The following is a 57671-nucleotide window of genomic DNA, read 5'->3' as shown; positions in this document are numbered from 1 at the left end:
AGATAAGCCCAGCTTAAGGTTCGGCCCGCCGATCCCTCCGGTCCGCCGCCCATGGCCGGCAGCCAGCCGAGCGTGACAGAGAAGGCGATGACCAGCACCATGCCGAGCCAATAGTGGGGCACGCTGACGCCGAGCATCGAAACCGCCGATGCGAGGCGATCCACCCAGCTTCCGCGGAAGACACCGGCAAGGAAACCCAGGGAAGAACCCGCCACGAAGCCGATGATGGCGGCAGCGAGCGCGAGGATGATCGAATTGACAGATGCATCCAGGATCTCGTTCAGCACCGGCCGGCCGCTGGCGATCGAGTTGCCGAGGTCGCCCTGCAGCGCATGCCATGCCCAAAGGGCATATTGGACGGGAAGCGGCCGGTCGAGGCCATAGAAGCTGCGCATCTGTGTCTGCAGGTCGGCGGAGGCATCCGAAGGCAGAATGGCGGCAAGCGGATCGCCCGGCGCGATATGGATCAGCATGAAGCATACGATGCTCACGCCGATCGCGACGGGAATGACGTGCAGAAGCCGTTTCAGGGCATAGAGCAGCATGGTGTCCTCACCGGAAGAGGTTGATCGGGCATCATGAAAGGTGGCGCGCCGATCGAACGGCGCGCCACTGGCTCGAGATCAGGGATCCAGCGTGATCGTCGAGAAGTCCTGGAACCAGTTCTGTGCCTGCACGAAGCCCTTGACCTTGGCGGTCATGGCGCGGGGGTTGACGTCATGCGTCACCATCAGGAACAGCGCATCGTTCACGTATTTCTCGTGCACCTGCTGCATGACCTTGTCCTGTTCGACGGGATCGAAGGTGTTGCGCACCTTGTCGAACAGCGCATCCATATCCTTGTCGCAATAATAACCCCAGTTGGTGCCGGTTGGCGGGGCGAGCTTGCACTGCGACTGACGGATCATGGCGGTGAAGGGATCCTGGATGAAGTAGCTGTAATTGATCGCGGTGGCGCCTTTGGCGCTCGGATCCTTGGCGCCGGCGCGCCAGACGTTGATGACCGTATTCCAGTCCATCACCTCGTATTCGATATTGATGCCGACTTCGGCGAGCGTCTGCTGGATGTATTCGTTCATCTGCAGGGGCAGCATCTGGCCGGACCCGGAGGAGGAGATGATGACCTTGGTCTTCAGCGGCTTGTCGGGACCGTAACCCGCTTCCTTCATCAGCTTCTTGGCTTCCTCGACATTGTATTCCACCTTGAAGGTCGGCTTGCCGAACCACTGGTGGCCAGGCGGCATGTAGCCTTGCGCGGGAACGGAAAGGCCGCCGAGAAGCTCGTTGAGGCCATCGCGGTCAACGGCAAGGTTTGCGGCCTTGCGGACGCGGATATCGTTCCACGGCGAGCCTTCGACACGCGACAGATGCCAGGTCCAGTTATGCGGATAGGAATTGGTGATGATCTTGAAGCCGGCCTCCTTCAGCGATTTCACCGAATCCGGAGCGGGCGCCTCGATCCAGTCGACCTGGCCGGAGCGAATTGCGGCTACGCGGGTGTTCGGCTCGGGTAGCGGGATCAGGACGAGCTTGTCGAGCTTGGGAACACGCGCCTTGTCCCAGTAATCCTTGTTGGGCGTTAGCTCGGCCCGTTCGCGCGGCGTAAAGCCGCTTTCCATCTTCCATGGGCCGGTGCCCGACGGCTTCTGGGCAACCGCATCCCAGCTCTTGCCCTGCTTTTCCCAATTCATCGGTGAAGAGATCAGAACCCAGCTGATCTGGTAGGGAAGTGTCGCGTCCGGCGTGTTGGTGACGATCTCGACGGTCTGCGGATCGATTGCCTTATAAGAGACAACCGCCGGAATACGCGACTTGCCCTGGGCCGCCTGGCGTTTGTCGAACTGCGGTGCGTCCGTCTTCAGAAGCTTGTCGAGGTTCCAGACGACGGCATCCGCATCGAAGGCGCTGCCATCATGGAATTTGACGCCGTCGCGCAGCTTGAAGACCCATTTGGTCTTGTCGGTCGGATCGACCTGCCAGGACGTTGCAAGGCTCGGAATGAGGGAGGATGGTTTGTCGGCCTTTGAAAGGTCCCACTCGATCAACGAATTGTAGACCGTATAACCCATGAAGCGCTGACCTTCACCGCCCTGGTCGGTCTGGCCGGTGGTGAGCGGGATGTCGGAAGCGGTCATGCCGATGCGCAGCGTTCCAGCCGCCAATGCGGGGGTCGCGGCGGCTGCAAGGAGTGCTGCCGCGGTCGCGCCGAATATCGTCGTCATCCGCAGGTTCTGGAAAATGCCGATGCCGTGCCGGCGAGTTGATGAAGTTCTGGTCATGCAGTTCCCTCTTTTTATTGAAGTCGCCGGATTTTCACCCAGTCGGCAAAGGAGAAGCAGATTTCATGCCAATTGCTGTGAAACTGAAATTTCATGCTTTGCGCCAAGTGAATAGCGCAAAACAGGCGAGATCAATTTCGGAATGCAGGCCGCTCGTGCCGAATTCTGTGGCGGGAATGCCGGGCGTCTGCCGAAAAATACCGCGGACTGGATAAAATCGACGTGCTCGGCCTCGGCGCATGGCGTGCGGGTCTTGGGCTCAACAGAGGCGATACTCAATTCGATGGAATTCTTGAAAAGGAAATCTATTGCGCGCCCGACACACAATCATGACGCTCTTGCAATCTTCCACGGTTGGAGTAATTTTTCAGAAAGCGCATCCTTAATGCGCTTCTATGTTCTTTTTGCATAATTGACTTGGGGCACGAGAATGCAGGATCGAAATCGACCCGCCGATCTTGAGGCGCTTGAAGCGCGTCTGGCCCTGGATCTGCTTTGGTTGAACCAGCCGCCGAAGGCCTGGGTGCCGCCCCGGGACGTCGAAGGCTCGCGGGTTCTCGATGTTGCGGTGGTCGGGGCGGGTCTGTGCGGATTGGTCACTCTGGCGGCACTGAAAAAGGTCGGGATATCGAATGCGCGGGCCTTTGACCGTAGTCCGCAAGGGTTCGAAGGGCCGTGGGTGACCTATGCGCGCATGGAAACCCTGCGGACGCGCAAGGATGCCGTCGGTCCGGCTCTTGGCATTCCGTCGCTGACGTTCCGGGCCTGGTTCGAGGCGCAATACGGCGCTCAGGCCTATCTCGACATGGGGCTTATCCCGCGTCCGATGTGGATGGAATACCTTGTTTGGTATCGCCGGGTGCTTGGTCTTGATGTGGCCAACGAGACGGCGTTTGCCGGTCTGGAATTTCGCGAGGACGGGCTCCTGGCACTGCAGCTGGAAACCGCTGGGCAGACGCAGAAGGTGCTCGCCCGCCGAGTCGTGCTGGCGACCGGTCTCGACGGCTTGGGCGCACCCGCCCAGCCGGAGGTCGCGGGCAGGGTTTCGCCGCGCTTCGTGAAGCACGGGGCCGACCTCATCGACATGACCGCGCTGAGGGGCAAGCGGGTTGCGATAGTCGGGGCCGGTGCCTCGGCCATGGACAATGCGGCCGCCGCTCTGGAGGCCGGTGCGGCGCGTGTCGATATCTTCGTTCGCCGTGCGGATATTCCTCGCATCGACAAGTTCACGGGTGTCGGCAGCCAGGGAATGACGCATGGTTATCTCGGCCTGCCCGATGCGGACAAATGGACCTATATGGTGGCTGGCGAGCGGGCGCAGATCCCGCCGCCCCGTCACAGCGTGCAACGTGTCTCGCGGCACCCGAACGCCTTTTTTCACATCGCAAGTCCAGTGGACGATCTCGTCGAGATGGGCGATGGCGTCGAGGTCGTGACACCGAAGGGCCGTTACGCCGCCGACCTGGTGATTTTCGCCACCGGCTTTTCGGTCGATTTCGGCAAGCGTCCGGAATTTGCGGCGCTACGGGATAGGATCCTGCTCTGGCAGGACGTCTACACCCCTCCTGCCGGCTGGGAACATGCCGGCATCGGCGCCACCCCCTATCTCGGCCCGGCTTTCGAGTTCCGGCCCAGACCCGATCTCGACACCGCGACAGCGGATGCGGTCTCCCGGATCTCCTGCTTCGCCTACCCCGCGGTCCCGTCACACGGCAAGATCACGAGCGGCATTCCTTCCATCAGCGAGGGGGCAACGCGACTTGCGACAGGACTTGCCCGCTCGTTGTTTGTCGAAGACCGGGCCTACCACCTCGATCGCTTTCTCGGGTTCGATACGCCGGAGCTTCTTGGCGACGAATGGACAGACGCAGACCTCGAAGAGGAAATGAACCGTGCCAATGGATGACCAAGTCCCGCAGTTGCAGATTTTCTACGGCATCTCGTCGCCCTGGGCATATTTCGGGGCACAGAAGGCGATTGCCGTCGCCGGCGACAACGGCGCTCACGTGCGTCTGCGCCCGATCCGCATCATCGAGGCCAATGGTGGCATACCGTTGCGCAGGCGGCCGGACGCGCGTCAGCTCTATCACGAGGTCGAATTGCGCCGCTGGCGGGAATATCTCGGCATTCCGCTCAACCTGAAACCGAAATTTTATCCCTGCCGCACGATCGAACCGGCTGCGCAAGCGGTGATCGCGCTCCAGAAAGCCGGCCTCGACGCCATCTCGTTTTCCTTCGCTGTCCAGCGGGCGCTGTGGGCCGAAGAGCGCGATATTGCCGATACCGACACACTGCGCACTATCGCTCGTGCGACGGCCGGCGAAGAAGCTTCCACATTGGTGGTTGATCCACAGCCGGAAACGATCGTCGATGAGTGGCAGGAAAACCTTGCCGAGGCCGAGCGGCTCGGCATTTTCGGAACGCCGACCTATGTCGTCGGCACCGAATTGTTCTGGGGCCAGGACCGCCTCGATTTCGTCGACCGGGCCCTGAAAGCCGGCCGAAAAACGACTGAAGCACTGAAGGAGCCTGCGTGATGCCCGACACCGAAAACCTGAGCGCGAAGAAGCTGCACGAAGATGCGATCATCGTCGATGGCCTGCAGACCTGCCAGTGGAGCCGGTCGATCTTCGAGGAAATGCGGGCAGGGGGCCTGACGGCCGTCAACGTCTCGTCGCTGCTCTGGGAGAATTTTCGCGAAGGCATCGCCTATGTTTCGGAATGGAAGCGCTTCCTGCGCGAGAACGACGACATTCTCCGTCCGGTTCGCAGCGTCGCCGATATCCATGCCGCCAAGGCGGAAAACAAGACCGGCATCATCATCGGCTGGCAGAACACGTCGCCGCTCGAAGACAAGCTCGACTACGTGGAAATCTTCAAAGATCTCGGGGTCGGGATCATGCAACTCACCTACAATACCCAGAACTATTCGGGTGCCGGTTACCTGGAGGAGGTCGACAGCGGCCTCACCGGTTTCGGCAAGGAAGTTCTGGCGGAGATGAACCGGGTCGGAGTCCTCTGCGACCTCAGCCACGTAGGCGACAAGACGACCGCGGACGTCATCGCGCAGTCGAAGAGCCCGGTCTGCATCTCCCACATCCTGCCGAGGGCGCTAAAGGACGTGAAGCGCAACAAGCCGGACGAACTCTTTATTGCCTGCGCGCAAAAGGGTGGCATTATCGGCGTCAGCCTTTTTGGGCCCGGCCTTGCTGCCGGCAATGATGCCACCGTCGAGGACTACCTCGATGCCATGGCCTATATCATCGACCTGGTCGGCGAAGACCATGTCGGCATCGGCACCGACTTTTCACTCGATCGCCCACGTCCCGGACCCTGGCTGCTCTGGGCCAACAAGGACAAGGGCACGGCCCGCACGCTCACCGAGTTCGGCTCGGTCAAGATTTCCAAACCGAAGGGGATCGAGCGGATGACCGAGTTGCCGAACCTGACCGCCCGCATGCTTGCCCGCGGCTGGAGCGAGGATCTGGTGCTGAAGCTGCTCGGAAAGAACTGGCTGCGTGTCCTCGGCAAGGCCTGGGCGCCAACCGCGTGACGAAGCCGGCGGAGGGACGAAAACTGCAGCGCACGGAGAGTGGTTCGCGTTTGCGCGCCCAATGAATTGCAAGTTGATAGATGGCAAGCCTTGGCTAAAACTGGAGAGACGGACATGACAACATGCATGGAGAATAGGATTTCAGGGAACGGGATTTCACGGATCTTGCTCCGCGCTGGCGCGGCTGTCGCCGGGATGCTGGCGCTTCTGGGCACGGCTCAGGCACAGGACGCCTCGACCAAAGGCACCGTCAACATCGTCGGCTTTTCCGGCGTGTTCGCGGACAACTACCAGAAGTTCATCATCGACCCCTTCAAGGCCAAATATCCCGGCATCGACGTCACCTATCAGCAGAGCAAGAACTCCGCGGAGACCCTGGCTCTGTTGACCCTGCAGCGCGCTGATCCGAAGATCGACATCGCGTTGATCGACGTTGCCGTCGCTATCAAGGCCAGCAAGGATGGCATTTTTGCCAAGCTCGACCCCGCCAAGGTCAAGGTGCTCGACGAGATGCCCGCCTGGGCTCGTCTCGACGGTGACAAGGCTGTCGCGTTTTCGCAGGACAACCTGGCGATCCTCTACAATACCGATACCGTCAAGCAGCCGCCGACCAGCTGGAACGACCTGACCGACCCCAAATACAAGGGCAAGATAGCCGCAAAGCTTGGCGATACGCGCGGTGTCATCCTGCTGCCGATTCTCGACAAGCTGGCAGGTGCCGACTACAAGCAGAGCATCGACCCGGCTCTCGCCCTTCTGAAGAAGATCGCGCCGAACGTCTCGACCTGGGAGCCGGCTCCGGACTGCTATGCGGTGATCCAGAGCGGCGAAGTTGATCTGTCGATCTGCTGGAACGGCCGTGCGCAGTACCTGCATGACACTCAGGGCGGCAAGATCGGCGTCGCAGCCCCGAAGGAAGGTTCGATCGGCCAGACCAACACGATTGGCCTTGTCGAAAATTCCAAGAACGCCGCGGCGGCCCAGCTCTTCATCAACTATGCGCTCGGCACCGAAGCGCAGGCGGCGTTCGCGGAGAAGAGCTTCTATGGTCCGGTCAATACCAAGGTGAACCTGGCGGATGCCGTGGCTGCCCGCATCTATGGCTCGAAGGAAGCGCAGGCTGCGCAGATGTCGCTCGACTGGAATTTCGTCGCCGAGAAATACTCGACCTGGATCCAACGCATCAACCGCGAAGTCATCGCGCTCAACTGATCCAACTTGGGAAATCTGGCCGTCATGGCTGATCATCACGTCGTCATCGACAATCTCGTGAAGACCTATCCAGGCGCCCAAAAGCCTTCCGTGGATCACGTCAGCTTCTCGCTGCCGCGCGGCGAGATGCTGGCCCTCTTGGGCCCGTCGGGCTGCGGCAAGACAACGATCCTGCGCATGATCGCAGGCCTGATCGCCCCGACTTCGGGGGCGATCAGGCTGGAGGGCAAGGACGTGTCGTCGATTGCCGTCTACAAGCGCAACATGGGCATGGTCTTTCAGGCCTATGCCCTGTTTCCCCATATGACGGTCGCCCAGAACATCTCGTTCGGCCTTGAAATGCGCAAGGTCGGCCGCGCCGAACGGGAGGAGCGTGTCCGCAAGGCGCTCGATCTCGTCAAGCTGACCGGGCTTGGCGACCGCAAGGTCAGCCAGCTATCCGGCGGTCAGCAGCAGCGCGCAGCGATCGCCCGCTCGCTGGTGATCGAGCCGGAACTTCTGCTTTTGGACGAACCGCTTTCCAATCTCGATGCCAAACTTCGCGACGAGATGCGCGATGAGATCCGCGATATCCAGGCGCGCACGGGCGTCACGGCGATCTTCGTCACCCATGATCAGGACGAGGCCCTGTCCATGGCAGACCGCCTGGCGGTCATGTCCGCCGGGCGCCTGGAACAGGTCGGTACGCCGCGCGAGATTTTCGACCGGCCTCAGACAGAGTTCGTCGCGTCCTTCATCGGAGCCGGGACCTTCTTCGAAGGCCAGGTGGCCGAACCCGGCCTTGCCGTGGTCGAAGGGCTGAAGTCGCTGCGTTTCGTCGGTGAAGCGCCGGTTGGATCAACGGTCAAGCTGATGATACGGCCGCACAGGCTGGTCCTTGCCGACAGTGCCGGCCAGCCGAACAGTTTTACCGGGACCGTGGAGCACATCGTCTATCGCGGCCAGATCCTGACGCTGAACATCCGCTGCGGGGGCAGACTGCTGCAGGCGGATCTTCCCACCCACGCCGGCGTATTGCCCGAGAAAGGCGACGAGGTGACGCTCGCCGTCGCCGCGCAAGACGTTACCCTGGTCGGGCAGGTGGCGCCATGAGCGCCGCCGCCCTTCCGGCCGCCGAGACATCACCGGCAAACGCGTCGCGCGGGATATTGCTGATGTTGCTATTGCCGGGGCTCATCGCTCTGGTGATCACCTTCCTGCTGCCGCTGATATGGCTTCTCCGCGCCTCCTTCGCGTCCTCGACGATGGGTGCGCTCAGTGGCGGAGACTGGACGGTACAATCCTATTCGACGGTGCTGTTCGACCCGTTCTACTGGCGGGTGGCCTGGAACACGCTGGTGCTCGGCTTCAACGTGGCGATTTTTGCGGTGATCCTGTCCTATCCGATCGCGCTGTTCCTGGCGCGCACGGAAAGCCGCTTTCGCGGTGTCCTGACGGCACTTGCCGTCGCGCCGCTGCTGACATCGTCGGTCGTCAGAACCTATGGCTGGATGGTCATCCTCGGAGACCGTGGCGTGATCAACAGCACGCTCCAGTCTCTTTCACTGACGGGCGGGGTCATCCGGCTCACCAACAACAGCCTCGGTGCCACTGTCGCGCTGATTGAAATCCTGATGCCCTATGCCATCCTCGCGATGCTCAGCGGTTTCGGGCGGTTGAACACACAACTCGAGGAGGCCGCCGCCATGCTCGGGGCGAACCGCTTGAGGGTCTTCACGCGCATCATCCTGCCGCTCAGCGCCCCCGGCGTGCTCACTGCAGCGCTTCTGGTCTTCGTGCTGGCGATCTCCTCTTTCGTCACGCCGCGGCTGATGGGCGGCGGCCGCGTCTTCGTGCTCGGCACCGAAGTCTTCAACGAGGCGACGGTCACGCTCAACTGGCCGTTGGCGGCAGCCCTGTCGGTCATGCTGCTGATCCTGTTCAGCAGCATCATCCTGCTTTACCAGCGCGCCCTGCGCGCATTGGAGACGTGAGGAGCCATGCAGAGCAATCCACTCCTCGGCCGGTTCGCCTGGAATACGCTGATCGCGCTGCTTTACCTGTTCCTGCTGGCGCCGATCATCGTTGTCTTCATCATCTCCTTCGATACACGCCAGTATCTCGCCTTCCCGCCGGAGAGCTTCTCCTTCGGCTCCTATGTGAAGGTTTTCCAGAACGTCAAGTTCATCTCGGCCTTCTGGCGTAGCCTCATCATCGGCGCGATTGTCGGTTTGGTCGCGGTGTCTGCCGGAATGCTGCTGTCCTTGTCGCTGGTGCGGCACCATTTCCGTGGCAAGGCGGCGGTGAACTTCCTCATCCTCGCACCATTTCTCGTGCCGCATATCGTTCTTGCGGTTGGCATCATGCTGGTGATCGCGCCGCTCGGCCTGCTGGATAGCTATCCGGGCATCGTGCTTGCTCATCTCGGCATCACGATCCCCTACACCGTCAGAACCATCACCATGAGCCTGATGGCCGTGGATACCCGTATCGAGGAAGCGGCGCTCGTCCATGGTGCATCGCCGCGCATGGTGTTCTGGCGCATAACCCTGCCGCTGGTGCGGCCCGGCCTCATTGCGGGCGGCGTGATTGCCTTCCTCATCTCCTTCGACGAAGCGACGATCTCGCTCTTCATCGTGTCGGTCAAGGCTTCGACGCTGCCGACGGAAATCTACCATTATCTCGAATATTCCACCGATCCGCAGATCGCCGCCCTCTCTGTCGTCCTGATCCTGATCTCGGTCGGGGTCGTGATGGTGGTCGAAAAGCTGATTGGCCTGCGCAAGGCGCTCTGACATGCTCGTTGAGACAACTGCCGGCACCATCGAGGGTTTTAACGAGAACGGCTACGCCGTCTTTCTCGGGATTCCCTACGCGGCGCCGATCACACCCGAACGGCGGTTCGCCGCGCCGCAGCCGGTTTCACCCTGGTCCGGGATCCGGTCCGCCAAAGCGCTCAGCGAGGTGTGCCCGCAGATCCCGACCTATGGTCCCGTGGGAAAGGCGGCGGCATCGACGCTGGAATTCGGCGCCGACTTTCTGACGGTCAACATCCGCACGCCGTCCGTCACCGGCTCGGCACCGGTTCTGGTCTGGATTCACGGAGGCGGTTACGCTGTCGGTTCGGCCAATGAGGCAGTGCTGCAAAGTGGCGCATTCGCCGCCAGTGGCCTTGTCGAGGTGACCGTCAACTATCGGCTTGGGGCGCTCGGCTTTCTGCATCTGAACGACGGTTCGCCGGACAATCGCGGGCTTCTGGATCAGATCGCGGCACTGGAATGGGTCCGCGACAACATCTCCGCCTTCGGAGGGGATCCGAAGCAGGTCACGTTTGCGGGTCGTTCGGCGGGGGGCTTTTCGATCGCGGCGGTCATGGCGATGCCGGCTGCCGACGGGCTGTTTTGCAAAGCAATGCTGCAGAGCGGCGCAAGCACCGGCGTCTCGACGATAGACGATGCCCAGAAGCTCAACAGGCGCATGCTGGACTATCTAAACGTGACCGAAGCGGAACTCGCAGCCGTGCCCTTCGAGAAACTGCTCATTGCCCAGCGCGACCTCTGCAATCAGTCCTACGAAAAGCATGATTTCGAGCGGGATGGCTCGGCCTCGATGCTGGGAGTGCCTTTCGTTCCGGTTGTCGATGGAGTCTCGCTTCCCGACCATCCGGAAGACGCAGCCGCGCGCGAAAAGACCGCCGGCGTCCCGATGATGATCGGCTGCACGACGGGCGAATACGTCACGCACGCGACAGCGCAGCCGGAAATGGATTTCGAACTCGCTGCCCGGCTGCTGCATCAGCGCGTTCTGCCTTTGGGACTGACTGGCGTCGAGGTCGTCCGGCGATATTGCGAAGCTCTTCCGCAGCATACGGCACGCGGCATCTGGAGGGCCGTCGGCGGCGACCTGGTATTCCAGAATCCTGCCACCAGGTTCGCGCGCCTCCATGCCGTGCATCAGCCGGTCTATAAATATCTCTATGGTCCAGTCGAGCCGGACGAGCTTGGCGCGCCACATGGTGCGGAGGTCGGCGAGGTCTGGTATCGCCAGGGGATGGACGTCAGTCATCTGCCGGCCCGCCAATCCGTCAAAGACAGGACCTTCGCGACAGCGGTTCACGACGTCTGGGTTTCGTTTATTTGCGACGCGGCGCCTGAGACGCCTGCAGGCAGGTGGCCGCGTTATTCCGGCGCCAATCCACAGGTCCTGCACATGGAGAAGGGCGTATTCCGCCTCTCGATCGATCCCTTCGACGGCCGAACGGCGCTTTGGGAAAGGCCGCCAGCCTGACCCGGTTTCTTTGGGGCGAGCCTGCCCCTTTATGGACTTTCATTTTGATCATGGAGATTGCTGATCTTGTCCAATCCACCTCTAGCTTCCGCTGAGCAAATCGACCTATGGGTATTATCGGGCAATCCGAGCCGGTCTGGGAAGACATCCAGCCGGCTTGCAACAATTGCTGCGCTCTGCGGTCTTGCCGAATTCAGGATTTTGGATGCCCCCTGACTATCTGGATACGAAACAGCTCGAGGCGTTCGTTGCCGTGATCTCGATCGGCAGCATGACCGGCGCTGCCAAGGCGCTGGGCAAGTCGCAGCCGGTGATTACCCGGCTCATACAAGATCTTGAGCAGGAACTCGGATTTCCGATCCTGCATCGCAACGGTCCGCGGATAGCGCCGACGGAGCATGGCGTGGCCTTCTTCGCTCAGGCGGAGCTGTTCTTGAGCGGATTGCGCACGATCAGCGAACGTGCCCGGTCGATCGCGACTGCGCGGGCGACGCCCATCGAAGTGGCGTCGATCCCGGCCATCGCCGCGAGCATCGTCCCGCTCGCGCTCAGCGACTTACCCGCGGATCAGTTTCCGGATCATGTCCACCTTCGAAGCACGTCGGCCGAAAACGTCGTGCAGGCGGTCGTGGCGCGAACTGCTGATATCGGCATCGCAAGCCTTCCGCTGGATAATCCCGGGGTGGATGTGCATTGGGTGGGCGAAGTGCCCTGTGTTGCGGTGGTCGCCGCAAACGATCCCCTGGCCGGTCTCGATCTGCTTTCCGCGGAAAACCTGAAAGGCCGCCGGCTGATCGCTTCCGCCAACCCCTATCGGCTGAGGATGAGGATCGACAAGGCGCTTGCGGAGCAGTCGATCGAAACGGGTGGAATTATCGACAGCAATGCGACCTATGTCTCGCTCGCGTTGGCTCGATCGGGACTTGGCGTGGCGATCGTCGAGTCCCTTACCCTCACGGGCCTCCCGGTTAAGGATGTGGTGATCCTGCCGCTCGCCTTCCACATTCCGTTCTACTGGGGCGTCATCACGGCAACCGGCGTACCGCTGCCTGCGACTGTCGAACGGCTGATCTTGTCGATCGAACGCAGGGCAATGGACGTGCCGCATTTTCGCAAGCTCAAAGGGATGCCACCCGTTTAAGGCTGATACTGATTTGGTGCTGAAGCTTCGCCTTCAGAATGTCCCGTTCAAGACGATGCCGCAAACAAATTCAGGAGATTTGATACCGAGGTCGACTGGGAGAGATCCAAGAGATTGTCGTAGAGATCATCGGTTGCATGTCCGGAGCCCCAATAAACGCAATCGAAGAATTTGCTTCGTCGCTGGTCGGCATCGAGGGGAACCTCGATCGATCCCTTGGCATGAAGCCGTTGGCTCTTAAGACCCGTACCGTCCGGCAATGTCACAGTCAGCACATGCGGAAGACGATCATGACCGTGCTCCTCGCTTGAGGTGTAGGAATGCATCTCGATCCGCGGCATCAGTGCAAGGACGTCGGCCTGTCGAAGGACGGCGGGGGTGAAGTCCGCCAGGCTGAGCGTGTCCTGCAACATCGCCCTTGCAAGGCAATACGGCATCGAGAAGCGGGCCTGCATTTCGTTCTCTGGCCGCGGATAGGCAAGATTGCGGGCGGCCGAAATCCCGACTTTGACGTCGATACGGTCGATATCACCGGCGCTCAGCCGATGTTCCTGTTTCAGGTCGAAAAGTGCGTCGATTGCCCGATGCGTCGAGGCGCAGCAGGGATGGCGCTTGGTGACAAGACCGCGGGTTTCAATGACATGGGCTTCATCCAGCCGCCAGTCCGCCCAACCTCGCGCTTCGCCGCCGCCAAAAAGATCCAAAAAACCCTGCGGTCGCTCGAGGATGTCGAGCCGGCCGCCGCTGCCTGACATTGCCAGCAAGGCGGCTTCGACTGCATTGCGTGCTGCAATTCCGGCATGCAGCGGTTTGGCCAGGGTACCGAACTGGCCTTTGGGGCCGGATGCCATCGAGGTGGCCAGGCTCATGGCCTGCGCCGTTTCCTCGATGTTGGCGCCAAGCAGGCGCGCGACGCCGGCGGCCGTTCCGATCGCGCCGACCGTGGAAGTGCCATGCCAGCCTCTGTTGTAATGGGAGGGATTGACCCCAAAACCGACCGCGGCCTGGGCCTCGAGCCCGGTCAGATAGGCTTCCAGAAACTGCTTGCCGCTGATCGGGCGCTGCGGATGGAGGGTGGCAAGCAGGGCCGGCACCAGAACTGCGGACGCATGAGCCCGGGCGGGATGAAAATTATCATCGAAATCGAGGGCATGGGCCGCCGTGCCGTTCACAAGTGCCGCCACCGAGGGCGATGCGTGTCCGCCTGTGACAAGCCATCCGGAACCGCCGCCGGATATCTCACTGCCGAATGCCGTGGTAACTGCCGCTACGCTTGGATCCTTGGTGCCCGCGATCATGCATCCGAGCGTGTCGATGACCGCATCGCGGGCGCGCTCCATGGCAAGAGATGAAAACTCCGTCCGCGCTGAAAGCTGCCGGGCGATATCGAGGAGGATCGTGGTCATTGACGAATGTCTTTCGCTGCGCTTGTTACACGGGCGAAAGTGTTCGACTTCGTTGAAGGCCGCAATCTTATGCGGTTTTCGAATAAGTCTATCGAAGGAAGGGGTTCTCCATGGTGAAGGCGGGGATCAGCCTCAAGCATATCGAGGCCTATGACGCGATCGCCGCCACCGGCTCGACGGTTGCCGCAGCATTGGAGCTCGGCATTTCGCAATCGAATGCCAGCCGGCTCCTGCAGCAGCTGGAGGATTATCTCGGCGTTCGCCTGTTCGAGCGTGACAAGAACCGCCTGGCGCCGACGCGCGAAGGCCTGCAGCTCGGGCCGGAAATCCGCGCCATTGCCGATCGCCTGCGTGTGCTTAAAACGGCGGCCATCGAATTGGAGAACGGGCGCTCCCGCGACATGCTACTGAGGCTTGCTTTTCCGGCCAGTCTGTCGTCGAACCGGATACCTAAAATGATCCGAGATTTTCTTGCGGCCAACGGCCCGATGCGGGTGGAACTGGCCTCCGGCAATTATCTGGCGCTCGAACGCATGGTTGCCGATGGCGAAGCCGATATCGGTTTCGCGCGCCTGCCGCTGGCAACTCCCGGACTGCGGCAGGAAAAGCTGCTGCCGTCGCGGATCGTCTGCGTACTGCATCGCGATCATCTGCTCGCCGAGCGGTCGTCGCTGACGATCGCCGAGCTGAAGGGCCACGATCTCATCGTCCTCAATCGTGAACGGCCCGTCCGCCATCAGCTTGAGGCGCTGTTCTATCAGCACGGCTTGCGACAGCGGCCGTTGCTGGAGGCGCATTCCGTCGCAAGCGCCTGCGCACTGGCCGCCGAGGGTCTTGGCATTGCGCTGGTCAGCGAGCTGATCGCCCGCGAATACGCGGCGCTGCCCTTGCGCTTCGTCGTGCTTGAACCGGAGCTGCCGGTCACATACTGCCTGCTCAGCGGCGAAAAACATCCGCTGTCACGGGCGGCCGGTCTGTTCCTGCAGAGCATTGCCGGCTGGTCGTGAGCGAAATGTCTTCCCGGGGGGGGCGGCCAACAATTAGGCAACCGAAATCGTCGCTGCACTACAAGCTGGCAGCGCGAATTGTCGACCGCTGGCGATCAATTGCCAGGCTGCGGGCTACCCTCGATAGGGCATCAAGCCGAATCCCGGCATCTGGGTTTGCGAATGCAGCATCGAGCGTGTTGGCATATCCATCAAACCTCGACAGTTCCTGGTCGAAAACAGCGGCCTCGACCGGTTCGGCATAATATGTTTCGGCGACTTCCTGCGCCGCGAGACCCAGCATGAAATAGCCGACCACGCGATCCGGATCGTCGATGGCGGCCTGCCCGGCGGCCACAGCCGCGGCGCGATAAGCGCGCACCGCATTGCCCTTCTGGCGGATGATGTCTGTGATGTTGGAGAACATGGGACCAGTTTCCTTCGCTGATTGGCCGCCGACTGACGTTTCATGGGGATTGCCGAGGAACTCATAGAGGATGGCTGTGGCGATTTCGAAATCGCCGATCTCCATCGCCTCCTGCGGATTATGCGATCCGTTGCGGTTGCGGATGAAGATCATGCCCGACGGAATGCCGGCTGCGGAAAAGACCGCGGCGTCATGCCCACCGCCGGACGGGATCAACGTCGGCTGCACGCCGACGGTTTCCGCCGCCTCGGTCAGTCGGGCGATCAGCGACTGGCTGCAGAGCGCCGGACTGGTCCATAGCGCCTGGCCAAGATCGAAACGGACGGCGCGTTCGTTCTCGATACGCGTCACGTGCTGGAGGACGAGTGCGTGCATTGCCTCCAGCATATCGCGGTCCTGGCTGCGAACGTCGAGGCTGAATTCGACACTGTCCGGAATGCGGGAGGGGGCATGCTTCTGCTGATCGGTTGAGACCATGCCGCTGGTAACGACGAGGTCGCGGCCCTTGGCGACGAAATCATGCCAGGCGGCGTCAAGCACGTTCAGGAACTCCGCCATTGCGAGCACCGGATCGTGCCGATAGGCAAGGGGAACCGCGCCGGAATGGCCGGCTTCGCCGAAACAGGAAATTTTCTTGAAGCGGAAGTTGCCGCGAATGCCAGAAACGATCGCCGCCGGCACATTACGCTCGATAAGCACAGGCCCCTGTTCGATATGCACCTCGACATAGGCTCTGACCGCCGAGTGATCCAGGAGGGGTTTGCCGGCCCGGATCGGCGCCATGTCGATGCCGACCGCTTCCATGTGTTCATCGAGTGTGCGGCCGTCGCTTTTGTGGCGAGCGGAAAGTTCATCCTGCGAGAGCACGCCGAGCAGCGCCTTCGAGCCGATGTAACATGGGCCGAACCAGGCGCTCTCCTCGCCGCGCATGGCGATGACCTTTACCGGTTCGGGGAAACGAGCGCCTTCGCGCTTCGCCCGGACGAGACAAAGCAGCCCGGCCAGCACGCCGGCAAGCCCGTCGAAATTGCCGCCGCTGGGGACGCTGTCGACATGCGAGCCGACGAGGACATAGTGCCCGGCCCCGGCATGTTGGGGCAGCGAGAAGACGAGGTTGCGACCGGCATCCCATTCCGTCACGAGGCCTTCCGAATGGGCGAAGTCGACCAGGAAATCCAGCGTTTCAGTCTCCGCCCTGGAAAAAGCCGGACGGCTCACGCCCTCGACATCTGCGGTACGCTCGGCGATCTCGGCAAACAGCTGGGCGGCGACACCGGCAAGGTCAAAGCATGCGGGTCTTTCGAGAACGGCGGCATTCATCACGCATACTCCGCAAGGGTAATGGCTTCGTCGGCGATGTCGACCGAACCGATCAGGGCGTCGACGGAGGTGAGGCCGCGTTCTTCAAGTTCCTGTTCGAGTTCGCCGATGAGGCGGGGCATGGTCGTGGGACTGATGAACGTGGCGGTGCCCACCTGTACCGCGCGGGCGCCGGCGATCAGGTATTCCAGCACGTCGTCCACCGTCGAGATGCCGCCGCAGCCGATGACCGGGATGGAAACTGCCCGGGCACATTGGTAAGTCATGCGCAACGTAATGGGCTTCAGAGCCGGACCGGAAAGTCCGCCCATGACATTGCCGAGGCGCGCGCGGCCGGTGGCGCTGTCGATCGCCATGGCAAGCATCGTGTTGGCGGTGACGAGTGCGTCGGCGCCGGCCGCCTCGGCCGCCTGCGCGACTTCCACCACCTCGCCGGTATTGGGCGAAAGTTTTGCCCAGAGGGGAAGGTCGGTAGCGGAGCGCATCTTGCGGATCACGTCGCCGGTCGGGCCCGGCCGCATTGCGAAGGCTTTGCCGTGATCCTCGACGTTAGGGCAGGAAATGTTGACTTCGATCGCCGCGACGCCCGGCACGCTGACCTCTTCGGCGAAACGCGCGAATTCGTCGGCGGAATTGGCGGATATGCTGATCACCAACGGCGCATCGTAGTCAGCATAAAACGGCACGGTGTTCTGCAGAAACCATTCCGCGCCCTTGCTGGGGATGCCGATCGAATTCAGCATGGCGCCGTTCACCTCGCAGACCCGCGGCACCGGATTGCCGGCGCGCTTGCCTTGGGTAATGGTCTTCGTCACATGTGCCCCCAGGCAATCGAGATCGAAGACTTCGGCCAGTTCCTCGGAGAAGGTGCCGGAGGCCGGCATGATCGGGTTCTTGAGCACGAGCGCGCCGATCCGGGTGGTGAGGTCGGCCATTACAGCACCTCCTGAAGATCGAAGACCGGTCCCTCGCGGCAAACCCGGAGATTCACCGCGCCGTCCTCGCGCCGAAATGGTCGCACGCAGGCCTGGCACATGCCGATGCCGCAGGCCATGTGCTGTTCGAGCGCCACTTGTCCACCGATGCCGTGGCGGGCGCCGATCTCCTGCAGCATGCGCATCAGCCGCGCCGAGCCGCAGGTGAAGAAAGCGTCGATACCGCGGCTGCGGATCAGGCCCTCGATCAGGGGCGTCAGGCTTTCGGTATCCGAATTGCCTTCAGTATCCGTCACGGTGATGACCTCCGCGCCGAAGGAGCGGAAGAGGTTGGTCGACATCAGCAGATCGGGCGCGCGGGCGCTGCAGATCGCCGTCAGCGGCAGTCTGAGGCGAGCACATTCCTGCGCCAGCGGGGCGAGCGTCGCAAGCCCGACGCCACGGGCGATGAGCAGCGGGCGGCGCCATTCTGGGCGGATCTCGAACCCTTGGCCGAGCGGACCGACGATGTTCAGGACATCGCCGGTTTCGAGGCCGGCCAGAGCGCCGGTGCCTTCGCCTGCGACCTTGTAGAGGAACGTAAGCTCGCCCTTTTCGCGATTGCAGGAATAGATGCTCATCGGCCGGCGAAGATAAGGATGAAACCGATCCGTCTGCGGGCAGAGCAGATGAAAGAACTGCCCCGGCTGGCAATCCAGCACTGAACACGGCGCGGAAAGCGTAAGAAGGCGATATTGGCCGTTTACCCATTCATGCGCTTTGACCCGGCAGTCTACCTCATTGACGGAGTGACGCACGGGAGCGGCGGTGGGAGCGGAATCGGAGACGACGCAAAGGCTTGCTGGCATGGCGGTGTCCGGAATCAAGAAAAATAATGCCCTCGGCGGATGGACCGCCGATCGGATCGGAATGTCGGTGGGTGGGCGACGTCGGGCTTCAGCACATTGCGCTGACCGTCGCACGGGGTCGTTCGCCTTGGATCAGCGTCGGAGAAGGTGGTGGTCGGACGTCATAGGGTGCTCCCTGCGTTCGGGGTCCAAAAACAGAGCCTATTGTGGAAATGCGAAAGCTGTCAAGACGATTCTCAAAAATGAGAATTATCGCGTGAAGATTAACTACATTGCGATTATTCCAGTTTTTGTTTAAGGAGTCGAAGGTTTGGCAACAGGATGACGGGAGGAATCGCCTTGGACTTCGTGAGTTCCACAGAGGATGTCGGTCGTCGCCTTCGCGCGTTTCGGATGGGGGCGGGGTTTACCCCGGAGGAGCTCGCCGCCAAGGCCGGCGTTTCACGGGCTGCGATCTATCGCTATGAGTCCGGCAAGCCGCCGAAGGTCGACACGCTTGGCAAGATCGCGGATCTGCTTGGCGTCTCGCTGCCGACCTTGCTCGGCGTTGGCGTCGAGTATATTGCTTCTGCGGTCAGTTTCTTCGAGCGGATGCGCCAGCTTGAGGAGGATGTGGACCAGATCACCGTGATGTTCGGGCCGATTTCGTATCTACTGACGACCGACCGCTATGACGAGCTTCTGCCGACCGTACTCGATGAAAGCATTCCTCAGGACGTCAGTGACCGAAAGACGGCGATCCGGGAAATCGCAGCTTTGACGGACATCCTGAAAGCCCGCAAGGAGACGTTCCGCAGGCGCAGCCCGAGTATTGTCAGCTTGGTTTCGGCCGCGGAACTGGAGGAGTTCGGCCGTGTGGGGTTCGTCGGTGCCCATGATCATCCGGGTGTCAGGCTGTCGGAACGGCAGGCCGCCGCCCGCGCCGAAATCGAGCATATCGTGCATATGCTGCGGGAGCAGCCGATCGGCGTTCAGATCGGCGTCGTGATCGATTCCATGCCGGGCGCAAGCTTCCAGATCTTCAAGCGGGCCGATAGGGCACAGGTGGCGGTCAGCCCCTTCCGGCTTGGTTCGTTCGCCAATATCCGCGTTGGCGTCGCCACCATTACTGCGGCCGCGGAGGCGGTTCAGCTCTATGGTGGCATTACCGACCAGCTCTGGCGGCGTAGCCTCAAGGGCGATCAGGCCGCCGATTTCATCGAGAAAACCGTCCTCAAGAGACAGGCTGCCGCCTGAGTTCTATCAGGACGCGAAACACAATTGCGGACGCAATTTTGATACAAATCTCATCTTTGAGATTTTTGTTGCGCGCCTGAAAGTTTTGTGAAAGCTTGACGTCTTTCCGGGGCGGGCGGGCGGTCCAAGGGGATTTATCTCCTCGCGGATCAGTTGTTTCCCCAGCAAGGCAGGGAGTTTTTGGGTGGCGCAATCGGAGCGGATGATCGATATCGCGGGTGTTCACAAGACATTCGTGGCTGACCACGGGACGGTGACGGCGCTGGAGCCTGTCAGCATCACCATCAGGGAAGGCGAGTTCATCTCGATCGTCGGGCCGTCCGGCTGCGGCAAGTCCACGCTGCTGCGGCTGATTTCCGGCCTCGACCAGGCGACCGGCGGTTCGATCACGCTCGATGTCTCCGGCCGCAAGCGCCCGGTCGGTTTCGTCTTCCAGGAGCCCGTGCTGCTGCCGTGGAAGACCATTGTCGACAACGTCCGTTTCCCGCTCGATACAGCCGGCGTTGCCAGGGCTCAGGGCGACAAGACCGCCCTCGACCTGATCAAGATGGTGGGGCTTGCCGGTTTCGAAAAGGCGTTGCCGCGCCAATTGTCCGGCGGCATGCGCCAGCGTGCGGCGATCGCCCGCGCGCTTTCCGACGATCCGCCGATCCTGCTGATGGACGAGCCCTTTTCCGCCGTCGATCTGATGACCCGCGACAATCTCAATGACGAACTGCTGCGCATCTGGCAGTCGACCGGCAAGACGATCCTGCTGGTCACCCACAGCGTCGACGAAGCCGCCTATCTGGCCGATCGGGTGATGGTCATGACGGCCCGTCCGGGCAAGCTGAAATGCGTCCACAATGTCGAGCTTGCTCGTCCTCGTGGTGAACAGACCAAGCTGGATCCGGCCTATCATGCGCTGGTCGCCCAGCTGCGCCGCGATCTGCGGACACCGGCCGGGGAGGCGCATTGATGAACAGGCGCTTTTCCGCGGCGGTCGACTACACGCTGGCGCTTGGCGTACTCCTGTTTGTCTGGTGGTTTGCCACGGGACCGATGGCCCTGCCGGCCTTTCTCCTGCCGTCGCCGCTGCGCACCTGGAACGCGCTGGTTACCATCGCGCTCACCGGCGAACTCTGGCGGCATCTCGGCTTCACGCTGCAGAACATCGTCCTTGGCCTGATCCTCGGCTGCATTGCTGGCATTGCGATCGCCTATGTCATGACCCGCTTTCCGAGGCTCGCTGTCTGGCTCGACGGGCCGCTGGTGATCCTGCAGACGGCGCCGAAGATCGCGCTTGCGCCGCTCTTCGTCGTCTGGTTCGGCTTCGGCGTGCTCTCCAAGATCATCCTGATCTTTTCGCTGGTCTTCTTTCCCGTCTTCGTCGGTGCGGTCGCCGGCTTCCGCACGCTCGATCCGAAGATGAAGGATCTTTCGAAGCTGCTCGGCCTCAGCGCCGTGCAGCGCTTTCGTCAGATCGAACTGCCGGCGGCAATGCCGGAGATCTTCGTCGGTCTGAAGATCGGCGCGGTGCAGGCGCTGGTCGGTGCGGTTCTGGCGGAATGGATGTCCGGAAAGGTCGGGCTCGGTTACCTGATGACCTTCGCATCGGCCACCTACAAGACGCCGCTTCTGTTCGCAGCCGTCCTGATGACCGTTGTACTTGGCCTGGTCCTGCATGTCGCGCTGACCATTCTCGAACGCCGCCTTCTCTCCTGGAAGGGTGCGAAGAATGGCTAGGACCAGCGCTGCCTTTCCCTGGAAGAACGGCCGCCCGCCGCATCTGCCTTGCGGTTCCGGCGACATTGCCGAAAACGTGCTGACCCCCGGTGATCCGGATCGCGTGGCGCTGCTCGCCGACATGCTGGAAGATGTGCAGGACTTCGGCCGCAAGCGCGAATTCGCCGTCATCACCGGCAGTTACGAAGGAACGCGGCTGACCATCTGTTCGACAGGCATCGGTGGCCCGTCGACCGAAATCGCCCTTGTGGAACTCGCTATGCTCGGCGCCAGGCGCGTCATCCGGATCGGCGGCATGTCAGCGCTCGTCGCGGAATACACCGTCGGCTCATTCATCGCGGTCGACAGGGCGATCGGCGATACCGGCACTGCGATGACATACCGGGCAGCCGGAGGCGAAGCAAAGGCTTCACCGCAGATAACCCAAGGCCTCATCGCCGCCGCGGCTGAGTTAGGCCTGACATGTCGACCGGGCATGGTGGCTTCGACCGACAGCTACTATTTCGGCCAGGACCGCCGTTATCGCCCGCTCTACGATGGCGCCGATATCTCCGCCAATTTCATCGGCCGCTTCCAGGCTCAAGGTGCCGTCGGCGTCGAGATGGAGAGCGAGATCACGCTGACGGTCGGCGGGGCGATCGGCCTCGAAACCGGCTGCCTACTTGGTGTCCATGGAAATCGCGCCACCGATGATTGGCTCGACGACTATGAGGCAACCCAGCGAAACCTTCTGCGCATTGCGGGAAGGGCATTTTCCTCCACAAAATGGGAACTCAGGAGCCAACCATGATCCAGTTTCGCGTGACGACCGCGGCAAGCCTGCTTGCTCTTCTTACCTCGCCCTTCTTCGCTTCGATCGCGGGAGCGACCGACAAGGTCGTGCTGCAGATCGATGGCGCAGCCGCCCCTTTCTACGCGCCGCTTTATGCCGGCGTCGACAAGGGCATTTTCGAGAAGAACGGCATCGAAGTCGAATTCATCTATGCTGCCGCCGCCGACATCCTGACGAACATCGCCGCCGGCAATGTCGATTTCGGTTTCCCGAACGGTGATGCTGTGGTTGCGGCTGCCGCCAACGGCCTGCCGGTCAAGGTTGTCCACACGACCTATCAGCGGGGCATCGGCGCGCTTCTGGCCAAGGAATCCAGTGGCATCAAGTCCTACAAGGACCTCAAGGGCAAGAAGATCGCCGTTACCAGCCTTGCAAGCCCCAACTATCTTCAGCTCCAGGTGGGTCTCAAGCAGGCCGGCCTCAGCCTCGACGACGTCAGCGTCGAAGTTGTCGCGACCGGCGCCATCGTGCAGTCGCTTCAGGCCGGCCAGGTCGATGCGATCGTCTTCTCCGAGCTTCGCAAGTACAATCTCGAAGCCGACGGCACCAAGGTCACGATGATCCTGTCGAACGATTTCCTGCCGTCCTTCGGCAACGTCGTCGTCACCAGTTCGAAGAAGCTTTCGGCAAACCCGGATCTGGTGAAGCGCTTCACGGCCGCCGTGACCCAGTCCTATGAATGGGTCATCGATGGTCATATCGGCGACGCGCTCGACATCTCGCTTGCCAAATACACGCCGACCTGGCCGAAAGACCAGAAGGCCATTCTGACGACGGCCTTCGAACAGACCTTCGTGCCGTCCGTCTGGCAGAGCGCGCTGACCAAGCAGAAGGGCCTGGGTGCCGCCGATCTGGCCGCTTGGCAGAAAAACGCCGATATCCTGGCGCAGTACAAGGTCATCGACAGCGCCCCCAAGGCGGCCGACTTCGTCGTCGATCCGTCGACGATCGGTAAGTAGACATGATCCTGCGTGGCATAGCGGGTTTGATCGTAACCCTCGTCCTGTGGACGGCGATCGTCGTCATCTTCAGGGTTCCGGCATTTCTTCTGCCGGGACCGCTTGAGGTGTTCGCCCGGCTGCTCTTCCTGTTCGAAAACGCCAAGCTTTTCCGGCATATCGGCGTTACTCTCACGGAGATCGTCGCAGGTTTCGTGATCGGGACGGCGGTCGGCATTCTTGCCGGAGTCGTCTTCGCGCGGCTTCCCCGGGTCGAACGTTTTGCCACGCCGCTCATCCTGCTGCTACAGACAGCACCGAAGATCGCGATCGCGCCCCTGCTGCTGTTGTGGCTGGGAATCGGGCCAACACCCAAGATCGTGCTGATCGCGATCGTCACCTTTTTCCCCGTCATGTCCGGCATGGTGACCGGTCTGCGTTACGGGGAAGGCAGTTTTCGCGATCTCGCCGCCGTCTTGAAGCTCAGCCCCTGGCAGAGTTTCTGGCATATCGAGCTGCCGTCGGCGCTGCCGGCGGTGCTTGCCGGCATGGCGGTTGCAACGACGCTCGCGATGACCGCCGCCGTCATCGGCGAATTGATGGGCGCCAATGAGGGCATCGGCTATCTGCTGTCCTCCGGCCAGGAAAACAGCGATACCGCCGTTGTCATCGGCATGGTGCTCCTGCTGTCGCTGATCGGATGGGCCTTCTACGAGGTCATCGAACTGATCCGCCGCCATTCGCTCGGCCGGTTTCAACTGAGCTGATTGGATGGCGCGCGTTTTCCTCTGTGTCCTCGATTCCGTCGGCTGCGGCGGCGCGCCGGATGCGGCCCGTTATGGGGATGAAAGCTCCAATACCTTGCTTCATATTGCCGAGGCCTGTGCCGCTGGGCGCGCGGAAGAGGGGCGCAGCGGCCTCCTGAGAGTTCCGAACCTCGATGCCTTGGGATTGGGTGCCGCGATACGGCTCGCATCGGGCAGGACGGCGCCCGGTCTCGGCGCGGCACCGATCGGTCGTTGGGGTGTGGCGGAGGAAATCTCTGCCGGCAAGGATACCCAGAGCGGCCATTGGGAGCTCGCCGGTGTGGCGGTCGCCCGTGACTGGCATTATTTCCCGCGCGCGATACCGGCATTTCCGGATGATCTGATGGCCGAACTCGCAGCACGCTCCGGCATTTCCGGAACGCTTGCGAATTGCCATGCTTCGGGCACCGAGGTGCTCGACCGGTTCGGTGCCGAACACATCGCGACCGGCAAGCCGATCGTTTATACCTCCGCCGACAGCGTCGTGCAGATTGCGGCCCATGAAGCCCATTTTGGTCTCGACCGTCTGCTCGATCTTTGCCGTATCGCCGCCGAAATCTTTCATCCGCTGAATGTCGGCAGGATCATTGCCAGGCCCTTCGTCGGCGAGACGCCAGGCGCCTTTATCCGCACCGCAAACCGCAGGGACTTCGCCATCGCCCCTCCGGACGGCACGATCTGCGACCGGGTTGTTGCCGCAGGCGGTGCGGTCCATGCGGTCGGCAAGATCGGCGACATCTTTGCCTACAAGGGCATTACTGACGTCTCCAAGGGCAGCGACGACATGGCGCTCTTCGACCATGTGCTTGGCTGGTGCTGCCGTGCCGAGCCGGGCGATCTGGTCTTTGCCAATTTCATCGAGTTCGACAGTCTCTGGGGCCATCGCCGCGACGTTTCGGGCTATGCCCGTGCGCTCGAAACCTTCGATGTCCGCCTGCCGGAACTGACGGGGCGCCTGCGCAGCAATGATCTGCTGATTATCACCGCAGACCATGGCAACGACCCGACCTGGGCGGGCACCGATCACACCCGCGAGCGGGTGCCGGTGCTGGCGACCGGGCCGGGCATAAAACCCGCGGAGTTGGGTATCTGCCGGTTTGGTCATGTGGCGGAGATGATTGCGGCGCATCTCGCGCTGCCCAAAAGGGGTTGACTAGCCGCCGATGCCGAAGGTGGCGCCCCGCGTCGCCCAGCCGGTCATGCGGCGTTCTATGAAGGCGAAAATCATATACATGAGGACGCCCATGAGCGCGATGACGACAAGGCCTGCAAACACAAGCGGGATCCGGAAATTGGCGGATGCCTGGGTCATCAGCGTTCCGATACCCCGGTTGGAAGCAAGCGTTTCCGAGATGACGGATCCGACAAATGCAAGCGTGATCGAGATCTTCAGCGATGCGAACAGGTAAGGCATGGAACGTGGAATGCCGACCTTGCGGACGATATCGAGTTGACTTGCGCCCAGCGAGCGCAAGACGTCGCGCAGGTCGGTCTCGATCGTCGCGAGACCGGTCGCGACGTTTACCGCAATCGGGAAGAAGCTCAGCATGAACGCGGTGATCACGGCGGGTATGGTGCCTATGCCGAACCACACGACAAGGATAGGTACGATCGCAACCTTCGGCACCGAGTTGAAGCCGACGAGCAGCGGATAAAGGCTCGTATAGGCGAGCCTGGACGATCCCACCAGCACACCGAGAACCGCACCGAATCCCACCGCGACGGCGAAGCCGATGACCGTCGTCAGCAGCGTCTGGCTCGAATGAAACCAGATGATATAGGCGTTCTCATAAAGGGCTGCTGCGATCATCGTCGGTGAGGGCAGGACGAAAGGCGGGATATCAAAAGCTTTGCAGGCGAGCTCCCACAGGACAAGCAGAATAACCGGCAAGGCCACAGGGCCGACACGTTCCAACATGCTCATCATGCCTTTCCTGCTGGTTTTGCGGGTGCGATTTCAATCGGCATTCTTTGCGAGCGGATATCTGAGCGCAGGTCCATGACGTTTGCGTTGAACGCGGGATCCAGGAAGGTCTGCTCGCCTCTCGGCCGGCTGAACGCCGAGGTGTCGACCGTCCGAACAACCCGGCCCGGCCTGTTGGACATGACATGGACGCTGTCTGCCAGATAAAGCGCCTCTCTGAGATCGTGAGTCACCAGAATGGCCGTGAACTGCCGTTCCAGCCAGATCGCCTGCAGCACATCCCACAATTCCTCGCGCGTGAATGCGTCGAGTGCACCGAACGGCTCGTCGAGCATCAGCAGTCGCGGCTGGTGGATCAACGATCGGCAGAGAGACACGCGTTGCTGCATGCCGCCGGAAAGCTGCCACGGATAATGACTTGCGAAACTCTCCAGTCCTACGATCCGCAGAAGATCCATGGCCCGGTCGACGAATTCCTGTTTCTTCGCACGGAACTGATGGCGCTCGGGACGAACGACCTCGAGAGGGAGCAGGACGTTTTCCAATGTCGTCCGCCAGGGCAAAAGATTGGGATTCTGAAACGCCATTCCGACGATGCTGACCGGGCCTGAGATTTCGTGCTGGTCGACCAGAACGGCGCCGGTGGTGGCGGGCATCAAGCCCGTCACCAATTTCATCAGCGAAGATTTCCCGCAGCCGGACGGTCCGACCACCGCCGCGAAGGACCCTTCTTCGACCTTCATATTGAGGCCTGATACCGCCGGCGTCTTGCCGTAAGAGAGGCTGACGTCAATCAATTCGACGAGGTTCTTCATCCGGGCCGCCAGAAATGTCGTTTCGGAACGATTATGAGATGCTTGCTGGGAATTGCTTACTTCGGCGGCATCCGTTCGGCTGACGGGGGGAGGTATTCGGTCGTGTAGACCTTATCGGCTGCGGGCGCCGCGATTTTGTAGGCGTCGCTGTTCGTCTTGATCGTCAGCGCCATGCGGGCGGGATCCACGTAACCGAGACCATTCGTTTCGAACGAAGGGGATTTCAGAACACCCTTGTCCAACAGGAATTTCAGGCGTGCCGCCTCGAGTTTGACGTCATAGAGCGGTTCGATTTCCTTCATCGCCTGCATGCCGGCCTCCGGGTTTTTCAGGAGAGCGATGGTGCCGGCGATCGAGGCCTTGACGAAGCCCTTGATGACGTCCGGGTGCTTGGCAATATAGTTCGGCGTTGCAACCAGCGCGCTGCCATAAAGGTCGAGCCCATTGTCGGCATAACCGAGCACGGTGATGTCTTTTTCCGGTACGCCAGCCGAAATGAGGTTGAAGACAGACGTCGAGGAGAAGCCGGAGATCGCATCCACCTGGCCCTGCACCAGCATCGTCTCGCGTAGGTTCGGCGCGATGGTGACCCAGTTGATCGAGGCGGGGTCGATCTTGTTTGCCTGGGCAAACGCGCTGAACATCAGGCGGCTTGAATCGGCTTCCGGAGCGCCGATCTTCTTGCCGGCAAGGTCTGCAGGCGACTTGATGCCGCTTTTGGCAAGAGCAATGATCGAGTTGGGCGTCCTGTCGAACACCTGATAGAACGCAATCAGATACCGATCGGGATTTTCGGCATTGAACTTGATGAGCGAATTGATGTCGGTGAACCCGATGTCGTAGGCGCCCGCTGCGACTTTAACGATGGTATCGCCCGAGCCATAGCCCCGGTCCATGGTGACCTTCAGCCCATTGGCCTCGAAATCTTTATTCTTGAGGGCAAGACCCCAGATGGCATGGTTTCCCTGCAGGGTCCAATCCAGCGAGAACTTCACCGGCGTCAGGTTCTGCGCGATACCGGAAACGGCGGAGCCGACCAGTGTCCCTGCGGCAAGCAGGATTGCTGCAATTGCTTTCATCATTATCACGTCCCCTTTTTTTGATGTTGTAAACGGGCTATCTCAAAATTTAGACGATGTCCATAATATTTAGACAGGGCATATAAAATGAAGTATCCCTCGTTCTCAATGAGGAGAATCGCTGATGTCGGAAAGGCGAACGATGCCGGCGGAGGAGGCCGGCATACTGAAGGATATCGGCCAGCGGCTGAATGCGTATCGCCTGGCGCACGGCCTATCTCCTGAAATGCTTGCCGACAGGCTCGGCGTTTCCCGTGCCGCGCTTTACCGGGCGGAAAAAGGAGAAATCCTCAAGATTGAAACCCTCGTTCGCATCAGCCGTGTGCTGGACGTCTCTCTGCCCAATCTCCTGGGGGTAGGTATCGAATATGTGGATACCGCCTTGGGTTTTTTCGAGCGAATGCGTCAGATTGAGGCCGAGAGCGAGCAGATCATCGGCTTCTTCGGTCCGCTTTCCTATCTCCTGACCTCATCCGCATATGACGAGATGCTCGCGCTTGCGATGGATGACCTGAGATCCAAGGACGACGAGACCGCGACGGCTATCGACAGGCTTCTTTCTGTCCTCCGGCAGCGTAAGGAAGCCTATCAACGCCGCCGTCCCCTCCTGGTCAACCTGATCGCAGCCTCCGAGCTGCGGCGGTTTCTGTCGAATGGGCTGATTGGGCGCGATGATCTCTCAGCTTCGGACCGGCGAAATCGACAGTCCATGGCCAGGGCCGAGGTCAAACACATTGTCGAGCTCGTCAAAAAGCCGTCGATCGGCGTTCAGATAGCGGTTGTGCCCGGCCTTGTTCCGGCGACGAATTTTCAGATCTTTAGGCAGGCGGGGCGCTCTGTTCTCGCGATCAGTCCGTTTCGCCTTGGAGAACAGCCAAACGTCAGGGTCGGGGTCGGGATCATCACCGCATCGCTCGAAGGCGTGAAATTGCATGAGGAAATTGCCCGCAGGATGTGGGAGAGCGCGCTGAAGGGCGAGGATGCGATCGATCTCATCAGCAGCATGATGGCTGAAACGCGACATTGAAAATGTTGCACAGGACCGATCCAGTTCGCAGAACCGGATGCATCGCTCGCCATCCCTACATCATTTATTGAGCCTTTATATGATCGGAAAGTGAGTTTCCTTATGTCTTCGCCTTCAGCCATTCTTCTCGACCTCGATGGGACCTTGATCGACTCAGAGCCGGGCATCCTGTCCAGCTGCCGCGCGGCCTTGCGGGCTCTCGGCCATACGACAGATCCGGCAATGGACATCGCCTCGATCATCGGGCCGCCGATCGAAGACGTCATGCGCTATCTTCTCCAGCCATTCGGCGACAGTCGCGTGTCGGAAGCGGTCGAGGCATATCGTGAAGACTATGGGACGAGGGGCCTGCTGCTCAGCGAGCTCTACGACGGAATTGCAGACGCTCTTTTTGCGATACGGGAAACGGGTGTGAGCTTATATCTGGCAACGTCGAAACGGGCGGTGTTTGCTCGCAGGATTCTTGAGAACAAAAAACTGGCTCCGCTTTTCGACGGCATCTACGGTTCGGTGCCCGGCCAGGATATCGACCACAAGCCGGAATTGATCTCCCACATTCTGGCGGAGAACGGTCTGACCGCGGATCAGTGCATCATGGTCGGCGATCGCAAATTCGACGTCGCTGGCGCTCATGCCAATCGCATGCGGGCGATTGGCGTCCTCTGGGGATATGGCAGCCGCGAGGAACTGGAGATCGCCGGGGCGGACCGCTTGATCGGGACGCCTGCCGAATTGCTTGGCAGTCTTCGATGGTGACCCTGATGTCCATCATCCAAGGCGATAGATCGAGCACGTCGAGGATTTGAGAAGTTAAGCGCGCCACGACACGACGGTAGCGTATATCTGTTCGATTTGGAACATGCGGTGATCACGCTGTGAGGATGGACATTTCTCGCCTCGGGTCGAGGACGTGGTGGTATTCACAGCGGACAGTTTTGCTTATTTTCGAATCCGGTCTGGCAGCCCTATCCCTCGGAATGAAGCAGGCCGCTGGCCTTTGGTCTGATCCTGGACGCCAAGCGGCGCGACATCGGAGCCACCGCGTCCGCCTGTGCCTATCTCACGCCCGCCTCGGAAGGCGGAAGCAGTGATTCGAGGCTGATCGCCTGACGGTGAACCCGCTGATGGGCCGACACCAGGCGGCGGATGCTTTCAGTCCGAGGCGTAGGCCTTACGGGTATTGGCGGAGCTTGCCGCCTCGACATAACCACGGGCACGTTCGGCCAGATCTTGCCGATGCGCCAGCAGGGCAACGGGCTCGTTATCAGCCAGCACGATGGCTTGAGCGGATCCGGTCGACATTGCATCGTCGGTCGTGGTTACGCCGCCTGGACATCGGTTTGAGAGAAGTCGTTACCCTTGAACAGCAGCGGTTCGCCAGTCGCTTTCGCTAGAGCATAAGCAAAGCAGTCGCCGAAGTTGAGACCGGCCTTGTGACGGCCTTTACCGAAATCTGGAAAAGCTTGTCGGGCCAGTTCGCCGTGATCAAGAGTGACAGGCTCGACGATGATGCCGGCGCGCCGGAGGAAAGCCTCCGCCTGGCGCATACCATCAGGGCCGAGCTGGCCTTCCACCACCATCGACAACTCCACGTAATTCGCTACGCTGATCCGCGTGAGCTCGACGTCATGGATGGCCTTAACAAACCTTGCCGCCTCGGGCTCACGATAAAGAATTGCGACCAGCGCCGAAGTGTCGACGATCATTTTGGTAGGCCGTTCTCGTCATAAAGGAAATCAGCATGATCGACATAGGGGCGTTTGACGTTCGCCGCAGCGCGATCTGCGATCGCGAGAAGCTCCTCGACGCTGGCCCGGCCTTTTCGGCGTTCGATCTTGGCAAAACGCTCACGCAACGCCTCGGTGACGACACGGGTCATGCTTTCTCCCGTGGCGTGGGAGATCGCCTGTGCCAGGCGATGGGCTTCCGGATCCTTGATGCTGAGGCTCATGTGGGATAGCTCTCATATAGAAAAATAGCGTTCTTTCTAGATTTCTACATAAAATATTGTCGCATTCAAGTGTGCAAGATAACGTCGATAATGCAAGATTATCGGTCATTGGGGCCCGAATTTGGCTGCGCGAACCCTGGAAAGCCGCCAAAATTCCCGCTCGATGTCAAAAGATGTCAGATAGCCGAGCGATGCGGGCTTTACGCGCAGGCTGCTCATGAAGGGGCATTGCAAGGGTCTCAGGTTTGCGATCGCTTTCATCGCATGCAAATCTGCGGCTCGCTATCGAAGGACAGATGAGCCTCTCCGGCCGCTACCGGCATCCGCAACAAAACGCGGGTGGCCGCTTCTTCGACGTTGTTGACCTGGTCAACCGGCTGGAAACGGAAACGCGTAACGGCAAGCACAGTCGGATCGTCGTCATTGGCGCAACCTCGTGTTCCCATTGGCCTGATGAAGAGAGGGTCTACTGCCCGGCTTATCATTTGAGCAATTTATACGTTGCGCATTTTTTTGAGTATGCGATATTTGAATTAACAATAGTCAATGCTGCATTTTGCGCATTATGGGTCGGCGATGGAAATCAAGCAGCTGGAAGTGTTCCTCGCAGTCATGTCGGCAGGCAGCATCACCGCCGCCGCCCGGCTGCTCGACCGCTCGCAGTCGCAGGTGACGCGGCTCATTCAGGAACTCGAATCCTCCGTCGGCTTTGCGCTTTTTGACCGCAACGGTCCCCGCATCACGCCGACATCGCGGGCGGTCGCTTTTCATTCGGATGCCGAGCGTTTCCTGACCGGCATCGGCCAGCTCAAGGAGCGTGCCAGGAATATTCTCTCGGAAGAGCCGGCGCCGATCGAGATTGCCGCGATCCCGGCATTTGCCAGTGGATTGGTGCCGCTCGCGCTTGCGGAAATGCCGGCGGACCTCATTCCGCGGAATGTGCATCTGCGCAGCATTTCGGCCGAGGCGGCCGTCCAGTCGGTGCTTGCCCGCACCGCGGATTTCTGCGTCGCCTCGCTGCCGGTCGAGCATCCGGGCCTTGATGTGCATGGCCTGTTTCAAGCGCCTTGCGTCGCCGCGGTGGCGGCGGACGACCCCCTGGCGGGCAAGGATGTCATCTCCGTTCGCGACCTGGCCGACCGTTGCCTCATCACCATGGCCAATCCTTTCCGACTGCGTCGCCGCGTCAATCAGGCGCTGCAGGCGGCCGATGTCCGGCCATCGCGCGTCGTCGATACCAATGCGGCGCTGAATGCGCTGCAGCTCGCCTCCACGGGTTTCGGCGTCTCGATCGTGGAGCCCGCGACCGCCTATGGCCTGCAGCTCAAGAACGTCGAGATCCGCCCGCTCGATGTCGACATCCCATTTCTTTGGGGCATTTTCTCGGCCGCTTCCAAGCCGCTTTCGGAAGGCGTTCTGGAGCTCATCCAGTTGATCACCAGGATGTCGGCCGCCCGCATACCAGGTTTCGTGGCACACGATCCGGGCCATATCGAACGCGTGGCGGATGCCACTTTCGGCGCTGGCGCGAACGCACAGGAGCAATGATTGTGAAGGCGCAGGATGCACAGCGGATGAAAGGCCTAGAAGCGCTTGAACTGCGGCTTGCCGAAGACCTGTCGTTTCTCGAGCTCCCTCCCAAGGAGTGGGTGCCGCCGACCGAATATGATGGTGTAAAAGTTTTCGATACCGTCGTAATCGGCGCCGGCATGTGCGGCCTGGTGGCGACCGCATCGCTGAAAATGCTCGGCATCCATAACGTCGTCTGCCTCGACCGCTCTCCCCAAGGGCAGGAGGGGCCGTGGGTGACGTTCGCGCGCATGGAAACGCTACGCTCTCCCAAGCAGCTGCCGGGGCCGGCGCTGGGCCTGCCGGCGCTGACATTCAGGGCATGGTATGTTTCACAGTTCGGCGCGCAGGCATGGGACGCGCTCGGCAAGATTCCCAAATCGCAGTGGATGGACTACCTGGTCTGGTACCGCCGCGTGCTTCAACTGCCGGTCCGCAATCTCGTCACCGTCACCGAAATGATCCCGGTCAGCCAAGACCTGATCGCTCTCGACGTTTGGGATGCTGAACGCTGCAGACAGGAACGACTTTATGCGCGGCATGTGGTTCTGGCGACCGGCCGCGACGGCCTCGGCGGCGGTTACGTGCCGGAATTCGTCGAGCGCGTACGGTCAAAATTCTGGGCCCATTCCGCCGACGAGATCGATTTCCCGGCCCTGAAAGGCAAGCGCGTCGCGGTCGTCGGGGCGGGGGCTTCCGCCATGGACAATGCTGCAACCGCGCTCGAAGCCGGTGCAGGCCAGGTCGATATGATCATCCGGCGCAAGGAACTTCCCCGCATCAACAAATTCACCGGCATTGCCAGCCAGGGTGTCGTCCAGGGTTTTGCCGGCCTCAGCGATGCGTGGAAATGGAAATTCCTCGACTATGTGCTCGGCGCCCAGACGCCGCCGCCGCGCGATTCCACCCTGCGGGTGTCGCAACATCAAAACAGCCGGTTTTTCCTCGGCACGGCGGTGACCGGCCTGCGGGAAAGCGGCGACCATATCGTCGTCGAAACGAGCGGCGGCGATGTCGACTATGATTTCGCGATCTTCGCCACCGGCTTCCGGGTCGATCTCGATCGCCGCCCCGAACTCAAGCATTTTGCGCCTTATATCCAGTTCTGGAGCGACGTCTTCACGCCCGAAAAGGGCATGGAAAACGGCGAGCTCGCCACATCTCCCTATCTTGGTCCCGATTTCGAATTTCTCGAAAAGCTTCCCGGCAGCTGCCCGTCACTGCATCTCGTCCATTGCTTCAACTATCCGGCCTCGCTCAGCCACGGCAAGTTGTCGGGCGATATACCGGCGGTCAGCGACGGCGGTCGTCGGCTTGCGCGCGGCATCGCCCGCAATCTCTTCGTCGCCGACCGCGAAACCCATTTCGCCAATCTCGTCGCCTTTGAAACGCCGGAGCTGCTCGGCGACGAGTGGACGGATTCCGCCGCGATGATCCCGGCCCTCCTCAAGGGAGCGGCCGAATGACGACCGTCATTCTCTATGCTGCGAGGTACTGGCCGTGACCCGCTATCTTGTCGGCAAGCTGGCAGAATCGCTGCTCGCCATATGGGGCGTGGTCACGATCGTTTTTTTCGTGAGCCGCGTTCTCGGCGACCCGGCCGTGCTTCTGCTGCCGGTCGGCGCCGGCCAGCAGGACCTCGACGCGCTTCGGGCTTCGCTTGGCCTCGATCGCCCGATCCTTGAACAATATCTCATCTCCGTTCTGGCCATGGTCCGGGGTGATTTCGGCATTTCGTTCCAACACCAGCGCCCTGCCATGGATGTCGTTCTCGAACGCATGCCTGTGACCGCCACGCTCGCCGGTACCGCGCTTTTGTTCGGGACGCTGATCGGAGCGGTGGCCGGTGCCATCGCGGCGCTGAAACGCGGCACCATCTCCGAGTTCATCGTCATGGTGGCGGCTCTTCTGGGCCAGGCGACACCGGTTTTCTGGCTCGGCATCATGCTGATCCTGGTCTTTTCGGTCGATCTCGGCTGGTTCCCGACGGGCGGCTCGGGAACCATCGCGCATCTGGTGCTACCGGGACTGACGCTGTCGGTCTTCGTGTCGGCCTCGATCGCCCGTCTGCTCCGATCGTCGCTGCTCGACATCATGCGCGAGGATTACGTTCGAACCGCGCGGGCCAAGGGCTTGCTGCCGCGCACCGTGTTCTTCTGGCACATCGCACGAAACGCGCTGATCCCGGTGATTACGATGATCGGCATCATCGCCGGCGAGCTTCTCGGTGGATCGGTGGTCATCGAAACTGTGTTCGCCTGGCCCGGCGTCGGGCGCATCATCATGCAGGCGATCCAGGCCCAGGATTTCCCGGTCATCCAGGCGGGGGTCGCGCTGGTCGCTGCCATCTTCATCGTCGTCAACCTGTTGGTCGATTTGCTCTATGGCGTGCTCGATCCGCGCATCCGTCGGCGATAGGTGCGGCCATGAAAGCGTTCTTCCTCGCCCTCCTGAAAAGTCGCGCCGGACTGTTCGGTTTCCTGCTGGTGTCGGTCTTCGTGCTGGCCGCAATTCTCGCGCCCTATCTCGGCCTGCCGGTGCCGACGCGATCCAACCTGCTTGCCCGCATGGCAGCTCCCACCTGGACGGGATTGTTTTCGCCCGGCGCCCATCCGCTCGGCACTGACGAGCTCGGTCGCGATATCCTGTCCCGTATCGTTCACGGCAGCCGGATCACGCTGGCGATTGCGGCTGCGGCCGTCATTCTGGGCGGCATCGTCGGCACGCTGCTTGGCATTGTCGCCGGTTATTACCGCGGCATGGTCGATCGCGTCCTGATGCGCATCGTCGATATCCAGCTCGCTTTGCCGCTGATGCTTCTGGCCCTTCTGGTGGTTGCGGCGCTCGGACCCTCGACCCGCAACCTCGTCATCGTGCTCGCCCTGACGAGCTGGCTCCGCTACGCCCGCATCATCCGTGGCCAGGTGCTTGCCCTTCGCGAACGCGAGTTCATCCTGTCGGCCCATGCGATCGGTGCGGGAACCTGGCGCATCATGCTCAAGCACTTGCTGCCGAACGTCATGACCCCGGCGCTGGTGATCGCCACGCTGGAACTCGCCCGCATCATCATCATGGATGCGGCGCTTTCGTTTCTCGGCCTCGGCGTCCAGCCACCCAATCCGAGCTGGGGCCGCATGCTGGCCGACGGTCGTGTCTACATCTCGACCGCCTGGTGGATCGTCACCTTCCCCGGCATTGCCATTCTCCTGACCGTGCTCAGCGTCAACCTTCTGGGTGACTGGCTGCGCGATCACTTCGATCCGAAATTGAGGACCACGCGATGAACCAGCTTTCCCGTTCCACGTTACCGCCCCGCGTCGGACGCCTGAAGGCCGGGATGGCCAGGCAGGGCGTCGATGTCATCGTCTCCTTCAAACCGGAAAACAGCTTCTATTTCACCGGCTTCAACCCGATCATCTATTCCCATCCGGTGATCGCCATACTGACCCCGGACCATGACCCGATCATGCTCGTGCATGCGCTGCGCGACGATCACGGCCGCGCCAGCGCCTGGGTGCCGGATATCCGCCTCTACGGTTCCTGGTCGACCAAGGTCACCATGGGGCCGAACTGGCAGGATGCGCTGGCCTCGATCCTTGCCGATCTCGGCGTGGCCGGCAAGACCGTCGGCATCGAGGAGGAATTCATTTCGATCCAGCGGGCCGGCCAGTTGCGCAAGGCGCTGCCGGACGCGGCATTCGCCGATGTCAGCCATCTGATCGACCATTGCCGCCTGATCAAGGACCCGGACGAGATCGCCAATGCCCGCATCGCCGCGCGGGCGGCCGATCTTGGCATGGATACGGCGATCGCAACCCTTGCCGCCGGCGGCAACGAGCGGGAGGTCGCCATCGCCTCCATGCATGCGATGAACACGCTGTGGACCGCCGAATATCCCGATGTCGAGGTCTGCGACTTCGGCTCGCTGGAAGGCGGGGTCCAGAACGGCATGGCCACCTGGGTTCTCTCGGGGCCGCGCATGTTCTACAATTGCGACAACCCCACCCAGCGCAAGCCTCAGCGCGGCGAGGCTGTGTCGGTGCTGATCTGGACGATCGCCAACGGCATCCACGCCGAAAACGAGCGCACCATCGCGATGGGCCCGCTGCCGGAAACCAACAAGCGGGCGCTCGACGCCATTCTCGACATCCGCGAAGAGGTCGATGCCCTGATCAGGCCCGGCACGCCCTACAAGGACCTGTTCGAAAAGACCCGCGAGAGCCTGAACGCGCGTGGTTATGGTGCCAACATTCCGGGCCGCATCGGCCACGGGATCGGGCTCGGCGCACACGAACATTCCTCGCTCGATGCGTCGTCTTCGCTTGTGCTCGAACCGGGCATGATCTTCACCTTCGAGCCCAATATCCGCGTTCCCGGCGTCTGCGCGACGCAGATCTCCGATACCGTTCTCGTCACCGAGACCGGCCGCGAGTATCTGACCCGCTCGGCCGGCGGCTATCTGGAGGTCTGAGCGTCCGATGGCACCCCTGCTCGAGGTCCGCAATCTTACCGTCGCGTTCGACACGCCGGCCGGCACCGTGCATGCCGTCAACGACGTGTCCTACAGCCTGGAAGAGGGCGAGACGCTCGGCATCGTCGGCGAATCCGGCTCGGGCAAGAGTGTCCATGCCCTGTCGATGGTCGGGCTGATCGCGACGCCGCCCGGCCGCATCGTCCGCGGCGAAGTCCTGTTCAACGGCCGCGACCTGCTGGCCCTGTCGCAACGCGAACTGTTCGAAGTGCGCGGCAAGGAAATCGGCTTCGTTTTCCAGGATCCGATGACCTCGCTCAATCCGGTCCTGACCATCGAGCGGCAGATCGCCGAGCCGCTGCGGCGGCATTTCGGCATGTCGGTAAGTCAGGCGCGGAGGCGCGTCGTCGAACTTCTCGAACTTGTCGGCATCCCCGATGCCGCCCGCCGCGCCAGACAATATCCGCACGAGTTTTCCGGCGGCATGCGCCAGCGCGTGATGATCGCGATCGGCATTTCGTGCAATCCGAAGCTGCTGATCGCCGACGAGGCGACCACGGCGCTCGACGTCACCGTCCAGGCGCAAATCCTCGATCTGGTGCGCGATCTCAAGAAGAAGATCGGCACCACCGTCATCTGGATCACCCATGACATGGGCGTCGTCGCCGGCCTCGCCGATACGGTTCAGGTCATGTATGGTGGCCGGATCATGGAACGCGGCCCGGTCCGCGCCGTGTTCCACGATCCCCGCAACGCCTATACCTGGGGCCTTCTGAAGTCGCTGCCACATGGCGGCCGTCGAGGCGTGACCCGGCTTTACCAGATCCCCGGCAATCCGCCGGACCTGACCAAAGAGCCGATCGGCGATCCTTTCGCGCCGCGCAATCCCTTCGCGACAGAGCGTTGCCGCATCGAGACGCCGCCGCTTGGCGAAGTTGAGGGCAGCGTTGCCGGCCACAGGGCGGCCGCCTGGTACGATCTTCGTGCCGAGATTGCCGCCACGCAGGTGCAACCATGAGCGAGAGCAACATGACGCCGCTCGTTTCAGTCCAGAACCTCTGCAAGACCTATGGCGGCGAGAAGCGTTTGTTCGGCGGCTCGATGCCGGCCCTGAAGGCCGTCAACAATGTCAGCTTCGACATCGCCCCCGGCGAAACGCTCGGCCTTGTCGGAGAATCCGGCTCGGGCAAGAGCACGACTGGCCGTGTGCTGCTACAGCTCGAGGCGCCGACCGGCGGCGACATCCTCTACAAGGGTGAGAACATCACCGGCCTGAGCAAGGCGATGCTGAAGCCTTACCGGCGCGACATGCAGGTCATCTTCCAGGACCCCTATGCCTCGCTCAATCCGCGCATGACAGTGGGCGAATTTGTCGGTGAGCCGCTGGAGGTTCATAATCTGGCCAGTTCGCGCCGCGAGCGTGAGGATCGGGTCGCCTCGCTGTTTACCAAAGTCGGCCTCGATCCGTCCTTCATGAAGCGTTATCCGCACGAGTTTTCCGGCGGCCAGCGCCAGCGCGTCAATATCGCACGGGCGATCGCGCTCAATCCTGCCTTCATCGTGGCCGACGAGCCGATCACCGCACTCGACGTGTCGATCCAGGCGCAGATCGTCAACCTCTTCCAGGATCTGCAGGACGAGCTGGGATTGACCTACCTGTTCATCGCCCACGACCTGTCGATGATCCGCTACCTCTGCCACCGGGTGGCCGTCATGCTGCGCGGGCGCATCGTCGAAATCGGTCCCTGCGACGCGATTTTCGAAAACCCGCAGCATGCCTATACGAAAGCGCTGCTTTCGGCGATCCCGGTTCCCGACCCGGATATCGAACGTGACCGCCGCCCGCTCGTCTTCGACGTCGGCGCCAACCTGCCGCGGGAGGAAGCCGTTCTGCGGCCCGTCGGCAACCGTCATTTCGTACTGGAGGTTTGAGAAAATGACGCATCTGTTCGCAACCCATTTCGGCACTTACGAAGTCGGCACGGATGCGAACGGGAAGCGCAAGCTCCTGCCGTTCCGCCACGATCCGGACCCTTCGGAAATGGGTCTCGGTTACCTGGATCTGGCCGACCATCCGGAGCGCATTCGCGCCCCGGTGGTCCGCAAGTCCTGGCTGGAGAAGGGGCCTCTTGCCGCCACCGGCGTTTCGCGCGGCCGCGAGGATTTCGTCGAGATAAGCTGGGACAAGGCTGCAGGCCTGATCGCTGGCGAGCTTCGGCGCGTGCGCGAGCTCCACGGCAACCAGACGATTTTCGCCGGCTCCTACGGCTGGGCTAGCGCCGGCCGTTTCCACCATGCGCAAAGCCAGCTCAAGCGCCTGCTCAATCTCGCCGGCGGCTTCACCTCTTCCGTCAACAGCTATTCCTATGGTGCTGCGGCCGTCCTTCTGCCGCATATCCTGGGGCCGGACTACAAGGACGCCTGCGATACCTCGCCGTCCTGGAACGACATTTCCGAAGGCTGTCAGCTGCTGGTCGGGTTCGGCGGCTTCCGGCTGAGCAATGCGCAGGTCGAGTCGGGAGGGACCGGCAGCCACCGCGCCGTCGAATGGCTGCGGCGCTGTCAGGACAAGGGTGCGCGCATCGTCGTGTTCAGCCCCGCTTCGGGCGATGCGCCCTCCGGTGCGAACGTCCGGCATATTCCCCTGCGCCCGAATACGGATGCCGCTGTCATGCTCGGCATGTGCCATACGCTGCTGAGCCAAGGCCTGTTCGACCGCGATTTCCTGAAACGCTGCACGACCGGCTATTGCGATTTCGAGAGCTATCTGGTCGGCGAGGCGGACGGCATCGCGAAGGATGCCGAATGGGCCTCGGCCATTTCCGGCGTGCCGGCGAAAACCATCGTCGAGATCGCCGAAGACTTGCATGACGCGCCGAGCCTGGTTAACGTCGCCTGGTCGCTGCAACGGGCGCGGCGTGGCGAACAGCCGTTCTGGGCGGCGATCGCGCTCGCCTCGATGGCGGGTCATGTCGGCAAGCGCGGCTGCGGTTTCGCCTTCGGGCTGACAGCCGTCAATTCCGTCGGCCAGCCTGTGCGGCGACTGAAAGGGCCGGCATTCGAACAAGGCCGCAACCCGGTCCGCAGCTTCATTCCGGTGGCGCGGATCACAGATCTGCTCGAAAATCCGGGCGGGCGGATCGACTACGACGGACAGGTTCTCGAACTGCCGGATATCCGGCTCGTCTGGTGGGCCGGCGGCAATCCCTTCCACCATCATCAGGATCTCAACCGGCTGGCCGAGGCTTTCCGGCGCCCCGAGACCGTGATCGTCACCGAGAACATGTGGACTGCCACCGCCAAGATGGCGGACATCGTGCTTCCGTCGGCGTTTCCCTTCGAGCGCGACGATGTCGCGGCGGCGTCGCGCGAGAACTGGCTGGTCTACAGCCGCCGTGTGATGGATCCGCCGGCCGGTGTCTTGACCGATCACGACGCCTATTGCCTGATCGCCGAAGAACTCGGTTGCCGCCAGCAGTTCGACGAGGGGTTGACCACCGACGACTGGCTTGCCCGGATCTACGAAGGTTATCGGGAGCGTTATCCGGAACTGCCGGATTTCCAGGCGTTTCGCGTTCGCGGTTATGCCGCGCTTGATGAAGGCGAGCTTGCGCCGTCGCCCGCGAACCATTTTCGAGATTTCGTAAGAGACCCGGATGCCGCCCCGCTGAAAACAGCGAGCGGGAGGATCGAAATCGGGTCGAGCGCTGTCCGCGGCTTCGGTTATTCCGACATCGCCGGCCATCCCGTCTGGCTGGCGCCGGAGGAGTGGCTTGGCGCACCGCTTTCGGCGAAACATCCGTTCCATCTCCTGTCTCCGCAACCCGCCCACCGCCTGCATGGCCAGCTCGAATACGGTCCCGCGAGCCAGGCGGCCAAGCTTGACGGCTACGAGCGGTTCACGCTGAGCGAGATCGACGCCAAACGTCTTACCCTGAAACAGGACGACCTTTGCGAGCTTTACAACGACCGCGGCCGAACGATCGCGGCGCTGACGATCGACGGTGGCCTGATGCCCGGCGTCGCCGTGCTTGCGACCGGCGGCTGGTTCCGCCCCGATGCGCAGGGCGTCGACCACGGCGGCAACCCGAATACGCTGACAGCGATTACACCCGCCTCGCATCTGTCGCAGGCGACCGCCCCCAATTCATGCCTGATCTCGATCCGTCCATGGCCCGGATCCGCAGGTGGAACCTATGATGGGAATGAGTGACTTGGACCAGATCGACATCCTATCTGGCTTGAAGCCGGGCTCCGAGCTCTACGCGATCCGCCGCGAACGACCGGAATTCGTGGAGGGCACCGAGCTCTGCCGCGAAACGGTGCTCAGTCCAAATCATGGCTTTGGCCTCAGCCATGCACTGCGCGCCGCGCTCGCCTCCCGCATGGCCCGCTCCATCGGACGCGAGGACCTGGCAGCGGTCTACGATCTGATGCTGGACGAAGCCGGCAGCGATGCGGACCTGGCCTCGATCGCCTCGGGTGCTGAAACCGCGGCGGCCGCCGATGCCTTTACAAGTGCCATTATCCGCCACGCCGACCTCGTCACCCAGACGCCGCGCAACAGCAGCAGGGCGGATATCGAGCGCCTCGAAAAGGCGGGCCTCACCAATCCGCAGATCATCGCGCTGTCCGAGCTGATTGCCTTCGTCAACTACGAGGCCCGCGTCCTTGCCGGCCTCAGCCTGCTGGAGGAGGTCGAATGAGCACGGCGCGTTTCAAGGTCAAGGCGCTCTCCTGGTCGCCCTATATCGAGCCGGTCGACGTTGCCACGGCGAGCGAAGAACAGCTGGCTGCGATGCAGGTGACCCCGTCCAATACCAAGGTTTCCCCCTATGTGCGCACGCTCGCGCATGATCCGGAATCCTACGTGGCCCGCACGAAACTGTTCAACGCCATCATGTATGCCAAGGGCGGTCTCGACCGAGCCGAGCGCGAACTCGGCGCGCTCGTCGCCTCCGCCGTCAATCGCTGCGTCTACTGCGCGTCGGTCCATGCCCGCCGTTATGTCGAACTGTCGGGCCGCGAGGATGTCGTCGAGGAGATCTATGTGCGGGGCCTCGAAGGTCCGTTCGATGCCAGGACCCAGGCGATCGCCGATTTCTGCAAGGCGCTGTCCGAGACGCCGTCGCAGGCCACCAAGGAGCAGGTACAGGCCCTTCGCGATCATGGCATGTCGAAGGCCGAGATCGTCGACCTCGTCCACTCCGCCGCCATTTTCGGCTGGGCGAACCGACTGATGCACACGCTTGGTCATTCCGTACCTGTCGAAGCCAAATGAACGGAAGGGAGGAAACAGCATGACCGCCAGCCCCCGGACAAGCCAATCGTCGCTCCCAGCAGGCGAACGATCGAAACGTTCTGCGATCCTTGCAAATTCGATCCGCTTATACTCAAGGACGTAAAATAGAGGAAAAGCGTCCCTTGAGAACGCGGTGTAAACCCATGAAAAACCAACGGGAATTAATCAGAAGGGAATGGGCATGACCAGAAAATCAATCGCCGCGGCAATCGCCGCACTTTCGCTCGGCGCCACGATATCGACATCGGCGCTTGCACAGGACAAGACGCTGACCATCGCGATCACCAACACGATCAACACGTTCGATCCGCATATGACGGCATCCGTCGGCACCGACCTCAGCCTGCTCAGCCACATCTATCCGTCGCTGGTTCTGCGCAGCCCCGACATGAAGATTGCTCCGGCTCTTGCAACCGAATGGACGAGCGTCGACGATCTGACTTGGCGCATCAAGCTGCGGTCGGACGCCACGTTTAACGATGGCGAGAAGATCGATGCCGAAGTGGTCAAATGGAATTTTGACCGCGTGCGCGACCCGGCCGTCAATGCCCGCATCAAAGCGTGGTTCACGCTGATCTCCGACGTCAAGATCATCAGCCCGACCGAGATCGAGATCAAGACGAGCTCGCCCTATCCGGCGATGATCGGCCAGCTGTCCATGTTCTTCCTGCTGCCGCCGAAATGGGCCGCCAATCATAAGCCGGCGACCGAGACCGCGTCGGGCGGCGCCTATGTCGTCTCCTCCGTCAAGCCCGGCGAGAGCATCACGCTCGACGCCAATCCGCAATACTGGGGTGCGAAGCCGGATTTCAGCAAGGTCGTTGTCCGCATCATTCCGGATGCCGCCAGCCGTGTCGCCGCGCTGCTTGCGGGCGAGGTCGATTTCATCAACTCGATCCCGACCACGGAAATTACCCGGATCAAGACGAGCGGCAGCGCCCAGGCCGGCGCGGTGCCGAGCACCCGCACCGCGTTCATCAAGTTCAACACGCTGAAGCCGCCGCTCGACAACAAACTGCTTCGCCAGGCGCTGAACTACGCCGTCGACAAGGAAGGCATCGTCAAGGCGATCTTCAACGACCAGGCCGAGATCGCCAAGTGCCAGGTAACATCGAAGAGCTATTTCGGCTTCAATGCCGATCTGAAGCCCTACGCCTATGATCCGGAAAAGGCGGCCGAACTTTTGAAGAAGGCAGGCGGTGCGCCGGCCGAGCCGATCGAAATCGAAGTGCCGACAGGCATCTACCTCAACGGCGAGGAAGTCGTCCAGGCGGTCGCCAGCCAGCTGGAAGAGATCGGCGTCAAGACCAAGATCGTCGAGATGCAGTTCAGCGCCTATATGGACAAGTATCTGAAGACCAAGGACCTCGGTCGCATGAGCCTGCTCAGCCAGGCCTGGCCGACGATCGATGCCGATGGTCTTCTGACCCTGTTCGCGCCAGGCAACATGTACGCCTATTGGGAGAATGCCGATTTCGGAAAAGCCTTGGCGGACGGCCGCTCGACCATGGATGTGGCGAAGCGCCAGGCCGCCTACAAGAAGGCGACCGAGGTGATGTGCGACGAGGCGCCGGCGCTCTTCCTCTATACCCAGCCCGCGACCTACGGCCTGTCCAAGCGTATCACCTGGGCCGCTCGGGGCGACGACTGGGTCCGCGCTTTCGACATGAAGCCTGCGGCCAACTGAGGCCCAGGACGCCAGATGTCGCCATCCCGCTTCACACGAGGCGGGATGGTCTTCCATTGGCCCATGACAGTTGTCGGATCCAGCACCAGCCGGACGATGGCGATCCGACAGAAGCACCTACTCAGACGCCATATCAGCAGGATAGGATAGTCCCATGCCGACAGTGACACTCAACAACGCCACCTTTGTCTATGACGACATCGGCAATCCCGATGCCGAGCCGATCATTGCGCTGCATGGCGGGCGCGGCATCGGCGACCGCCACGGAGAGTTCAACGCCTACAAGGTCTTGTCGGACAAATACCGTGTCATCGCCTATGATCAGCGCGGTTGCGGGGAGACGAGCCTGACGCCTCCCTACACGTTCGAGCAGTTGGCCGATGACGTCGAAGCCTTTCGCATGAACCTGTGCGGCGGCCGCAAGATCATTCTCGAGGGCGGCTCGTTCGGCGGCATGATCGCGCTCACCTATGCCGTGAAATATGGCCAGAACCTGTCGCGGCTGATCCTGCGTGGGACCGCCGCCAGCTATCACCACGAAGACGATGCCATGGTGGTGTTCAAGCAGCGCATTCACAAGGCAACCAGCGCCTCCCTCGACATGCTCGACAAGATGTTCTCCGACCGGGTCAAGGACGATACCGAGCTGCGCCTGATCTGGCTGGCGCTGCAGCCGCTCTATTACGAGAAATTCGATCCGGATGCCGCGCTAGAACGCACCCGCACCATGCATTTGCATGCCGAAACCCATAACGCGCTGTTCAAGGAACGACTTTACGACCTGCGCGACAAGCTGAAGGATATTCCGGTTCCGACGCTGGTTGTCTGTGGTGCCGAAGACTGGATCTGCCCGCCGAACCATTCGCGGCTGATCGCCGAAAGCATCCCCAAGGGCGAGCTTCTCGAAGTGCCGAACGCGAACCACGCGGTCCATGCCGAAGCGCATGAGGTCGTGATCGCCGCGGTCCGCGAGTTTTTGGCGCGCACGTCGAACTGAGACCTGCGGCAGGCAACCCGCTATCTGATTGGCATGGCATCCGCTATCGTTGGGAACGGCAACAGCCGCTTGCCTGCGGGCTGGGGAAGATCCTTTGCGCGGGAGCGGCATATTGGAATCGGTTATGCCGGTCAGCAGCTATATCGCATGCTGCGGGCTCGGAAGCTGACCTCCGCCACTGGTAAGGTCGGTGGCAGCACCGTCATCGCGCGATAGCTGTTCAACTCTTCCAATGCGTGTTTATCAGATCCGTCTAAGCCAATGTTTTGCCAGCGTATTCGGCGTGTGCATGTTGTTATAGAGATAGTTCCAAAACTCATCTTTTTCTTCAACACGTATCTGGGACCAGACCGAGTGAACCGCCATCTCTCCGCACCAATATGCGTAGACAAAAGGAGCGCGCAGATCATGACGAAGGAAGGCGAGTCGCGATCGGGTAACATCAGGAGATTGCAGGGAAGCAGCAGCGATACTCGGCACGACTTCATCAAAGGATTGCCCCTCGCCAAGCAGTTGCCAGGCGGCGCGACACCTGAGCGCGGAACGAAGGCGCTGCAGAAGGTGGCCGAGATGATCCTCCGGCGTTTCGATCCAATCGAGAAATTGCATGCCATTGTCGGCGATGCCTTCGAAAATCGCCGAACTTGCCGAACTCGTGACCACCTGAGCGGCATCAAGCGGCATCAGGCCTTCCGCCACGCGTCTCTCGCGCAGTTTCAGGTGAACGAGATGGCCCGGAAAAGCCTCGTGTACTGCCAGGTGCTTAAGTCCAAAAGCAGTGTAAGGAAAGTCGACATTGAGCAGCAGTCGTCTGCCGGGGAAATCACAATAGGCCGAGTAAGGCACGTCCCGCTGGGCGATAGGTTTGATCCATTCGTCATTCACCCAATCGGCCCTTAACGAGGTTGCCAGTATGCCGCAGCGCGTTCGTGCCTGACGTTGAAATTCCGCAAGCACGTCGAGCACCTTGTCCGATGGTATCCGGGCATGCTGCTCCCAGCGCGCAAAATCCTCAAAAAGGCTGCCGTCGCGGAAGCCGAGTTCATCCAACACCTCACGAATTCCTCTGTAATATCCCGTGATTATCTCTTCGGGTATGTCGCGGGCGTCGATACGGATCTGCCGCTCCAGCCTTTCACCAAAACTGATGGAATCGCCCCGGAAGGTGGCAATCAGGGCGAGCAGCGAGTCGGACATCTCGTCGAGCCAATCCCCGCGCAGCGCGGTTTCGGCTTGCCCGAGACGATCGCGAAAGGACAGGAGCGCAGCTTCCGCTTCGTCGTAGCTCTCAAATCGCTGCGGCGATATCTCGGCGACAGCGACGGGTATGAGCCCTTCGGCGTCCAGAATGCCGGCATTGCGATTGCGGCTGCGATAGAGCAGGTCAAGACCCGCCGTTATCGCCGCCAATTCTCCTCCCAGCTTCATCCACTTACCTCCGGTTCTTTACGAAATGACCGCCGCGAATGATGATTGGCATATGGGCGCCTTGATCGGCGAGCAACGACATGTCGTCGAGCGGATTGCCGTCGATCACGATCAGGTCGGCGAAGGCGCCGGGGGCGATACAGCCGATCTTGCCCTCCATCCGGAGCAGCTTCGCCGCGACGTGGGTTGCCGAGGCGATCACCGCGTGGGCGGGAAGGACGCGGGAGCGGATCACGAATTCCTCGGACTGGTGCCGGTGCATTTCGCCCAGAAGGTCGGTGCCATAGGCCATTGGCAGCCCGGCCTCGCGCATGATCGTCAACGATTCCATGCCGGCGAGCCGTACCGAATCCACCTTGGCGACGGAGGTGGGCGGCAAGCCGAGCGCCGGGCCTTCGATGCCGAGCTTTTCGTAGGTGACGAGCGTCGGCACCGAGATGCAGCCGTTTTCGACAGCGAATTTCGCGGTTTCGGATGTGATCAGGTTGCAGTGTTCCAGCGAATGAATGCCGCATTCGATCGCCCGGCGGATAGCCTTGTCCGTATAGAGATGCGCCGCGGCATAGGTGCCGGCGTTCTCCGCCTCTTCGACGGAGGCGATCAGCTCTTCCCGCGAAAAGCCGAGAAAATGGATTGGGTCGGTCGGCGAGGCGATGCCGCCATTTGCCATGACCTTGATGAAATGTGCACCGGATTTCAATTCTTCGCGGGCGGCCTTGCGGACTTCCGGCACCCCGTCACAGATGCGCCCGAGATTGCCGAGCGTATGGCCGGTCTTCGGCGTCGGCGTGTCGTCATAGGGGCCACGATAATCGGTATGGCCGCCGGATTGCGACAGCGCCTTGCCGCAGATGTTGAGCCGCGGTGTCGGCCAGGGCGCTTCCTGCGTGGCGGCCAGCAGCCCGGAGGTCGCGCCGCCCAAATCACGGACCGTGGTGAAGCCGCGCATCAGCATCTCGCCCATGATCCTGAAGGCGCGCACGGTGACGATCGGATCGGGAAGTTTTGCGTTCTGGCCGAGGTTCGCCATGCCGGCGATGACATGCACATGGGCGTCGATCAGGCCCGGCATCAGCACCTTGCCGGCAAGGTTGATCCGCTGCGCGCCGGCACTGTTGATGGAGGGCGAGACCTCTCGGACCATATCGCCCTCAACGAGAACCGACATCGGCTCGCTCGGCTCCGGGCTCGTTCCATCGACGATACGGGCGTTTTCAAAAAGAATGGTGGTCACGGGATTTTATCCTGTTCAGGCTTTTGAAGCGCCAGCGCGGCGGGCTTCGAGAAAGGCGGGGATCAGCAGCGGTGCGAATTGTCTGGCGAGTTGCACATGCTTTTCCTCGTAGAAGAATTCCTCGTGCAGCAGGTTGATCGTGCCGATCGTCTCGCCGTTGTAGACGACCGGAATATTGATCGCCGAGTTGAGGCCGAGGCTCGCGATCAGCTCGTGATCGAAGAAAGCCCACCTGACCGCCTCCCGGTCGCGTCCGAGGAATGGTTGCTGTCGGCGCAGCACCAGGTCGCCCCAGGGCGTCATGCCCATCGGTTTTCGGCCGAAGACGGGATAGACGTCCGGCATGTTGGAATAGACGCGCGCCACCTCGTCGCCGTCCTTATAGAGCAGCGTCAGCAGCCGGTGCCCAACCCGGGTGGCGAGTGCGGTATCCAATGCGTCGAAGAAAAAGTTCGGCTGGCCCGGTTCTGCGAGAAGCTCGATCAGGTCTTCGGTCATCCTAAACTCCTTATCGGTGATGGCAGGCGACGGACTGGCCATCGGCCTTCAGCTCGAGCTGCGGTTCGGCTTGCCGGCAGATATCGGTCGCGAGGGGGCAACGGGTGTGGAAAGCGCAGCCCAAGGGTTTTCGCGTGGCGCTCGGAATGTCGTCGCTGACGGCGCTGAACTTGTGACGCTTGCGCGGATCATGTGCCGGCGCCGAGCGCAACAGCAGTTCCGAATAGGGATGAAGGGGGTTCGTGAAGATCGCCTCTTTCGACCCGGTCTCGACGATCTTGCCGAGATACATGACGGCGACCCGGTGCGAGACGTGTTCGACCACGCCGAGGTCGTGCGAGATGAACAGATAGGAGAGGCCGAGTTCCTTCTGCAAATCGGCGAGCAGATTAAGGATCTGCGCCTGCACCGAGACGTCGAGCGCCGAGACGGGTTCGTCGCAAACGATGATATCCGGCCTCAGCGCCAGTGCCCGCGCAATGCCGATCCTCTGGCGCTGGCCACCGGAAAACTGGTGCGGGAAGTTGTCTGCCTGATCGGGCCTGAGGCCCACCAGCGACATGAGTTTCGCCACTTCTGTCCTTCGTTTCTCCACAGTGCCGATGCCGTGGATATCGAGCGGCGCGCGGATGATGTCGCGCACTTTCTGACGAGGATTGAGCGAGGAGAACGGGTCCTGGAAGATGATCTGCATGCGGCGGCGGTAGGATCGCGGGATGCTCCGCATCTGCGTGACGTCCTCGGCTCCCTGCATGGCGATGTGTCCCTCAGTGGCCTTCACGAGGCCCATGAGGGCGAGCCCGGTGGTCGACTTGCCGCAGCCGCTTTCGCCGACAAGGCCGAGCGTTTCGCCCGAACCGATCGAGAAGGAAACGCCGTCGACGGCCTTCACCTCGCCGACCTGCCGCTGGAAGACGCCGGAGCGGATGGCAAAATGCACCTTGAGGTTCTCCACGGAGAGGAGAGGGGCCGCAGCATCAGGCATTGTCATGCTCCCAGCAGGCGGCAAAATGACCGGGTTTCTTTTCGATGAAGGGTGGGCGCTCCTCCAGGCAGCGAGCCGAGGCGCCGGGACAGCGGGGCGCAAACGCGCAGCCCTTCGGCAGGTCCCAGAGCGGTGGCACGGTGCCGGGAATATCCGTCAGCCGTTCCGGGGCGGCTTCCGTTCTGTCCCGATGAGGGACGGCGCCCATCAGGCCGATCGTATAGGGATGGATCGGGTTGTCGAAGAGTTCGTAGACGCTGCATTCCTCGACGCGCCGGCCGGCATACATGACGATGACGCGGTCGGCGATTTCGGCAACCACGCCGAGATCGTGGGTGATCAGGATCTGCGCCGTGCCGAGCCGCTTCTGCAGGTCGGAAATCAGTCCGAGAATCTGCGCCTGCACGGTGACATCGAGGGCCGTCGTTGGCTCGTCGGCTATGATGATCTTCGGCTCGCAGGCAAGCGCCAGAGCAATCATCGCGCGTTGCCGCATGCCGCCGGAAAGTTCATGCGGGTATTGCCTTGCCCGCCGTTCCGGGTCCGGCATCTGGACCAGTTCCAGGCATTTGACGGCGCGCGCAAAGGCCTCGCGCCGTCCAAGCCTTCGATGCTGGCGGACGGATTCAGCGATCTGTTCGCCGATCGTCAGCACCGGGTTCAGCGCCGATAGCGGTTCCTGGAAGATCATGGCGATCTTGTCGCCGCGGAGGTTCTCGACCTGGCGCCGATCCATGGCGAGAAAGTCCTCGCCATGGATCCTGATCGAGCCGGAGGCGACACGGGCGCTGTCGGGCAGGAGGCGAAGCAGCGACAGCGCGGTCATCGATTTGCCGCAGCCGCTTTCGCCGACGATGCAGACCGTCTCGCCGGGGCGCACCGAAAGGCTCATCTCCGAGACGACGGGGAAGGCCCCGTTCTCCCCGAGGATTTCGACATTCAGGTCGCTGACGGCAAGCGCCGGTTCCATCGTCTTTTCCATTGCGCGATCTTGCATCCGTTCATTCCATCTGCCGGAGGGATCCGATCAGTCGGTAGACCCTTCGATATTGCCGACCATGAAGCCGTAATCGCCGGCTTCCACGAGATTGCGGGTCAGGTGTTGCATGACCATGATGCCGGTTTCGAAGGGCGTCGGGATTTCCTCGATCGTCTCGAAGTCGTAGGGACTGACGACACGGCCGAGCAACGAACCGCCCCTGATGATCTCGCCGTTTGCCGGCGAGAGCGGCTCCAGCCAACCGCCATGTTTCGGACGGATGCCGACGAGCTCGGTGATGACGGCCTGCTTCGGATTGGGGATCACTTCGCCTTCGATCGAGCCGATCAGGCGGAGCTGGTTCAGCAGTCCATCGACGGTGCGCTTCGCATAGGGCGTCTGGTCGACGATACCGCCGCCGAGCTCGATGGTCACGACCTTGGTACCGTGGCGGTCCATCGAGACGGACTTGCTGGTGCCGGAATAAACCGTGCCGGCCTTACCCGTCGTTGGGCGATAGAGGATTTTCGAACCGAAAGCGCGCGATAGCGGCTCGTCGTTCCAGATGTAAACATAGTCGACCGTCGGCCGGTCCGTGCCGGAATGCAGGTCGAGATTATAGTCGATCTTCGCGAAGAATTCGTGCGCCAGCGCATCGGCAAGCTGCTGACTGTAAGTGCCGCGAGGATCGCCGGGGAACTCGCGGTTGAGGTTCATCTGATCGAGCGGATTGTGACGATGGTTGACCGCAAAGGAGCGCGGGTTTGCGACCGGAAGCAGGATGATGCGACCCCTGAGCGGCATGTCCTTGATGATGCGGAACAGGTCCAGGATCGCCTGCGAACCGGTATTTTCGTTGCCGTGGATCGAGGCGGAAATCCCGACCGTCGGGCCATCCTGTTCACCCACCAGTTCGTGCATGAAGATCACGGCATCGCTACCGTCCGCATGGGTGGTGAATTTGGGACGGAGCTTGTTGATCGACTTGACCATGGACGTTTCCTTTCAGCGTCTTGTCGTATTGATCCGAGGAGTTGCCTATTTCTTCTTGCCCGCCGAGCGGGAGAGATGGCGGGGGTCGAACGCATCGCGCAGGCCGTCACCGAGCAGATTGAAGCCGAGCACGGTCACCATGATCGTGGCGCCGGCAATGATTGCCAGCCACGGTTCGTCGCGCATGAAGCGGGTGCCATAGGCAAGCGTCCAGCCCCAGGTCGGCGTCGGCGGTGGCAGGCCGAAACCGAGAAAGCTGAGCGCCGATTCCGAGATGATCGCGGTGCCGAAGCCGAGCGAGGCGAGCACGATGATCGGCCCCATCGCATTCGGCAGGATTTCCTTGACCAGGATGCGGACCGGATGAGCGCCGAGCGCCCTGGCGGCCTGTACGTAATTCTGCTCGCGCAGCATCAAGGTGGTCGCCCGAACCACGCGGGCATATTCCGTCCAGGCGACGACGATGATGGCGATTGCCACGTTGATCATGCCGGGGCCAAGCACCGCGACGATCGCAAGCGCCAGTACGATCGCCGGGAAGCCCAGGAATATGTCCGTGATCCGCATCAGGATCAGATCCGTCCAGCCGCCGAAATAGCCAGCCGCGAGTCCGACCGCCGTGCCGATGACGGTGGAGACCAAAACGGAGATGCAGGCGATCGTCAGCGAGATGCGTGCGCCGTATATAAGCCGCGACCAGAGGTCTCGCCCGAAATTGTCGGTGCCGAGCCAGTGGGTGAGCGTCGGGCCGGAGAAGCGGTTGCGCATGTCCATCTGCTCGACGCCATGCGTAGATAGATAAGGAGCGAAGACAGCACAGACGACGATCGCCAGCACGATGATCGAGCCGAGGATGAGTGAAATATTGCGGAAACGCCTGAATAATCTCATGAGCCTCAACCCAAACGGATGCGCGGGTCGACGACCGCATAGAGAAGGTCGACGACCAGGTTCACCAGTGCAAAGATGATCGCGAAGGTGAGCACGATGCCCTGGATGAGCGGCAAGTCGCGCTGCGAGATCGCCGTGATGGTCAGTTGGCCGAGGCCCGGCCAGGCGAAGATGGTTTCGGTCAGCACCGCGCCGCCGAGCAGGGCGCCGAAGCGCAGTCCGATCACACTCAGCACCGGCAGCAACGCATTGCCCAATGCGTGGCGGATGATGACGCGATTGCGGCGCAGGCCCTTGGAATAGGCGGTGCGGATGAAATCCTCCCGCAGCACTTCGAGCATGGCGGTGCGCACCAGGCGGGAGATGATCGCCGCCGAGTTCGCGGCGAGCGCCAGCGCCGGCAGGAGGATGTGGGCTAAGCTGTCGAGCAGCACCTGCGGACGACCGGTCAGCGCCGCCCAGACCGCTTCGGGGAAGGGGGCCCCGCGGCCGATTGCCGGAAGCCAGCCGAGAGTCACGGCAAACAGCAACATCAGCAGCAGGCCGAGCCAGTAGACCGGCATCGAAACGCCAAGCTGGGCGAAAATCATCGATACGGTATCGACGATCGAACCCTGTCGCGTGGCAGCCAGCACCCCGAGCGAGATGCCGACGAGACAGGCAAGGATCAGCGCCAGGACGGCCAACTCGATAGTCGCACCGAGCCTGCCGGCTATGATCTCCGACACGGCCTGGTTCTGGAAGATCGAGCGGCCCATGTCGCCGCGCAGTAACTGCGCGAAATAGACGCCGAGACGGATATACCAGGGATCATTGAGGCCGAGCGCGTTGCGCAGGTTGTTGATCGCTTCCGCCGAGGCCTCTTGGCCGAGCAGCACGGAGGCAGGGTCGCCGGGGATCAGCAATAGCAGGCCGAAAGTGACGATGACCATGCCTGCGGCCATCGGGATCAATAGCAGGATTCGACGGACGATATAGGCTAACACGAGGCCGCTCCCCTGATATGTGCCGAAGCAAAGGTCATGACAGCACGATCTCCTCGAAGCGGCGGGGGAATTTGGTCAGCGAATCCGGACCCTGCTCGGTCACGAGAACTGTATCGGCGAGGCTGAAACCCATCTTTCCGACCTCAGGAGATGACGATGTCGTCAAGTTTGCGGGGATAGACAGTCATGCTATCGGGCGCTTCGGCGGCGATCAGCACGGTGTCTGCGATGCGATAGCCGGCAAAGCCCGGCACGAAGATCGCCGGTTCGCTGGAGGTGATCATGCCGGGTTCCAGAATGGTCTGGTCGCCGCCTTCCACCCACGGCGCTTCATGGAACATGATGCCCATGCCGTGGCCGACACGATGCAGCAGGTATTCGCCCATGCCGCTGTCGCGGATATAGGCAAGCGCCAGATTGTCGGCAGAAGCGCAGGTATGCCCGGCGATCAATGCCGCAGTCGCCATCCGCTGCGCCTCGTAGGCGACGGCATAGTGCTGCTCCTGCACCTTGGACGGCTCGCCGATGAAGAAGGTGCGCTCGCTTTCCGAAGCGCGGGCACCAACCCGGCAGCCGAGCGACAGGATGATGCTTTCGCCGATCTTCACCGGATGGCCGGTCGGCATGCCGTGCGGGAAGGCGGATCTCGGCCCGGAATAGACGAGCCCGCTCGCAAGCCCCTGAACGAGCATCACGTCCTCATGCTCTTCGTGCATGGTGCGCATGGCGTGGCGCGACACGTAGGATTCGATCTCGACCTCGCTCGGCAGCGTGCCGCCCTTGCGCATCGCATCGCGGATCATCTCGACGCCGACCTCGACCATGCGGTCGGAAAGCCTGGCGGCCTCGCGATGCAGTACGATCTCTTCCGGATGTTTGCGAAGCCGCATCTGCTGGACGATGTTGCTCGGGACCACCCGTTCCGCATTCGGAAAGGCGCCCTCGATCGGCTTTATCCGGGCAAGCGAGATCGCATGGCCATAGGCGACCGTTCCCCTGAACCCGGCAAACTTCCGGCCGAGCACCGCGTGCCACGGGTCGATGCCGGGAAACTCGAAATAGACGATCGCCTCTGCGGCTATGTGCTGGTGTGCCGCGTGGGTACGCTCCAGTTCCGGAAGCAGCAGGAAAGTATCCGTTGCCGTGATCGCCACGACCACCGGCCGCTCCGTCGTATAATGCGAGAAACCTGTCGTATAGATGACGTCGTCATTGGAATCGAGAAGCAACAGATCGATGCCCTCAATCGCCATCCGTTTGCGGATTTCGGCCTGAATTTTCGCATAGAAGCCCGCGCCGAGACGCTGTGAGAAAGCCATCGATCTATCCTGGAACTGCAATTGGGTCTTCAGGCGCGGACCGGATGAGCCGGCCCGCGCGAGCTGTCTCAGTCCTTGAGACCGATCAGGCCGCGCATATTGCCGCGCGAGGTCGCCTGCACCTGGAAGGGCAGCTTCTTGGAATAGAAGAGCTGATAACCCTGATAGGAGACGATGTAGTAGGGAAGGTCGCTTGCCAAAGTCGTCGCGGCCTTCTGATAGGCGGCGGCACGGTCGGGCTGGCTGGTCGCTGAACGACCCTGCTTCAGCAGATCGTCAACCGCCGGGTTGGAATAGCCACCCCAGTTGGTCGAACCGCCTGTGGTCAACTGTGCGAACAGGAGGCGATCCGGATCGACGATGTTCAGCCAGCCAAGCAAAGCGATCTGGTGCTGGCTCTTTTGCACGTAGTTGGTGGAGAAGGACGGCCAGTCGCTGATCTGCGTTTTGGCCTCGACGCCGGCGGCCTGGAAATTCGCCTGCATGAATTCGATCGTCTGGACGCGGTTGCTGTCTTCGCTATGGGTGGACAAAACAATCGTCAGCGGCTTGCCGCCCTTGTCGAGGATGCCGTCGCCATTGGTGTCCGCCCAGCCTTCCTCCTTGAACAGTTTCTTGGCGCCGTCGATATCGAAGCTGGGCTGTTTGATATCCTTCGAATAGGCCCAGGAGGAGGGCAGGATGATCGAGGAGGCGACAGCATCGACGCCCTGGAAGATATCGTTGACGATGGTCTTCTGGTCGATCAGCATCGAGAAGGCCTGACGCATCTTCGGGCTCGAAAGCAGCGGGTCCTTGGTGTTGAAGTTGATGTAGGTTACGCCGAGGCCGGGCTGGACCACCGCGCCGAAGCGCTTGTCCGCCTGTAGGCGCTTGATGTCCTGTGGCGCGAGCGGCGATTGGATGACGTCCAGGTCACCCGCTTCGAATGCCTGAGCACGGGCTGAACCGTCGCCGATGATTTTCACGACCACCTTGTCGGCCTTTGACTTTTCCCCCCAGTAATTCGGGTTCGGCGCAAGTTCGATGGCACTGCCGCGCGTCCAGGAGGTGAACTTCATTGGTCCGGCGCCGATCGGCTTCAGCGCGATGTCGGTGCCGCCTTCCACCAGCGCTTTCGGCACGATGCCGATGTCGAGATAGCTGAGCAACGGTGCATAGGGAGCCGAAAGCGTGAACTTCACCGTCTGCGCGTCGACCGCTTCCACGGCCGAAATCGGTGTGTAGAGCGCCCGTTGCGGCGCGTTGAAATCCTTGTTGAGAATGGTGCTGAAGGTAAAGACCACGTCGGCCGAGGTCAGCGGGCTTCCGTCGGAGAATTTCAGGTTCGGCCGAAGCTTGAAGACCCAAGTGGTAGGGTTCGGGTTTTCCCAGCTTTCGGCGAGATCGGGCTTGGCTTCCAGGCTCGGCGTCAGATGAACCAGACCCGAATAGATGAGGTCCGCAACGCGATAGGCGGTTGTGTCTCGCGCGAGGCGCGGGTCGAGAGTGCCGGCATCGACGTCGGTGCCGATCGTGATGGTCGCGGCCTGGGCGGAGTTCAGAGCGGTGAAGGAAAGCCCTGCGAGAAGGGCAGCTGCTGTGATCGAGAGTGCTTTGCTCATGTCTGTTCCCTTATTGGTTTTGGTTCATTCAAAGCTTGGCATGGGTCGTCAGCGGGCCTTGGTCCTCAGCGAGGTAATATCGGCGACCTTTGGCCGAGCTTCGCCATCGGCGATCTTATTGTGGCGCAGCTCGGCGAGCGCCGGCGCGAGGAGGTTTTCGAGCACACCGGGATCCGGCGAGTGGCGGTATTCGAAACAGCGCTTGTTCGGGCCGGCGAGATCGGCGACATGGTCGGCGCCGGAAGCGTAGATCACGACGTCGCAGCGGGCGACGATGTCCGCAAGATCATCCGCATAGGACCATGCTACCGTGATATCGGAAATATGCGGCGCGAATTCGCGCACGCTGGGACGCATGATGGCGATGTAATCCTTGAGCTGCGTGACGGCCGCGACGCGGGTGCGCGGATCGAGCAGCGCCAGCGCCTGCCGTGTGCGTTCCGACGGAATGAACCGCAGCGACAGGATATTGGCATCCGGTACGAGGCTGCGCATTTCGACTTCGCGATGCACAAAGGTGAGCACCAGGTCGGCGTTGCGACACTTTTCGCGCGCTCCCTCGTTGTCGCGGATATGGTCAAAGGTTAGGAGCGAGATCAGGTCGTTGGCAGCAAGCGTCGGGCGGATCTGTTCAACATAGTCGCGTGCCGGCGCCTCGAATATGCCGACGAAGACGATGTCGAGGTGGACGCGCGGTTTGCGCAGCCGCGCCTGCGCCTGCACCATCGAGGCGAGAGTGATCGGCGAAATGCCGAGCGCTTCGGCTTTCTCCAACAGATTGTCGATATCGGGGCCAAGCACGCTCGCAGGCGCGATCACGCCATCCCGGCGGCGCGGTTCGTAAACTGTGAAGGCGCCGAGGCCGGGGCGGATTTCGACAAGGCCGTCCGCGCGAAGCCGCTTGTAGACTTCCGCCACCGTCATCGGCGCGATGTCGAGCTCGGCAGCGAGCTGGCGCACGGACTGCAGCTTCACGCCCTTCGGCATGTCGCCGAAAGACAGCACGTAGCTCAGTAGCCCGTAAAGCTGCTTGCCCACCGGAACGGGCAGGGAGCGGTCAATGCTGGACGCGTCGATAGTGAACATGCGTGTATTTCTCGATTGATACACTGACCGTAACAGGAGATTCCAATTTGACAATCCCTTCTGTAATTTTTTGCATAATTTAGCAGCAAGCCCATTGAGTGCCTCGATAATTTCCAATTATATCATTCGCAGACGCAGAAAATGCAGTGTGTCGCCGCTTAAACTGCACGAGGTGTATCAATGGAATATATCAACCTAGGTCGAACCGGCCTCAAAGTCTCTCGCCTTGCCCTCGGCTGCATGACCTTCGGTTCGAGCGAATGGGCGCCATGGGTCCTGGATTTTGAGGACAGTGCCAAGATTCTGAAGCAAGCGGTTGAGCTCGGCATCAACTTCTTCGACACGGCCGATATGTATTCGCTCGGCAAGAGCGAGGAGATTACCGGCAAGGTGCTGCTGGACCTTGTTCCGCGCCACAAGCTGGTGATCGCGACAAAACTCTTCCATCCGATGAGCAGCGACATCAACGATCGCGGCCTGTCGCGCAAGCATATCCTCGATGCAGTCGACGGCAGCCTCAGGCGTCTTGGGACCGACTATATCGACCTCTATCAACTGCATCGCTTCGACTACGGCACACCGATCGAAGAAACACTGGACGCGCTGAACGATGTGGTGCGGGCCGGCAAGGTGCGATATCTCGGCGCGTCTTCCATGCATGCCTGGCAATTCATGAAGGCAATCGGGTTGCAACGGCAAAACGGCTGGGCGCGGTTCGTATCGATGCAGCCTCATTACAACCTCATCTACAGGGAGGAGGAGCGCGAAATGTTGCCGCTCTGCTTAAGCGAAGGCGTCGGTGTTGTTCCTTGGAGCCCGCTCGCTCGCGGCCGTCTCGCTGGCCGGGCCGAGGGAGCAACCACGCGCAGCCAAACGGACGGCACGGCGCGGGCGCTCTACGACCGGACAAAGGCCGCCGACGATGCGGTCGTCGCC

At 61.5% G+C, this 57671-nt stretch carries 53 protein-coding genes and 2 pseudogenes (1 of these 55 running past the window's edge); 32 read left to right on the top strand and 23 right to left on the bottom strand.

Going from position 1 to position 57671, the window contains the following annotated elements:
* Nucleotides 1-545, bottom strand: the 5' portion of a protein-coding gene (locus tag MOV63_RS16460; protein WP_247034913.1) for an ABC transporter permease. The gene continues 409 nt to the left of window position 1, outside the view; the window shows 545 of its 954 coding nt (coding positions 1-545); the start codon lies at nt 543-545; its stop codon lies beyond the left edge, outside the window.
* Nucleotides 546-623: 78 nt separating this feature from the next.
* Nucleotides 624-2222 carry an ABC transporter substrate-binding protein gene (locus tag MOV63_RS16455; RefSeq protein WP_247034922.1) on the bottom strand — a complete coding sequence of 533 codons (1599 nt, stop codon included), beginning with the start codon at nt 2220-2222 and terminating at the stop codon, nt 624-626.
* A gap of 487 nt (nt 2223-2709) precedes the next feature.
* Here MOV63_RS16455 and MOV63_RS16450 point away from each other — a divergent pair, with 487 nt between their 5' ends.
* From MOV63_RS16450 to MOV63_RS16410, 9 genes are all read left to right on the top strand, one after another.
* Complete coding sequence (locus MOV63_RS16450) at nt 2710-4185, top strand: NAD(P)-binding domain-containing protein (RefSeq protein ID WP_247034912.1); 1476 nt, start codon at nt 2710-2712, stop codon at nt 4183-4185.
* Nucleotides 4178-4816: a 2-hydroxychromene-2-carboxylate isomerase gene (locus MOV63_RS16445; RefSeq protein WP_040124597.1), complete on the top strand. Its 639-nt coding sequence runs from the start codon at nt 4178-4180 to the stop codon at nt 4814-4816. The genes MOV63_RS16450 and MOV63_RS16445 overlap by 8 nt, the downstream gene beginning before the upstream one ends.
* 17 nt (nt 4817-4833) lie before the next feature.
* Nucleotides 4834-5832, top strand: a complete 999-nt coding sequence (locus MOV63_RS16440; RefSeq protein ID WP_366518553.1) for a dipeptidase — start codon at nt 4834-4836, stop codon at nt 5830-5832.
* Between the two features lie 165 nt (nt 5833-5997).
* Nucleotides 5998-7044, top strand: coding sequence for an ABC transporter substrate-binding protein (locus MOV63_RS16435; RefSeq protein WP_244447606.1), 1047 nt, complete (start codon nt 5998-6000; stop codon nt 7042-7044).
* A gap of 24 nt (nt 7045-7068) precedes the next feature.
* Entirely contained in the window at nt 7069-8136 is a 1068-nt protein-coding gene (locus tag MOV63_RS16430; protein WP_040124601.1) for an ABC transporter ATP-binding protein, read from the top strand.
* Nucleotides 8133-9017, top strand: a complete 885-nt coding sequence (locus MOV63_RS16425) for an ABC transporter permease (RefSeq protein WP_051900422.1) — start codon at nt 8133-8135, stop codon at nt 9015-9017. The genes MOV63_RS16430 and MOV63_RS16425 overlap by 4 nt, the downstream gene beginning before the upstream one ends.
* Nucleotides 9018-9023: 6 nt before the next feature.
* The gene (locus MOV63_RS16420) at nt 9024-9818 is read left to right on the top strand and encodes an ABC transporter permease (protein ID WP_040124602.1); all 795 of its coding nucleotides are present in this window, start codon (nt 9024-9026) and stop codon (nt 9816-9818) included.
* 1 nt (nt 9819) lies between these two features.
* Nucleotides 9820-11310 carry a carboxylesterase/lipase family protein gene (locus tag MOV63_RS16415; RefSeq protein WP_247034908.1) on the top strand — a complete coding sequence of 497 codons (1491 nt, stop codon included), beginning with the start codon at nt 9820-9822 and terminating at the stop codon, nt 11308-11310.
* A gap of 205 nt (nt 11311-11515) precedes the next feature.
* A complete protein-coding gene (locus MOV63_RS16410) occupies nt 11516-12451 on the top strand; it encodes a LysR family transcriptional regulator (protein ID WP_247034906.1) in 936 nt (311 codons plus the stop codon).
* Nucleotides 12452-12498: 47 nt separating this feature from the next.
* On the opposite strand, the gene MOV63_RS16405 is transcribed toward MOV63_RS16410, so the two are convergent.
* Nucleotides 12499-13857, bottom strand: a complete 1359-nt coding sequence (locus tag MOV63_RS16405) for an MmgE/PrpD family protein (protein ID WP_040124607.1) — start codon at nt 13855-13857, stop codon at nt 12499-12501.
* Between the two features lie 69 nt (nt 13858-13926).
* Between MOV63_RS16405 and MOV63_RS16400 the strand changes: the two are divergent.
* Nucleotides 13927-14864, top strand: a pseudogene (locus MOV63_RS16400) (LysR family transcriptional regulator).
* A 58-nt stretch (nt 14865-14922) separates the two neighbouring features.
* Here MOV63_RS16400 and MOV63_RS16395 read toward each other — a convergent pair.
* The 3 genes from MOV63_RS16395 to MOV63_RS16385 are packed head-to-tail and all read right to left on the bottom strand — an operon-like array spanning nt 14923 to nt 18373.
* Entirely contained in the window at nt 14923-16590 is a 1668-nt protein-coding gene (locus MOV63_RS16395) for a hydantoinase/carbamoylase family amidase (protein WP_247034904.1), read from the bottom strand.
* On the bottom strand, nt 16590-17525 hold the full coding sequence (locus tag MOV63_RS16390) for a dihydroorotate dehydrogenase (protein WP_040124611.1): 936 nt from the start codon (nt 17523-17525) through the stop codon (nt 16590-16592). The genes MOV63_RS16395 and MOV63_RS16390 overlap by 1 nt, the downstream gene beginning before the upstream one ends.
* Entirely contained in the window at nt 17525-18373 is an 849-nt protein-coding gene (locus tag MOV63_RS16385) for a dihydroorotate dehydrogenase electron transfer subunit (RefSeq protein ID WP_244447607.1), read from the bottom strand. Before MOV63_RS16385 ends, MOV63_RS16390 begins: the two co-directional genes overlap by 1 nt.
* Before the next feature lie 348 nt (nt 18374-18721).
* On the opposite strand from MOV63_RS16385, the gene MOV63_RS16380 reads away from it, so the two are divergent.
* The 7 genes from MOV63_RS16380 to MOV63_RS16350 all read left to right on the top strand — a co-directional run bounded on the left by MOV63_RS16380 (nt 18722) and on the right by MOV63_RS16350 (nt 25063).
* Nucleotides 18722-19609 (top strand): helix-turn-helix domain-containing protein, encoded by an 888-nt coding sequence (locus tag MOV63_RS16380; RefSeq protein WP_244447618.1) that lies wholly within the window; start codon nt 18722-18724, stop codon nt 19607-19609.
* A gap of 184 nt (nt 19610-19793) precedes the next feature.
* Entirely contained in the window at nt 19794-20567 is a 774-nt protein-coding gene (locus tag MOV63_RS16375) for an ABC transporter ATP-binding protein (protein ID WP_244447608.1), read from the top strand.
* Nucleotides 20567-21334: an ABC transporter permease gene (locus tag MOV63_RS16370; protein ID WP_040124615.1), complete on the top strand. Its 768-nt coding sequence runs from the start codon at nt 20567-20569 to the stop codon at nt 21332-21334. Before MOV63_RS16375 ends, MOV63_RS16370 begins: the two co-directional genes overlap by 1 nt.
* The gene (locus MOV63_RS16365) at nt 21327-22124 is read left to right on the top strand and encodes a nucleoside phosphorylase (RefSeq protein ID WP_051900425.1); all 798 of its coding nucleotides are present in this window, start codon (nt 21327-21329) and stop codon (nt 22122-22124) included. The genes MOV63_RS16370 and MOV63_RS16365 overlap by 8 nt, the downstream gene beginning before the upstream one ends.
* Entirely contained in the window at nt 22121-23125 is a 1005-nt protein-coding gene (locus MOV63_RS16360; RefSeq protein ID WP_247034902.1) for an ABC transporter substrate-binding protein, read from the top strand. Before MOV63_RS16365 ends, MOV63_RS16360 begins: the two co-directional genes overlap by 4 nt.
* A gap of 2 nt (nt 23126-23127) precedes the next feature.
* Entirely contained in the window at nt 23128-23871 is a 744-nt protein-coding gene (locus MOV63_RS16355) for an ABC transporter permease (protein ID WP_040124619.1), read from the top strand.
* Between the two features lie 4 nt (nt 23872-23875).
* Complete coding sequence (locus tag MOV63_RS16350; protein WP_040124621.1) at nt 23876-25063, top strand: phosphopentomutase; 1188 nt, start codon at nt 23876-23878, stop codon at nt 25061-25063.
* Here MOV63_RS16350 and MOV63_RS16345 read toward each other — a convergent pair whose 3' ends face one another.
* Genes MOV63_RS16345 through MOV63_RS16335 form a run of 3 tightly spaced genes read right to left on the bottom strand, consistent with a single transcriptional unit; the run spans nt 25064 to nt 27731 of the window.
* Nucleotides 25064-25834 carry an ABC transporter permease gene (locus MOV63_RS16345; RefSeq protein WP_247034901.1) on the bottom strand — a complete coding sequence of 257 codons (771 nt, stop codon included), beginning with the start codon at nt 25832-25834 and terminating at the stop codon, nt 25064-25066. It lies immediately after the preceding gene.
* On the bottom strand, nt 25834-26649 hold the full coding sequence (locus tag MOV63_RS16340) for an ABC transporter ATP-binding protein (protein WP_051900430.1): 816 nt from the start codon (nt 26647-26649) through the stop codon (nt 25834-25836). The genes MOV63_RS16345 and MOV63_RS16340 overlap by 1 nt, the downstream gene beginning before the upstream one ends.
* Nucleotides 26650-26705: 56 nt before the next feature.
* The gene (locus MOV63_RS16335; protein WP_040124624.1) at nt 26706-27731 is read right to left on the bottom strand and encodes an ABC transporter substrate-binding protein; all 1026 of its coding nucleotides are present in this window, start codon (nt 27729-27731) and stop codon (nt 26706-26708) included.
* 121 nt (nt 27732-27852) lie between these two features.
* Between MOV63_RS16335 and MOV63_RS16330 the strand changes: the two genes are divergently transcribed.
* Both MOV63_RS16330 and MOV63_RS16325 read left to right on the top strand, forming a co-directional pair.
* On the top strand, nt 27853-28755 hold the full coding sequence (locus tag MOV63_RS16330; protein WP_051900434.1) for a helix-turn-helix domain-containing protein: 903 nt from the start codon (nt 27853-27855) through the stop codon (nt 28753-28755).
* A gap of 102 nt (nt 28756-28857) precedes the next feature.
* On the top strand, nt 28858-29511 hold the full coding sequence (locus tag MOV63_RS16325; protein WP_247034900.1) for an HAD hydrolase-like protein: 654 nt from the start codon (nt 28858-28860) through the stop codon (nt 29509-29511).
* 373 nt (nt 29512-29884) lie between these two features.
* Here the strand turns inward: MOV63_RS16325 and MOV63_RS16320 are convergent.
* The 3 genes and pseudogenes from MOV63_RS16320 to MOV63_RS16310 form a co-directional block, all read right to left on the bottom strand.
* Nucleotides 29885-30057: pseudogene (locus MOV63_RS16320) on the bottom strand (integrase); the annotation flags it as partial.
* 17 nt (nt 30058-30074) lie between these two features.
* Nucleotides 30075-30461, bottom strand: a complete 387-nt coding sequence (locus tag MOV63_RS16315; protein WP_040124626.1) for a type II toxin-antitoxin system VapC family toxin — start codon at nt 30459-30461, stop codon at nt 30075-30077.
* Nucleotides 30458-30706: a type II toxin-antitoxin system VapB family antitoxin gene (locus MOV63_RS16310; protein ID WP_040124628.1), complete on the bottom strand. Its 249-nt coding sequence runs from the start codon at nt 30704-30706 to the stop codon at nt 30458-30460. The genes MOV63_RS16315 and MOV63_RS16310 overlap by 4 nt, the downstream gene beginning before the upstream one ends.
* Nucleotides 30707-31282: 576 nt before the next feature.
* On the opposite strand from MOV63_RS16310, the gene MOV63_RS16305 reads away from it, so the two are divergent.
* From MOV63_RS16305 to MOV63_RS16250, 12 genes are all read left to right on the top strand, one after another.
* A complete protein-coding gene (locus tag MOV63_RS16305; RefSeq protein WP_040125758.1) occupies nt 31283-32254 on the top strand; it encodes a LysR family transcriptional regulator in 972 nt (323 codons plus the stop codon).
* Between the two features lie 26 nt (nt 32255-32280).
* Nucleotides 32281-33741: an NAD(P)-binding domain-containing protein gene (locus tag MOV63_RS16300; protein WP_247034899.1), complete on the top strand. Its 1461-nt coding sequence runs from the start codon at nt 32281-32283 to the stop codon at nt 33739-33741.
* Nucleotides 33742-33775: 34 nt separating this feature from the next.
* The gene (locus tag MOV63_RS16295) at nt 33776-34693 is read left to right on the top strand and encodes an ABC transporter permease (protein WP_040124631.1); all 918 of its coding nucleotides are present in this window, start codon (nt 33776-33778) and stop codon (nt 34691-34693) included.
* Nucleotides 34694-34701: 8 nt separating this feature from the next.
* Nucleotides 34702-35559 (top strand): ABC transporter permease, encoded by an 858-nt coding sequence (locus MOV63_RS16290; protein ID WP_040124633.1) that lies wholly within the window; start codon nt 34702-34704, stop codon nt 35557-35559.
* Nucleotides 35556-36746, top strand: a complete 1191-nt coding sequence (locus MOV63_RS16285; protein ID WP_040124634.1) for a Xaa-Pro peptidase family protein — start codon at nt 35556-35558, stop codon at nt 36744-36746. The genes MOV63_RS16290 and MOV63_RS16285 overlap by 4 nt, the downstream gene beginning before the upstream one ends.
* Nucleotides 36747-36753: 7 nt before the next feature.
* A complete protein-coding gene (locus MOV63_RS16280; RefSeq protein ID WP_040124636.1) occupies nt 36754-37764 on the top strand; it encodes an ABC transporter ATP-binding protein in 1011 nt (336 codons plus the stop codon).
* On the top strand, nt 37761-38678 hold the full coding sequence (locus MOV63_RS16275; RefSeq protein ID WP_040124637.1) for an ABC transporter ATP-binding protein: 918 nt from the start codon (nt 37761-37763) through the stop codon (nt 38676-38678). The genes MOV63_RS16280 and MOV63_RS16275 overlap by 4 nt, the downstream gene beginning before the upstream one ends.
* Nucleotides 38679-38682: 4 nt before the next feature.
* Nucleotides 38683-40959 carry a molybdopterin-dependent oxidoreductase gene (locus tag MOV63_RS16270; protein ID WP_040124639.1) on the top strand — a complete coding sequence of 759 codons (2277 nt, stop codon included), beginning with the start codon at nt 38683-38685 and terminating at the stop codon, nt 40957-40959.
* Nucleotides 40952-41452 carry a CMD domain-containing protein gene (locus tag MOV63_RS16265; protein ID WP_040124640.1) on the top strand — a complete coding sequence of 167 codons (501 nt, stop codon included), beginning with the start codon at nt 40952-40954 and terminating at the stop codon, nt 41450-41452. Before MOV63_RS16270 ends, MOV63_RS16265 begins: the two co-directional genes overlap by 8 nt.
* Nucleotides 41449-42027, top strand: coding sequence for a peroxidase-related enzyme (locus MOV63_RS16260; RefSeq protein ID WP_040124641.1), 579 nt, complete (start codon nt 41449-41451; stop codon nt 42025-42027). Before MOV63_RS16265 ends, MOV63_RS16260 begins: the two co-directional genes overlap by 4 nt.
* A 202-nt stretch (nt 42028-42229) precedes the next feature.
* Nucleotides 42230-43735 (top strand): ABC transporter substrate-binding protein, encoded by a 1506-nt coding sequence (locus MOV63_RS16255; RefSeq protein ID WP_040125760.1) that lies wholly within the window; start codon nt 42230-42232, stop codon nt 43733-43735.
* Nucleotides 43736-43889: 154 nt separating this feature from the next.
* Complete coding sequence (locus MOV63_RS16250; RefSeq protein ID WP_040124642.1) at nt 43890-44732, top strand: alpha/beta fold hydrolase; 843 nt, start codon at nt 43890-43892, stop codon at nt 44730-44732.
* A 243-nt stretch (nt 44733-44975) separates the two neighbouring features.
* Here MOV63_RS16250 and MOV63_RS16245 read toward each other — a convergent pair whose 3' ends face one another.
* From MOV63_RS16245 to MOV63_RS16195, 11 genes are all read right to left on the bottom strand, one after another.
* Nucleotides 44976-46160, bottom strand: coding sequence for a hypothetical protein (locus MOV63_RS16245; protein WP_040124643.1), 1185 nt, complete (start codon nt 46158-46160; stop codon nt 44976-44978).
* A 4-nt stretch (nt 46161-46164) separates the two neighbouring features.
* Nucleotides 46165-47394 carry an amidohydrolase family protein gene (locus MOV63_RS16240; protein ID WP_040124645.1) on the bottom strand — a complete coding sequence of 410 codons (1230 nt, stop codon included), beginning with the start codon at nt 47392-47394 and terminating at the stop codon, nt 46165-46167.
* 15 nt (nt 47395-47409) lie between these two features.
* Nucleotides 47410-47892: a GAF domain-containing protein gene (locus MOV63_RS16235; RefSeq protein ID WP_040124647.1), complete on the bottom strand. Its 483-nt coding sequence runs from the start codon at nt 47890-47892 to the stop codon at nt 47410-47412.
* Nucleotides 47893-47902: 10 nt separating this feature from the next.
* Nucleotides 47903-48877 carry an ABC transporter ATP-binding protein gene (locus MOV63_RS16230; protein ID WP_247034898.1) on the bottom strand — a complete coding sequence of 325 codons (975 nt, stop codon included), beginning with the start codon at nt 48875-48877 and terminating at the stop codon, nt 47903-47905.
* Nucleotides 48870-49859: an ABC transporter ATP-binding protein gene (locus MOV63_RS16225; protein ID WP_040124650.1), complete on the bottom strand. Its 990-nt coding sequence runs from the start codon at nt 49857-49859 to the stop codon at nt 48870-48872. Before MOV63_RS16225 ends, MOV63_RS16230 begins: the two co-directional genes overlap by 8 nt.
* Nucleotides 49860-49904: 45 nt before the next feature.
* Nucleotides 49905-50849, bottom strand: coding sequence for a succinylglutamate desuccinylase/aspartoacylase family protein (locus tag MOV63_RS16220; RefSeq protein WP_040124651.1), 945 nt, complete (start codon nt 50847-50849; stop codon nt 49905-49907).
* Between the two features lie 45 nt (nt 50850-50894).
* On the bottom strand, nt 50895-51740 hold the full coding sequence (locus MOV63_RS16215) for an ABC transporter permease (RefSeq protein WP_040124652.1): 846 nt from the start codon (nt 51738-51740) through the stop codon (nt 50895-50897).
* A 5-nt stretch (nt 51741-51745) separates the two neighbouring features.
* Complete coding sequence (locus MOV63_RS16210; protein WP_040124654.1) at nt 51746-52726, bottom strand: ABC transporter permease; 981 nt, start codon at nt 52724-52726, stop codon at nt 51746-51748.
* A 143-nt stretch (nt 52727-52869) separates the two neighbouring features.
* Entirely contained in the window at nt 52870-54045 is a 1176-nt protein-coding gene (locus MOV63_RS16205) for a Xaa-Pro peptidase family protein (RefSeq protein ID WP_247034896.1), read from the bottom strand.
* Nucleotides 54046-54113: 68 nt separating this feature from the next.
* Entirely contained in the window at nt 54114-55649 is a 1536-nt protein-coding gene (locus tag MOV63_RS16200) for an ABC transporter substrate-binding protein (protein ID WP_040124657.1), read from the bottom strand.
* A 48-nt stretch (nt 55650-55697) separates the two neighbouring features.
* Entirely contained in the window at nt 55698-56735 is a 1038-nt protein-coding gene (locus MOV63_RS16195; RefSeq protein ID WP_040124658.1) for a GntR family transcriptional regulator, read from the bottom strand.
* 180 nt (nt 56736-56915) lie between these two features.
* Between MOV63_RS16195 and MOV63_RS16190 the strand changes: the two genes are divergently transcribed.
* Nucleotides 56916-57671 (top strand): aldo/keto reductase (locus MOV63_RS16190; RefSeq protein WP_247034895.1); only part of this gene is annotated, 756 nt, incomplete at its 3' end.

The sequence above is a fragment of the Neorhizobium sp. SHOUNA12A genome, from assembly GCF_023006505.1.
Classification (GTDB): Bacteria; Pseudomonadota; Alphaproteobacteria; order Rhizobiales; family Rhizobiaceae; genus Neorhizobium.
This window is presented reverse-complemented; position numbering and strand designations above follow the sequence as displayed.

Bases quoted from the DNA above. Each gene is read 5' to 3' on its own strand.
- MOV63_RS16455 (WP_247034922.1), bottom strand. From the start codon at position 2,222: ATGACGACGATATTCGGCGCGACCGCGGCAGCACTCCTTGCAGCCGCC.
- MOV63_RS16450 (WP_247034912.1), top strand. From the start codon at position 2,710: ATGCAGGATCGAAATCGACCCGCCGATCTTGAGGCGCTTGAAGCGCGT.
- MOV63_RS16445 (WP_040124597.1), top strand. From the start codon at position 4,178: ATGGATGACCAAGTCCCGCAGTTGCAGATTTTCTACGGCATCTCGTCG.
- MOV63_RS16430 (WP_040124601.1), top strand. From the start codon at position 7,069: ATGGCTGATCATCACGTCGTCATCGACAATCTCGTGAAGACCTATCCA.
- MOV63_RS16425 (WP_051900422.1), top strand. From the start codon at position 8,133: ATGAGCGCCGCCGCCCTTCCGGCCGCCGAGACATCACCGGCAAACGCG.
- MOV63_RS16420 (WP_040124602.1), top strand. From the start codon at position 9,024: ATGCAGAGCAATCCACTCCTCGGCCGGTTCGCCTGGAATACGCTGATC.
- MOV63_RS16415 (WP_247034908.1), top strand. From the start codon at position 9,820: ATGCTCGTTGAGACAACTGCCGGCACCATCGAGGGTTTTAACGAGAAC.
- MOV63_RS16410 (WP_247034906.1), top strand. From the start codon at position 11,516: ATGCCCCCTGACTATCTGGATACGAAACAGCTCGAGGCGTTCGTTGCC.
- MOV63_RS16405 (WP_040124607.1), bottom strand. From the start codon at position 13,857: ATGACCACGATCCTCCTCGATATCGCCCGGCAGCTTTCAGCGCGGACG.
- MOV63_RS16395 (WP_247034904.1), bottom strand. From the start codon at position 16,590: ATGAATGCCGCCGTTCTCGAAAGACCCGCATGCTTTGACCTTGCCGGT.
- MOV63_RS16390 (WP_040124611.1), bottom strand. From the start codon at position 17,525: ATGGCCGACCTCACCACCCGGATCGGCGCGCTCGTGCTCAAGAACCCG.
- MOV63_RS16385 (WP_244447607.1), bottom strand. From the start codon at position 18,373: ATGCCAGCAAGCCTTTGCGTCGTCTCCGATTCCGCTCCCACCGCCGCT.
- MOV63_RS16370 (WP_040124615.1), top strand. From the start codon at position 20,567: ATGAACAGGCGCTTTTCCGCGGCGGTCGACTACACGCTGGCGCTTGGC.
- MOV63_RS16365 (WP_051900425.1), top strand. From the start codon at position 21,327: ATGGCTAGGACCAGCGCTGCCTTTCCCTGGAAGAACGGCCGCCCGCCG.
- MOV63_RS16360 (WP_247034902.1), top strand. From the start codon at position 22,121: ATGATCCAGTTTCGCGTGACGACCGCGGCAAGCCTGCTTGCTCTTCTT.
- MOV63_RS16355 (WP_040124619.1), top strand. From the start codon at position 23,128: ATGATCCTGCGTGGCATAGCGGGTTTGATCGTAACCCTCGTCCTGTGG.
- MOV63_RS16350 (WP_040124621.1), top strand. From the start codon at position 23,876: ATGGCGCGCGTTTTCCTCTGTGTCCTCGATTCCGTCGGCTGCGGCGGC.
- MOV63_RS16345 (WP_247034901.1), bottom strand. From the start codon at position 25,834: ATGAGCATGTTGGAACGTGTCGGCCCTGTGGCCTTGCCGGTTATTCTG.
- MOV63_RS16340 (WP_051900430.1), bottom strand. From the start codon at position 26,649: ATGAAGAACCTCGTCGAATTGATTGACGTCAGCCTCTCTTACGGCAAG.
- MOV63_RS16335 (WP_040124624.1), bottom strand. From the start codon at position 27,731: ATGATGAAAGCAATTGCAGCAATCCTGCTTGCCGCAGGGACACTGGTC.
- MOV63_RS16330 (WP_051900434.1), top strand. From the start codon at position 27,853: ATGTCGGAAAGGCGAACGATGCCGGCGGAGGAGGCCGGCATACTGAAG.
- MOV63_RS16325 (WP_247034900.1), top strand. From the start codon at position 28,858: ATGTCTTCGCCTTCAGCCATTCTTCTCGACCTCGATGGGACCTTGATC.
- MOV63_RS16315 (WP_040124626.1), bottom strand. From the start codon at position 30,461: ATGATCGTCGACACTTCGGCGCTGGTCGCAATTCTTTATCGTGAGCCC.
- MOV63_RS16310 (WP_040124628.1), bottom strand. From the start codon at position 30,706: ATGAGCCTCAGCATCAAGGATCCGGAAGCCCATCGCCTGGCACAGGCG.
- MOV63_RS16305 (WP_040125758.1), top strand. From the start codon at position 31,283: ATGGAAATCAAGCAGCTGGAAGTGTTCCTCGCAGTCATGTCGGCAGGC.
- MOV63_RS16300 (WP_247034899.1), top strand. From the start codon at position 32,281: ATGAAAGGCCTAGAAGCGCTTGAACTGCGGCTTGCCGAAGACCTGTCG.
- MOV63_RS16290 (WP_040124633.1), top strand. From the start codon at position 34,702: ATGAAAGCGTTCTTCCTCGCCCTCCTGAAAAGTCGCGCCGGACTGTTC.
- MOV63_RS16285 (WP_040124634.1), top strand. From the start codon at position 35,556: ATGAACCAGCTTTCCCGTTCCACGTTACCGCCCCGCGTCGGACGCCTG.
- MOV63_RS16280 (WP_040124636.1), top strand. From the start codon at position 36,754: ATGGCACCCCTGCTCGAGGTCCGCAATCTTACCGTCGCGTTCGACACG.
- MOV63_RS16275 (WP_040124637.1), top strand. From the start codon at position 37,761: ATGAGCGAGAGCAACATGACGCCGCTCGTTTCAGTCCAGAACCTCTGC.
- MOV63_RS16270 (WP_040124639.1), top strand. From the start codon at position 38,683: ATGACGCATCTGTTCGCAACCCATTTCGGCACTTACGAAGTCGGCACG.
- MOV63_RS16265 (WP_040124640.1), top strand. From the start codon at position 40,952: ATGAGTGACTTGGACCAGATCGACATCCTATCTGGCTTGAAGCCGGGC.
- MOV63_RS16260 (WP_040124641.1), top strand. From the start codon at position 41,449: ATGAGCACGGCGCGTTTCAAGGTCAAGGCGCTCTCCTGGTCGCCCTAT.
- MOV63_RS16255 (WP_040125760.1), top strand. From the start codon at position 42,230: ATGACCAGAAAATCAATCGCCGCGGCAATCGCCGCACTTTCGCTCGGC.
- MOV63_RS16250 (WP_040124642.1), top strand. From the start codon at position 43,890: ATGCCGACAGTGACACTCAACAACGCCACCTTTGTCTATGACGACATC.
- MOV63_RS16245 (WP_040124643.1), bottom strand. From the start codon at position 46,160: ATGAAGCTGGGAGGAGAATTGGCGGCGATAACGGCGGGTCTTGACCTG.
- MOV63_RS16235 (WP_040124647.1), bottom strand. From the start codon at position 47,892: ATGACCGAAGACCTGATCGAGCTTCTCGCAGAACCGGGCCAGCCGAAC.
- MOV63_RS16230 (WP_247034898.1), bottom strand. From the start codon at position 48,877: ATGCCTGATGCTGCGGCCCCTCTCCTCTCCGTGGAGAACCTCAAGGTG.
- MOV63_RS16225 (WP_040124650.1), bottom strand. From the start codon at position 49,859: ATGGAAAAGACGATGGAACCGGCGCTTGCCGTCAGCGACCTGAATGTC.
- MOV63_RS16220 (WP_040124651.1), bottom strand. From the start codon at position 50,849: ATGGTCAAGTCGATCAACAAGCTCCGTCCCAAATTCACCACCCATGCG.
- MOV63_RS16215 (WP_040124652.1), bottom strand. From the start codon at position 51,740: ATGAGATTATTCAGGCGTTTCCGCAATATTTCACTCATCCTCGGCTCG.
- MOV63_RS16205 (WP_247034896.1), bottom strand. From the start codon at position 54,045: ATGGCTTTCTCACAGCGTCTCGGCGCGGGCTTCTATGCGAAAATTCAG.
- MOV63_RS16200 (WP_040124657.1), bottom strand. From the start codon at position 55,649: ATGAGCAAAGCACTCTCGATCACAGCAGCTGCCCTTCTCGCAGGGCTT.
- MOV63_RS16195 (WP_040124658.1), bottom strand. From the start codon at position 56,735: ATGTTCACTATCGACGCGTCCAGCATTGACCGCTCCCTGCCCGTTCCG.